Origin of the sequence: Janthinobacterium pasteuri, from assembly GCF_051380775.1 — a bacterium.
Taxonomy (GTDB): domain Bacteria; phylum Pseudomonadota; class Gammaproteobacteria; order Burkholderiales; family Burkholderiaceae_D; genus Janthinobacterium.
The window spans coordinates 1-55,905 of the sequence record NZ_JBNYXS010000028.1 but is presented as its reverse complement, the minus strand read 5'-3'; the positions used below and the strand labels follow the sequence as shown (position 1 = coordinate 55,905).

General features: G+C 62.1%; 54 protein-coding genes and 1 pseudogene (1 of these 55 only partly in view). 26 read left to right on the top strand and 29 right to left on the bottom strand.

Annotated features, from left to right (window positions below; translation table 11 throughout):
* From ACQ4WN_RS22675 to ACQ4WN_RS22660, 4 genes are all read right to left on the bottom strand, one after another.
* Positions 1-81 carry the 5' end (the start) of a hypothetical protein gene (locus tag ACQ4WN_RS22675; RefSeq protein ID WP_436553561.1) on the bottom strand. 450 nt of this gene lie to the left of the window's left edge, so the window shows 81 of its 531 coding nt (coding positions 1-81); its start codon is at positions 79-81; the stop codon falls past the left edge of the window.
* A gap of 100 nt (positions 82-181) precedes the next feature.
* Entirely contained in the window at positions 182-1,375 is a 1,194-nt protein-coding gene (locus tag ACQ4WN_RS22670) for an MFS transporter (RefSeq protein ID WP_436553560.1), read from the bottom strand.
* Positions 1,376-1,459: 84 nt separating this feature from the next.
* The gene (locus ACQ4WN_RS22665) at positions 1,460-2,383 is read right to left on the bottom strand and encodes a LysR substrate-binding domain-containing protein (protein ID WP_436553559.1); all 924 of its coding nucleotides are present in this window, start codon (positions 2,381-2,383) and stop codon (positions 1,460-1,462) included.
* A complete protein-coding gene (locus ACQ4WN_RS22660) occupies positions 2,380-3,144 on the bottom strand; it encodes an RNA methyltransferase (protein ID WP_436523528.1) in 765 nt (254 codons plus the stop codon). The genes ACQ4WN_RS22665 and ACQ4WN_RS22660 overlap by 4 nt, the downstream gene beginning before the upstream one ends.
* A gap of 195 nt (positions 3,145-3,339) precedes the next feature.
* Between ACQ4WN_RS22660 and ACQ4WN_RS22655 the strand changes: the two genes are divergently transcribed.
* A complete protein-coding gene (locus tag ACQ4WN_RS22655) occupies positions 3,340-4,122 on the top strand; it encodes an inositol monophosphatase family protein (protein ID WP_035826389.1) in 783 nt (260 codons plus the stop codon).
* A gap of 53 nt (positions 4,123-4,175) precedes the next feature.
* Here the strand turns inward: ACQ4WN_RS22655 and ACQ4WN_RS22650 are convergent, their stop codons facing one another.
* Genes ACQ4WN_RS22650 through ACQ4WN_RS22635 form a run of 4 tightly spaced genes read right to left on the bottom strand, consistent with a single transcriptional unit; the run spans position 4,176 to position 7,079 of the window.
* The gene (locus ACQ4WN_RS22650) at positions 4,176-4,334 is read right to left on the bottom strand and encodes a DUF1427 family protein (protein WP_436553558.1); all 159 of its coding nucleotides are present in this window, start codon (positions 4,332-4,334) and stop codon (positions 4,176-4,178) included.
* A complete protein-coding gene (locus ACQ4WN_RS22645) occupies positions 4,331-4,522 on the bottom strand; it encodes a DUF1427 family protein (protein WP_436553557.1) in 192 nt (63 codons plus the stop codon). Before ACQ4WN_RS22645 ends, ACQ4WN_RS22650 begins: the two co-directional genes overlap by 4 nt.
* Before the next feature lie 8 nt (positions 4,523-4,530).
* The gene (locus ACQ4WN_RS22640) at positions 4,531-6,381 is read right to left on the bottom strand and encodes an amidohydrolase (RefSeq protein ID WP_436553556.1); all 1,851 of its coding nucleotides are present in this window, start codon (positions 6,379-6,381) and stop codon (positions 4,531-4,533) included.
* Positions 6,382-6,425: 44 nt separating this feature from the next.
* Positions 6,426-7,079, bottom strand: coding sequence for a hydrolase (locus tag ACQ4WN_RS22635; RefSeq protein ID WP_436553555.1), 654 nt, complete (start codon positions 7,077-7,079; stop codon positions 6,426-6,428).
* 218 nt (positions 7,080-7,297) lie between these two features.
* Between ACQ4WN_RS22635 and ACQ4WN_RS22630 the strand changes: the two genes are divergently transcribed.
* Positions 7,298-7,552, top strand: coding sequence for a hypothetical protein (locus tag ACQ4WN_RS22630; RefSeq protein WP_436553554.1), 255 nt, complete (start codon positions 7,298-7,300; stop codon positions 7,550-7,552).
* 31 nt (positions 7,553-7,583) lie between these two features.
* Here ACQ4WN_RS22630 and ACQ4WN_RS22625 read toward each other — a convergent pair whose 3' ends face one another.
* The gene (locus ACQ4WN_RS22625; RefSeq protein WP_436553553.1) at positions 7,584-9,284 is read right to left on the bottom strand and encodes a methyl-accepting chemotaxis protein; all 1,701 of its coding nucleotides are present in this window, start codon (positions 9,282-9,284) and stop codon (positions 7,584-7,586) included.
* A gap of 290 nt (positions 9,285-9,574) precedes the next feature.
* Here ACQ4WN_RS22625 and ACQ4WN_RS22620 point away from each other — a divergent pair, with 290 nt between their 5' ends.
* The 6 genes from ACQ4WN_RS22620 to ACQ4WN_RS22595 all read left to right on the top strand — a co-directional run bounded on the left by ACQ4WN_RS22620 (position 9,575) and on the right by ACQ4WN_RS22595 (position 14,204).
* Positions 9,575-10,945 (top strand): DEAD/DEAH box helicase, encoded by a 1,371-nt coding sequence (locus ACQ4WN_RS22620; protein WP_131688001.1) that lies wholly within the window; start codon positions 9,575-9,577, stop codon positions 10,943-10,945.
* A 134-nt stretch (positions 10,946-11,079) separates the two neighbouring features.
* Positions 11,080-11,871, top strand: coding sequence for a 2-oxo-tetronate isomerase (otnI, locus tag ACQ4WN_RS22615; RefSeq protein WP_436553552.1), 792 nt, complete (start codon positions 11,080-11,082; stop codon positions 11,869-11,871).
* Positions 11,872-11,959: 88 nt separating this feature from the next.
* On the top strand, positions 11,960-12,766 hold the full coding sequence (locus ACQ4WN_RS22610; RefSeq protein ID WP_436553551.1) for a hypothetical protein: 807 nt from the start codon (positions 11,960-11,962) through the stop codon (positions 12,764-12,766).
* Entirely contained in the window at positions 12,751-13,224 is a 474-nt protein-coding gene (locus ACQ4WN_RS22605; RefSeq protein WP_436553550.1) for a hypothetical protein, read from the top strand. The genes ACQ4WN_RS22610 and ACQ4WN_RS22605 overlap by 16 nt, the downstream gene beginning before the upstream one ends.
* 78 nt (positions 13,225-13,302) lie before the next feature.
* Positions 13,303-13,722: a VOC family protein gene (locus ACQ4WN_RS22600; RefSeq protein WP_436553549.1), complete on the top strand. Its 420-nt coding sequence runs from the start codon at positions 13,303-13,305 to the stop codon at positions 13,720-13,722.
* Between the two features lie 110 nt (positions 13,723-13,832).
* A complete protein-coding gene (locus ACQ4WN_RS22595; protein WP_436553548.1) occupies positions 13,833-14,204 on the top strand; it encodes a TraR/DksA family transcriptional regulator in 372 nt (123 codons plus the stop codon).
* A gap of 191 nt (positions 14,205-14,395) precedes the next feature.
* On the opposite strand, the gene phbB is transcribed toward ACQ4WN_RS22595, so the two are convergent.
* On the bottom strand, positions 14,396-15,142 hold the full coding sequence (gene phbB, locus ACQ4WN_RS22590; protein WP_436553547.1) for an acetoacetyl-CoA reductase: 747 nt from the start codon (positions 15,140-15,142) through the stop codon (positions 14,396-14,398).
* Between the two features lie 168 nt (positions 15,143-15,310).
* Here phbB and ACQ4WN_RS22585 point away from each other — a divergent pair, with 168 nt between their 5' ends.
* Positions 15,311-16,177 (top strand): universal stress protein, encoded by an 867-nt coding sequence (locus ACQ4WN_RS22585; protein ID WP_436553546.1) that lies wholly within the window; start codon positions 15,311-15,313, stop codon positions 16,175-16,177.
* 21 nt (positions 16,178-16,198) lie between these two features.
* On the opposite strand, the gene ACQ4WN_RS22580 is transcribed toward ACQ4WN_RS22585, so the two are convergent.
* The 7 genes from ACQ4WN_RS22580 to ACQ4WN_RS22550 all read right to left on the bottom strand — a co-directional run bounded on the left by ACQ4WN_RS22580 (position 16,199) and on the right by ACQ4WN_RS22550 (position 22,624).
* The gene (locus ACQ4WN_RS22580) at positions 16,199-16,558 is read right to left on the bottom strand and encodes a hypothetical protein (RefSeq protein WP_436553545.1); all 360 of its coding nucleotides are present in this window, start codon (positions 16,556-16,558) and stop codon (positions 16,199-16,201) included.
* Between the two features lie 195 nt (positions 16,559-16,753).
* Positions 16,754-17,320, bottom strand: a complete 567-nt coding sequence (locus ACQ4WN_RS22575) for a hypothetical protein (protein WP_436553544.1) — start codon at positions 17,318-17,320, stop codon at positions 16,754-16,756.
* A 126-nt stretch (positions 17,321-17,446) separates the two neighbouring features.
* On the bottom strand, positions 17,447-18,190 hold the full coding sequence (locus ACQ4WN_RS22570) for an amino acid ABC transporter ATP-binding protein (RefSeq protein ID WP_436553543.1): 744 nt from the start codon (positions 18,188-18,190) through the stop codon (positions 17,447-17,449).
* Positions 18,187-18,879, bottom strand: coding sequence for an amino acid ABC transporter permease (locus ACQ4WN_RS22565; protein WP_436553542.1), 693 nt, complete (start codon positions 18,877-18,879; stop codon positions 18,187-18,189). The genes ACQ4WN_RS22570 and ACQ4WN_RS22565 overlap by 4 nt, the downstream gene beginning before the upstream one ends.
* Positions 18,879-19,556, bottom strand: coding sequence for an amino acid ABC transporter permease (locus ACQ4WN_RS22560; RefSeq protein WP_436553541.1), 678 nt, complete (start codon positions 19,554-19,556; stop codon positions 18,879-18,881). Before ACQ4WN_RS22560 ends, ACQ4WN_RS22565 begins: the two co-directional genes overlap by 1 nt.
* A gap of 20 nt (positions 19,557-19,576) precedes the next feature.
* On the bottom strand, positions 19,577-20,407 hold the full coding sequence (locus tag ACQ4WN_RS22555; protein WP_436553540.1) for a transporter substrate-binding domain-containing protein: 831 nt from the start codon (positions 20,405-20,407) through the stop codon (positions 19,577-19,579).
* A 96-nt stretch (positions 20,408-20,503) separates the two neighbouring features.
* The gene (locus tag ACQ4WN_RS22550) at positions 20,504-22,624 is read right to left on the bottom strand and encodes a serine hydrolase domain-containing protein (RefSeq protein WP_436553539.1); all 2,121 of its coding nucleotides are present in this window, start codon (positions 22,622-22,624) and stop codon (positions 20,504-20,506) included.
* A 154-nt stretch (positions 22,625-22,778) separates the two neighbouring features.
* On the opposite strand from ACQ4WN_RS22550, the gene ACQ4WN_RS22545 reads away from it, so the two are divergent.
* Together ACQ4WN_RS22545 and ACQ4WN_RS22540 are read left to right on the top strand one after the other, a co-directional pair.
* Positions 22,779-24,440, top strand: a complete 1,662-nt coding sequence (locus ACQ4WN_RS22545) for a histidine kinase (protein ID WP_436553538.1) — start codon at positions 22,779-22,781, stop codon at positions 24,438-24,440.
* Complete coding sequence (locus tag ACQ4WN_RS22540) at positions 24,437-25,126, top strand: LytR/AlgR family response regulator transcription factor (protein ID WP_436553537.1); 690 nt, start codon at positions 24,437-24,439, stop codon at positions 25,124-25,126. Before ACQ4WN_RS22545 ends, ACQ4WN_RS22540 begins: the two co-directional genes overlap by 4 nt.
* Positions 25,127-25,135: 9 nt before the next feature.
* Here the strand turns inward: ACQ4WN_RS22540 and ACQ4WN_RS22535 are convergent, their stop codons facing one another.
* On the bottom strand, positions 25,136-26,008 hold the full coding sequence (locus ACQ4WN_RS22535; RefSeq protein ID WP_436553536.1) for a M90 family metallopeptidase: 873 nt from the start codon (positions 26,006-26,008) through the stop codon (positions 25,136-25,138).
* Between the two features lie 274 nt (positions 26,009-26,282).
* Positions 26,283-26,783 (bottom strand): winged helix-turn-helix domain-containing protein, encoded by a 501-nt coding sequence (locus ACQ4WN_RS22530; RefSeq protein ID WP_010396453.1) that lies wholly within the window; start codon positions 26,781-26,783, stop codon positions 26,283-26,285.
* A gap of 478 nt (positions 26,784-27,261) precedes the next feature.
* On the opposite strand from ACQ4WN_RS22530, the gene ACQ4WN_RS22525 reads away from it, so the two are divergent.
* The 9 genes from ACQ4WN_RS22525 (at position 27,262) to ACQ4WN_RS22485 (ending at position 35,188) form a co-directional block, all read left to right on the top strand.
* Positions 27,262-27,498 carry a hypothetical protein gene (locus ACQ4WN_RS22525; RefSeq protein WP_436553535.1) on the top strand — a complete coding sequence of 79 codons (237 nt, stop codon included), beginning with the start codon at positions 27,262-27,264 and terminating at the stop codon, positions 27,496-27,498.
* 45 nt (positions 27,499-27,543) lie between these two features.
* Entirely contained in the window at positions 27,544-27,846 is a 303-nt protein-coding gene (locus tag ACQ4WN_RS22520) for a hypothetical protein (protein ID WP_436553534.1), read from the top strand.
* Positions 27,847-27,908: 62 nt separating this feature from the next.
* A complete protein-coding gene (locus ACQ4WN_RS22515; RefSeq protein WP_436553533.1) occupies positions 27,909-28,910 on the top strand; it encodes an ABC transporter substrate-binding protein in 1,002 nt (333 codons plus the stop codon).
* A 27-nt stretch (positions 28,911-28,937) separates the two neighbouring features.
* Complete coding sequence (locus tag ACQ4WN_RS22510) at positions 28,938-29,747, top strand: ABC transporter permease (RefSeq protein ID WP_436553532.1); 810 nt, start codon at positions 28,938-28,940, stop codon at positions 29,745-29,747.
* Positions 29,748-29,758: 11 nt separating this feature from the next.
* Positions 29,759-30,550, top strand: a complete 792-nt coding sequence (locus ACQ4WN_RS22505; protein ID WP_100876234.1) for an ABC transporter ATP-binding protein — start codon at positions 29,759-29,761, stop codon at positions 30,548-30,550.
* A 234-nt stretch (positions 30,551-30,784) separates the two neighbouring features.
* Positions 30,785-32,671, top strand: a complete 1,887-nt coding sequence (locus ACQ4WN_RS22500) for a sensor histidine kinase (RefSeq protein ID WP_436553531.1) — start codon at positions 30,785-30,787, stop codon at positions 32,669-32,671.
* On the top strand, positions 32,671-34,017 hold the full coding sequence (locus ACQ4WN_RS22495; RefSeq protein WP_070224931.1) for a sigma-54-dependent transcriptional regulator: 1,347 nt from the start codon (positions 32,671-32,673) through the stop codon (positions 34,015-34,017). The genes ACQ4WN_RS22500 and ACQ4WN_RS22495 overlap by 1 nt, the downstream gene beginning before the upstream one ends.
* Positions 34,018-34,122: 105 nt before the next feature.
* A complete protein-coding gene (locus tag ACQ4WN_RS22490) occupies positions 34,123-34,431 on the top strand; it encodes a hypothetical protein (RefSeq protein ID WP_436553530.1) in 309 nt (102 codons plus the stop codon).
* Between the two features lie 76 nt (positions 34,432-34,507).
* Complete coding sequence (locus tag ACQ4WN_RS22485; RefSeq protein WP_436553529.1) at positions 34,508-35,188, top strand: hypothetical protein; 681 nt, start codon at positions 34,508-34,510, stop codon at positions 35,186-35,188.
* A gap of 64 nt (positions 35,189-35,252) precedes the next feature.
* Here ACQ4WN_RS22485 and ACQ4WN_RS22480 read toward each other — a convergent pair whose 3' ends face one another.
* The 6 genes from ACQ4WN_RS22480 to ACQ4WN_RS22455 all read right to left on the bottom strand — a co-directional run bounded on the left by ACQ4WN_RS22480 (position 35,253) and on the right by ACQ4WN_RS22455 (position 48,218).
* Positions 35,253-37,352 carry a peptidase domain-containing ABC transporter gene (locus ACQ4WN_RS22480; RefSeq protein WP_436553528.1) on the bottom strand — a complete coding sequence of 700 codons (2,100 nt, stop codon included), beginning with the start codon at positions 37,350-37,352 and terminating at the stop codon, positions 35,253-35,255.
* 197 nt (positions 37,353-37,549) lie between these two features.
* On the bottom strand, positions 37,550-38,017 hold the full coding sequence (locus ACQ4WN_RS22475; protein WP_436553527.1) for a hypothetical protein: 468 nt from the start codon (positions 38,015-38,017) through the stop codon (positions 37,550-37,552).
* Between the two features lie 144 nt (positions 38,018-38,161).
* Complete coding sequence (locus tag ACQ4WN_RS22470; RefSeq protein WP_436553526.1) at positions 38,162-38,530, bottom strand: phospholipase A2; 369 nt, start codon at positions 38,528-38,530, stop codon at positions 38,162-38,164.
* 215 nt (positions 38,531-38,745) lie between these two features.
* Entirely contained in the window at positions 38,746-40,080 is a 1,335-nt protein-coding gene (locus ACQ4WN_RS22465) for an HlyD family secretion protein (RefSeq protein WP_436553525.1), read from the bottom strand.
* 270 nt (positions 40,081-40,350) lie between these two features.
* On the bottom strand, positions 40,351-42,435 hold the full coding sequence (gene pbpC, locus ACQ4WN_RS22460; protein WP_436553575.1) for a penicillin-binding protein 1C: 2,085 nt from the start codon (positions 42,433-42,435) through the stop codon (positions 40,351-40,353).
* Between the two features lie 17 nt (positions 42,436-42,452).
* Complete coding sequence (locus ACQ4WN_RS22455; protein ID WP_436553524.1) at positions 42,453-48,218, bottom strand: alpha-2-macroglobulin family protein; 5,766 nt, start codon at positions 48,216-48,218, stop codon at positions 42,453-42,455.
* 473 nt (positions 48,219-48,691) lie between these two features.
* Between ACQ4WN_RS22455 and ACQ4WN_RS22450 the strand changes: the two genes are divergently transcribed.
* Together ACQ4WN_RS22450 and ACQ4WN_RS22445 are read left to right on the top strand one after the other, a co-directional pair.
* A complete protein-coding gene (locus ACQ4WN_RS22450; RefSeq protein WP_436553523.1) occupies positions 48,692-49,717 on the top strand; it encodes an OmpA family protein in 1,026 nt (341 codons plus the stop codon).
* A gap of 70 nt (positions 49,718-49,787) precedes the next feature.
* Positions 49,788-50,735: a YihY/virulence factor BrkB family protein gene (locus ACQ4WN_RS22445; protein ID WP_436553522.1), complete on the top strand. Its 948-nt coding sequence runs from the start codon at positions 49,788-49,790 to the stop codon at positions 50,733-50,735.
* Positions 50,736-50,797: 62 nt separating this feature from the next.
* On the opposite strand, the gene ACQ4WN_RS22440 is transcribed toward ACQ4WN_RS22445, so the two are convergent.
* The 3 genes from ACQ4WN_RS22440 to ACQ4WN_RS22430 form a co-directional block, all read right to left on the bottom strand.
* A complete protein-coding gene (locus ACQ4WN_RS22440) occupies positions 50,798-51,994 on the bottom strand; it encodes an AI-2E family transporter (protein WP_436553521.1) in 1,197 nt (398 codons plus the stop codon).
* A gap of 72 nt (positions 51,995-52,066) precedes the next feature.
* Positions 52,067-52,378 (bottom strand): BON domain-containing protein, encoded by a 312-nt coding sequence (locus tag ACQ4WN_RS22435; protein WP_034786324.1) that lies wholly within the window; start codon positions 52,376-52,378, stop codon positions 52,067-52,069.
* A gap of 82 nt (positions 52,379-52,460) precedes the next feature.
* The gene (locus ACQ4WN_RS22430; RefSeq protein WP_436553520.1) at positions 52,461-53,015 is read right to left on the bottom strand and encodes a hypothetical protein; all 555 of its coding nucleotides are present in this window, start codon (positions 53,013-53,015) and stop codon (positions 52,461-52,463) included.
* Positions 53,016-53,281: 266 nt separating this feature from the next.
* Here ACQ4WN_RS22430 and ACQ4WN_RS22425 point away from each other — a divergent pair, with 266 nt between their 5' ends.
* The 3 genes from ACQ4WN_RS22425 to ACQ4WN_RS22415 all read left to right on the top strand — a co-directional run bounded on the left by ACQ4WN_RS22425 (position 53,282) and on the right by ACQ4WN_RS22415 (position 54,304).
* Positions 53,282-53,728: an outer membrane lipoprotein gene (locus ACQ4WN_RS22425; RefSeq protein WP_070278587.1), complete on the top strand. Its 447-nt coding sequence runs from the start codon at positions 53,282-53,284 to the stop codon at positions 53,726-53,728.
* A 67-nt stretch (positions 53,729-53,795) separates the two neighbouring features.
* Complete coding sequence (locus ACQ4WN_RS22420) at positions 53,796-53,948, top strand: DUF3309 family protein (RefSeq protein WP_010396415.1); 153 nt, start codon at positions 53,796-53,798, stop codon at positions 53,946-53,948.
* 44 nt (positions 53,949-53,992) lie between these two features.
* The gene (locus ACQ4WN_RS22415) at positions 53,993-54,304 is read left to right on the top strand and encodes a hypothetical protein (RefSeq protein WP_436553519.1); all 312 of its coding nucleotides are present in this window, start codon (positions 53,993-53,995) and stop codon (positions 54,302-54,304) included.
* 54 nt (positions 54,305-54,358) lie between these two features.
* Here the strand turns inward: ACQ4WN_RS22415 and ACQ4WN_RS22410 are convergent, their stop codons facing one another.
* Entirely contained in the window at positions 54,359-55,513 is a 1,155-nt protein-coding gene (locus tag ACQ4WN_RS22410) for a patatin-like phospholipase family protein (protein WP_436553574.1), read from the bottom strand.
* A 197-nt stretch (positions 55,514-55,710) separates the two neighbouring features.
* Between ACQ4WN_RS22410 and ACQ4WN_RS22405 the strand changes: the two are divergent.
* Positions 55,711-55,905: pseudogene (locus ACQ4WN_RS22405) on the top strand (IS1595 family transposase); the annotation flags it as partial.

Here is a 55,905-nt window from a genome sequence, read left to right as displayed (position 1 = left end):
GCGGTACGCGGCGCCGCCGGCGGCCAGCGCACAGGCGCCCAGCAAGCCCAGTTTCAGAAACGATCTGCGTCGCATCAGCATGTCTCCACCACCATGTCTCCCCTTGTTTTGTACGGCCTTTTACAGGCCAGTGTACGCCAAAGGCAGTGGCTGTCCGCACGCAAAACCTAGAGCGTCGCATCTACTTTTTCGACGCAAGCCATAACAGCAGCATGGCCAGCAGCGCCGCCAGCGCGCCGCCGATGGCGATACTGGGCAAGCCGATGGCGACGATCAGCACACCGCCCAGCGCACCGCCGGCGGCCGTCCCCGCATTGAAGGCGGCGATATTGAGCCCCGCCGCCACCGCGTCGCTGCCCGGGCAATGCTGCTGCGCCAGGCGTAGCAAACGCATGGTCGACAGGGTCACGAGGGCAAAGAACAGCAAGCCCAAAGTGCCGCACAGGGCCAGCATGGCCAGTGGCTGGGCGCGCAGCACATAAAACCCCAGGAGGTTGCACGCCAGCGCGGTCAAAGCCAGCATGGTGGATCTGAATGCGGAAGGACGATCCGCGCACCAGCCGCCCAGCAGGTTGCCGCCGATGGCGCACGCGCCAAAGCACAGCATGGCGGCGCCCAGCCAGCCCGCATCAAGCCCGCCCAGCTGCAGCAGGAAGGGCGAGATATACGTAAAAAAACTGAAAGTGGCCACGCTGACCAGCGCCGCCACGCCGGCCGCCAGCAGCAGGGGCGGCTGCACGATGGCGCGCAGGCTGGCCAGCGGCGATGCGGCAACCGCCTCCTGGCGCGCGGCAGGCATGGCGAAGCGCAAGCCTGCGCCGCCGCACAGGGCCAGCACGCCGATGGCGACGAATACCCAGCGCCATGACGAGACGGCGCCCATCCAGGTCCCCAGCGGCACGCCGCCGGCCAGCGCCAGGGTCAGGCCCAGCCAGACGATGGACAGCGCCCTGCCCGCGCGGGAAGGGTCAACCAGGCTGGTGGCCGCGTGCGAGGCCACCGCCATGAACACGCCATGCGCGAGGCCGACGGCAAAGCGCACGCCCAGCAGCGCGCCCAGTGCCGGCGCTTGCGCCATGGCCACGCTGCCCAGCGCCAGCACGGCCATCGTCGCCACAAGGACCTGGCGCGTAGGCCGGCGTGCCAGCATGGCCGTCAGCACAGGCGCGCCGATGGCCGCCCCCAGCGCATACGCGGCGATGGCGCCACCGGCGGCGGCCACGCTGGCCTGCAAGTCGCGCGCCATGGGGGACAACAGGCCGGCGGCGATGAATTCGGACAGGCCGAAGGCAAAGCTGCACAGGGAAAGCAGATAAATGGCTGGCGGCAGTGCGGTGGCGGCGCGGGCAGAAGCGGAGGAGGCAACAAGGGACATGACGGTTCCAGGACAGGCAAAAACGCCATGCTGGCCCCTGGGCCGTCATCTGTAAAATATCTTATTTATCTTGAAACGAGACGCTTAACGTCTCAATCTAACGTCACACTGAGTGGCAGACAATCGCAGCTGCGCCAGCAGCCGCTCGCGCACGGGAGAATGGCGCTGCGGGTCCCACGCCATGTACAGGTCGAGCTGGCGCAAGGCCTCGGGCGCACCACTTTGCAGCGGGAGCATGACGACACCGGCGGGCATGGACACGGCCAGACCGGCCGGCAGCAGGGCCACGCCGAAACCGGCCGCCACCAGGCCCAGCACCGTTTGCAATCGGCGCGCCTGCTGCACCACCTGCGGCACGAAGCCCGCGTGCAGGCACAGGCTGGCCAGCTGGTCATGAAAACCCTGGCCCAGCGCACGCGGCGAAGCGACGAAATCGTCGCTGGCCAGCGCCGCCAGGTCCACCTGCGCCTGTCCCGCACAGCGGTGGCCGGACGGCAGCGCCACCAGGATGTCTTCGCCCGACAGGCGCTCGAAGCGCAAGCCTGGCGTGCTGCGCCCCGGCGCGCGCAGCAGGGCGATATCCACCTCGCCCTGCTCCAGCCACTCGACCTGCTGCTGCGTCGACGCTTCGCGCAAGGTAAATTGCACGGCCGGCGAGGCGGCGCGGAAGGCGCGCAAGGCTTGCAAAACGTAGGCATACGGCGTGATGTGGATGAAACTGAGGCGCAAGTGCCCCTCGATGCCCTGCGCCACGCGGCGCGTGGCAGCCACGCCCTCTTCCAGGCTGGCCAGCACCTGGCGCGCCGTGGCGAGAAAAGTGCTCCCCGCCGGCGTCAGGCTGACCTTGCGGTTGCTGCGTTCGAATACGGGATAGCCGAGCGCCTCTTCCAGGCGCAGAATCGCCTGCGACAACGGCGGCTGCGCCATGTGCAGCCGTTCGGCCGCGCGCCGGAAATTGAGTTCTTCGGCGACGGCGATGAACTGGCGCAGCAGCCGGGTCTCGATCATGGGCCTTTTTTCGCCATCGCCAGGATATGGCGCGCGATGCCGCGCAGGATATTGACTTCTTCCGTCTCCAGTCCCGTGCGCGAAAACAGGCGCTTTAAGCGCGGCATGAGCTTTTTCGGATTGTCGGCATCGAGGAAATCGATGGCCACCAGCGCCTGCTGCAAGTGATCGTACATGCCGTCGACCTGCGCCAGGCTGGCCGCGTCGCCGTGGAAACCGACGGGACTGGCGAGCTGTCCATCGCCCAGGGCCGCCACGCGACATTCATAGGCGACGACCTGCGCCGCCTGCGACAGGTTCAGCGAGGAATACGCAGGATTGGCGGGAATATTGATCAGCACATTGCATTGCTCGACGATCTCGTTGGGCAAGCCGAAGCGCTCGTTGCCGAAGATGACGGCGGCGTGCAAGTCTTCGCTGGCGGCCAGCTGGCTGGCGATGGCGCGCGGGGCGGTGACGGGCGGCGAAAATTCGCGCAATCTGGCCGAGACGGCCGCCGCGTAATTGCAGCCTTCGAGCGCTTCGGCAATCGAGCCGACGATGCGCGCGCCGGACAAAATATCCTGCGCGCCACTGGCGAAGGCCACCGCTTCCGCATCCGTCAAGGCATCGGGAAAACGGGGATTGACCAGCACCAGATCGGAAAAACCCATCGTTTTCATGGCGCGCGCGACGCCGCCAATGTTGCCAGGACGACTAGTTTCGACAAGAATAAATCGCAGGCGTTTGAAAAGAGACGTGTTGATTTCGGGCAGATTCATTTAAAATAGCGCTATTGCGCGGTATCGATACAAGAAATTTCGGGAAACGGAGTCACAAAACGCTGACTCCAGGCCGGGATTTTAACCACTTCGGCACCGCTCCGCTCTTTAATTCATTCTTGCACTCTATCGTACCGGCGCCGAAAGGCGACGCTGGGCGGTCGCGTGCTTTTAACGGAAGCTCACATGCACCCAATGCTCAACACGGCGATCAAAGCCGCCCGCCGCGGCGCCGCCGTCATCAATCGCGCCTCTTTTGACCTCGACCGCGTCGTCGTCACGGAAAAACAACATAACGATTTCGTCACCGACGTCGACCAGGCGGCCGAACAAGCCATCATCGAGGTGCTGTCCAAAGCCTACCCGGACCACGCGTTCCTGGCTGAGGAATCGGGAGCTTCCGCCAACTCGCACGACGAGAATGAATATCAGTGGATCATCGACCCGATCGATGGCACCACCAACTTTATCCACGGCTTCCCGCAATACTGCATCTCGATCGCCCTCGCGCATCGCGGCGTCGTCACGCAAGCCGTCATCTACGATCCTGTACGCAACGACCTGTTCACGGCCACCAAGGGCGCCGGCGCCTACCTGAACGAAAAACGCATCCGCGTCACCAAGCTGGACCGCATCTCGAACGCCCTGCTGGGCACCGGCTATGTGGCCGGCAGCGCCCGCGCGCTGGACGAATACCTGAAGATGTACGCGATCATGGGTGAACGCAGCCAGGGCGTGCGCCGCGCCGGCTCGGCCGCGCTGGACCTGGCCTACGTCGCTTGCGGCCGCCTGGACGGCTTCTATGAAAAAGGCTTGAAGCCCTGGGATATCGCCGCCGGCGCCCTGATGATCACGGAATCGGGCGGCATCGTCGGTGAATTTTCCGGCGAATCGGACTACCTGTACAAGGGCGACGTCATCGCCGCCAGCCCGAAGATCTTTGGCCAGATGATCACCTTGCTGACGCCATTTGCTTGATGTAACACAAGCAGCTCCCACGAAAAAACCGGCCCTGGCCGGTTTTTTTGCATTCAGGGGCTGACATGCCCCGCCACGACAAAACCCAGGGTCATGGCCACCACCATCGCCGCACCGATCGGCGTGGGTGGCGTGGGCGACGGCAGGTCGAACCAGCGGCAGGCCACGCCCACCAGCACGCCAAGCACGGAGCCGGCCAGCATCACGTTCATGGCGCCTCCCGCTTCAATGCACAGCGCTGCAGGTACAGGTCCGTCAACCAGTAGCCGCAGCTGGTCAGGAACACCAGCAGCGCAGCGCTCAGCACGGGAGGCGCCGGCACGGGGATGTGCGCCAGCTGGCAGAAAAACCCCACGACAAAGGCCAGCAGCAGGCCCAGCATCACTTTCCGGTTGCGCATATCGCCTCCTAGAATGCGAAGCAGCTGCAGCCCAGCGTGCCCCAGAAACCGGAAAAGTCGGCAATCGGCACGGCCGACTTGCGCGCCCGGTCATGGGCATGCGCATGCACGCCGCAGGCGCCCGCGCACTGGTGCGGCAAGGCCGTTTGCGCCGGCCTGGCCACGGGCCGGTAGTGTCCCGGCACCGTGCGCACGGGCGACCATTCGGGCAGCACGGGAATTGGCGGCGGCGCCAGGGAGGAAAATGGCCCCTGGCCGTAGACAATCTTGCCGCCCACCATGGTCAGCACGGATTCGATGGACTTGATCGCCTCTTCCGGCACGGCGAAATAATCGGCCGACAGCACGGCAAGGTCGGCCAGCATGCCCTCGCGGATGCGCCCCTTCTTGCCTTGCTCGCTGGAAAACCAGGCGCTGCCCGCCGTCCACAGCTCCAGCGCCGTGTCGCGCGACAATCTGCCCGCCGCCTCCGTCAGGGCCAGGCCGCCCACGGTGCGTCCCGACACCAGCCAGTACAGCGCCGTCCATGGGTTGTAACTGGCGACCCGCGTGGCATCCGTGCCGCCGCCCACGGGCACGCCCGCATCCAGCATGCGCTGCACGGGCGGCGTGGCCTTCGCCGCTTCAGCACCGTAGCGCTCGACAAAGTACTCGCCCTGGAAAGCCATGCGGTGCTGGATGGCCAGGCCGCCGCCCAGCGCCCTGACCCTGTCGATATTGCGCGGACTGATGGTTTCCGCATGGTCGAACAGCCAGTGCAAGCCGCCGAACGGCGTGTCGCGGTTGACCTTTTCGAACACGTCGAGCATGCGGCTGATCGATTCGTCATAGGTGGCGTGCAGGCGGAAGGGCCAGCGCTGCTCGACCAGGTGGCGTACGACCTTTTCCAGCTCGTCTTCCATGCCGGCCGCCAGTTCCGGGCGCGGTTCGAGGAAATCCTCGAAATCGGCGGCGGAAAACACCAGCATCTCGCCGGCGCCGTTATGCCGGTAAAAGTCCGTGCCGTCGCCGGGCTTGATCATGCCGGTCCACTTCTGAAAATCCTGCAATTCTGCGCCCTTGTTCTGCGTGAACAGGTTGTAGGCGATGCGGATGGTCAGCTGCTCTTTTTGCGCCAGTTCGTCGACGACGGCGTAATCCTCGGGATAATTCTGGAAGCCGCCGCCCGCATCGATGGCGCTGGTGATGCCCAGGCGATTCAGTTCGCGCATGAACTGGCGCGTGGAGTTGACTTGCAGTTCCAGCGGCAGCTTCGGGCCTCTGGCCAGGGTCGCATATAAAATCATGGCGTTCGGGCGGGCGATCAGCAGGCCGGTGGGATTGCCGGCAGCGTCGCGCACGATTTCGCCGCCCGGCGGGTTCGGCGTGTTCTTGTCGTAGCCGACGGCGCGCAGGGCGGCGCGGTTCAACAGGGCGCGGTCATACAAATGCAGGATAAAGACGGGGGTATCGGGTGCGGCCGCGTTGATTTCATCGAGAGTGGGCATGCGCTTTTCCGCGAACTGGAATTGCGTCCAGCCGCCCACCACGCGCACCCATTGCGGATTCGGCGTGCGCAAGGCTTGCTCCTTGAGCATGCGCAAGGCGTCTGCCAGCGAGGGCACGCCTTCCCAGCGCAATTCCAGGTTGTAGTTCAAGCCGCCCCGTATCAGGTGCAGATGCGAGTCGTTCAGGCCGGGAATCACCGTGCGACCATTCAGGTCGATCAGCTGCGTGGCGGGGCCGCGATGACGCATCACGTCTTCAGCGTCGCCCACGGCGAGAAATTTGCCATCGGCGATGGCGACGGCGGACGCCAGCGGCTGCGTCCTGTCGACCGTATGGAAACGGCCATTGAGTAAGATCGTGCTTGCGTTCATGCAGGTTCTCCGGAATCAGGTGCTGGACGATAATCGATGAACAATCAATGGCCTTCGCCGGCGTTGAACATGGATTTGGCGTAGATCAAGCCCAGTCCATAGCCGCCGCCGTGCGCCACGGCCGTCGCCACCGTTGCATTGTAGGTCTCGCCGCGGGCCCAGTCGCGCTGCAGTTCCAGCAAGTATTGCACGGACGTCATCGGCTGCGCGCCCGCCTGCAGCATGCGCTGCATGGCCATCGCATGCGCTTCGTCGGACACGTCGCCACTGGCGTCGGCGATCACATACACCTCGAATCCCTGTTCCAGCGCCGACAGCGCGGGTCCCACGATGCAGACGGACGTCCACAGGCCCGCCAACACGATCTTGCCTTTGCCGTAGCCATTCACCTTGTCGGCGATACGCGCATCTTCCCAGGTGTTCATGGTGGTGCGGTCGATCGGCGTCTGTGCGGGGAAGACGGACTGGATTTCATCGAAGATGGGGCCGGAGAAGGACTTGGACGCCACCGTCGTCAGGATCGTCGGCACCTTGAATTCAAACGCCGCCTTGGCCACCAGCGCCGCGTTGTTGCGCAGCAGGGCCAGATCGATGGAGCGGGTGGCGAACGCCATCTGTGACTGGTGATCGATCATGATCAGGGTATGATCGTTCGGGGTCAGCAGTTTTTGTGCGGCTTGTGCGGTAGCGATAGGCATGATGTTTTTCCTTAGTGAAAATAATTGAATATTAAAACGGATGTCGTTCTACGGAGTTTTTGCTCCTGCCCTTGCGTCACGCTGTGTGTGCCGAGCCAGTGCTATGCAGTATGGACGAGATATTTTGAAAACAAAAACGGAAAGAATGCCAAGCTATATTCGAATTTTTCGATAATGAAAATGGCGCGCGTGCGCGCGCCACAACATCAGGAGAAAACATGGGATTTGAATTCAGAATCACGGCCAGCCTGACGCAGGAACAGCGCCTACACATTGCGCAGTTGCCAGAGTTGGCGGCGCCGGCGCCGCAGCCGCCCGGCAGCGCCATGCCCGACACCGAGGCCAGGCTGACGGACACCGGCCTGTATGTCTGCCAGCACCTGCGCCCGGACCCGTGGCACAGCTTGGCCGTCCTGCGCGCCTGGCTCGAGGCACAGGGCGTGCGCTACACCGTCGAGGAGGTCGACGACTAGGCCAGCAAGGCGCCGTCAGCGACAGCCCTGGCTAAAACTCTTCCCATTCATCATTTTTGGCGAGGCGCTGGCTGTCGCCCGCCTGTGCAGGGCGGGGCGCCATGGCGGGCGCGCGCGCGGGCAAGCGCGCAACGGGGCTCGCTTCCTTGCGGCGCGGTGCCGGCGGCGCGGCATCCACCTGCGCGATCCTGAACACGCTCACCGCGTCCGCCAGCCGGCCGGCCTGCTCCTGCATGGCTTCCGCCGCTGCGGCAGCCTCTTCCACCAGCGCAGCGTTTTGCTGGGTCACCTGGTCCATTTCGCTGATCGCCTGGTTGACTTGCTCGATGCCGGCCCGTTGCTCATCGCTGGCGGACGATATCTGCCCGACAATGCTGCTGACCTTGTGCACGCTATCGACGATCTGGCGCATGGTGTGGCCCGCCTCGTCGACCAGGCGCGCGCCACTCTCCACCTGGGCTACCGAATCATTGATCAAGCCCTTGATTTCCCTGGCGGCGCCGGCCGAGCGTTGCGCCAGGTTGCGCACCTCGGTGGCGACGACGGCAAAGCCGCGCCCCTGCTCGCCCGCCCGGGCCGCCTCCACGGCCGCGTTCAGGGCCAGGATATTCGTCTGGAAGGCGATGCCGTCGATCACGCCGATGATGTCGACGATCTTGCGCGACGATTCGTTGATCGACCCCATGGTGTCCACCACTTGCGCCACCACTGCGCCGCCTTTGCCGGCCACGGCAGAGGCCGACGCCGCCAGGCCGTTGGCCTCGCTGGCATTCTGCGCGTTCTGCTTTACCGTGCTGGTCAGTTCCTCCATGGACGAGGCCGTCTCTTCCAGCGAACTGGCCTGCTGTTCCGTGCGCGCCGACAGGTCGAGGTTGCCCGAGGCAATCTGGCGCGCGGCCGTGGCGATGGCCTGGGTGCCGCCGCGCACTTCGGTGACGATGCGCAGCAAGCTGGTCGTCATGTCTTTCAATGCCTGCATCAGCTCGCCCGTCTCATCCTTCGAGCGCACTTCCACCTGCACCGTCAAGTCGCCCTGCGCCACCTGCCTGGCCACGTCGATCGCCGAGCGCAACGGCGCGCTGATGTTACGCGCCAGCCACCAGGCGATCATGGCGGCCAGGATCAGCGCCACCGCGCCGCCACCCAGCAAGGTCCAATGCGTCTGCGCCTGCAAGGCCGCCGCAGCTTCCGAGCGCCGCGCCAGCAGCGCCGTTTCCGCCTGGCCGATCTCGCCCAGCAGTGCCCGCATGCCATCCATGCCCCGCTTGCCCCTGCCCTCCTTCACCAGTGCCAGCACGGGCTCGATGGCAGCCGTGCCCTGCGCCACTGCGCGCCGCATGGCGATCACGGGATCGAGCGCTCCGGCAAGCCAGGATTGCTTGGCAACATCGAGCTTCGCCAGGCGCTCCTGCTGGGCAGGGTTATCGCTGGTCATGTCGCGCGCCTTGGCCAGGTGCGTGCCAAACGCGGACTGCCCCGCCTTGTACGGCTCCAGCGACGCCTCCGCGCCCGTGATCACATAGCCGCGCTGGCCCGTTTCCATGTTGATCAGGCTTTCCAGGATCGCGCTGTTTTCAGCGAGGACCTGGTAAGTGTGGGTATTGATGGCATTGGCGTCAGCCAGGCGCGAGACATTCAGCGTGGCGACAGTGACCAGGGCGGCCAGCAGCAGGACGATGGTGCCGAAACCGCCATACAGGCGGGTGGCGATGCGAAGATCGGCGATACGCATGATATTCCTCCAGGAATGAACACCCCGGCGCCACGGTGAGTCCCGCGCATGGAGTGCTACAGGCGATAGTAGTGAATAACGACCATCAGGAGCGCGCCCTTGCCATGCATTTCCTTTACTTGCAGCATGGCGTACTTGAAACAAACTCAGCGCTTTTTTGCCATGCTGTTATACTTCGCGTGTGCGGCACATATGACCAGTCCCCTTGCCGCTGTCTTTCGACCCCTAATCTGATTGCCTGCGACTGGCGCCCCCCGATGGCGACAGGCCGATCTCACAATAAAGTTACCATGTCCTTTTCCTCCCTCGGATTGTCCGACGCTATCGTACGTGCCGTTACCGAACACGGCTACACCGTGCCGACCCCGATCCAGACGCAGGCGATTCCCGCCGTGCTGGCTGGCGGCGACTTGCTGGCCGGCGCACAAACCGGCACCGGCAAGACGGCCGGCTTCACCCTGCCCTTGCTGCACCGCCTGTCGACCGACGCAAATGGCGCGGCCATCACCAGCAACACGTCCACGCGCCCGATCCGCGCCCTGATCCTGGCACCGACGCGCGAACTCGCCGCGCAGGTCGAGGAAAGCGTGCGCACTTATGGCAAGTACACCAAGCTGAACTCGACCGTGATCTTCGGCGGCGTCGGCATCAACCCGCAAATCAAGCAGCTCAAACACGGCGTCGACGTGCTCGTCGCCACGCCGGGCCGCCTGCTGGACCACATGGGCCAGGGCACGGTTGACCTGTCGAAAGTGGAAATCCTGATCCTCGACGAAGCCGACCGCATGCTCGACATGGGCTTCATCCGCGACATCAAGAAAGTGCTGGCCGTGTTGCCGCCGAAACGCCAGAACCTGCTGTTCTCGGCCACGTTCTCGGAAGAGATCAAGGCCCTGGCCGACGGCTTGCTGAACAAGCCGGCCATGATCGAAGTGGCGCGCCGCAATTCGACCGTGGAAGTGATCAAGCAAAAAATCCATCCGGTCGACCGCGACAAGAAGCACCCGATGCTGTCCTATCTGATCAAGTCGAACAACTGGACGCAAGTGCTGGTGTTTACACGCACCAAGCACGGCGCCAATAAACTGGTCGAGCAACTGGGCGCGGACGGCATCGGCGCCCTGGCCATCCACGGCAACAAGAGCCAGTCGGCGCGCACGCGCGCACTGTCCGAGTTCAAGGATGGCACCCTGCAAGTGCTGGTCGCCACCGACATCGCCGCGCGCGGTATCGATATCGACCAGTTGCCGCACGTCGTCAACTACGACTTGCCGAACATCCCGGAAGACTATGTGCACCGTATCGGCCGCACGGGCCGTGCCGGCGCCAAGGGCGAAGCCGTATCGCTGGTCTGCGTGGATGAGCACGAAATGTTGAAAGACATCGAAAAGCTGATCAAGCAAACCCTGCCGCGCGAAGTCATCGAAGGCTTCGAGCCAGACCTTAACGCCCGCGCCCAGCCTGTGCAATTGCGCAGTGGCACCGGCGGCCACCGCAACAACAGCCGCGCGCCAGCTGGCGCCGTGGTGCGCGTGAAAACCGGCGGCAGCGGCGCCAAGCCACGCAGCGCCGGCCCGGCGGGCGGCGGTGGCGGTGGCAACCGCAGCGGCAATGCGCCGCGTTCGGCAGCCAACCACAGATCTGGTGGCCGCGGCCGCTAAGACGCGCGGGTAAGCGCGTATCGCAGCAATAAATAACCGTTCCAGGACTTGCTTCTGGAACGGTTTTTTTATGCACACCACCGATTGCCGATTTGGGCTAGGATAGCAGCCATCATCCCCACCTGCGTGCTGCCATGCCGAACTTCGCTGCCAACCTCAGCATGATGTTTACCGAACTGCCTTTCCTGGACCGCTTTGCCGCCGCCAGGGAGGCTGGCTTCGATGCCGTCGAATTCCTGTTTCCCTATGCCGTCGAGGCGCGCCAGATCGCCATGCGGCTGGAACGCCACCATTTGCAGCTGGCCGTGTTCAACTTCCCGCCCGGCGACTGGGAAAACGGCGAACGGGGCATCGCCTGCGATCCGCGCCGGAGCGAGGAATTCCACAGCACCGTGCAACTGGCGCTCGACTACGCGCTGGCGCTGGGCGCGAAACAGCTGCACTGCATGGCTGGCATCGTGCCGCCCGGCATGAGCCTGGAGCGGGCACGGCAAAGCCTGATCGGCAACCTGCAATATGCGGCCGACGCCTGCCTTCCGCATGGCATCAACGTGCTGATCGAGCCGATCAACCACTACGACATGCCCGCTTACTTTCTGAACCATAGCCAGCAGGCGGCCGACATCATTGCCGACTGTCAGCGCAGCAATATCTTCCTGCAGTACGACATTTATCACATGCAACGCATGGAGGGCGAACTGAGCAACACCATCCGCGCCCTGCTGCCCCTGATCCGCCACATCCAGATCGCCGACACGCCGGGCCGCCACGAACCGGGCACGGGCGAGATCAATTACCGCCATCTGTTCAAGTTGCTCGACGAGGTCGGCTACGCAGGCTGGGTCGGCTGCGAATACCGTCCCGCCAGCAACACCGTGGCCGGACTGGACTGGCGCGAACAATTGACTGACATCGCGGGCACCTGATCGCAGCGCGCTTGCGCCCGCACAAGGCGGGCGGCGCAGGCTGCCACCACAATACCTTTCCATACAGTATTTCCTGTCGAGAGGTGACGTGTCCGCCCTGCCCACCCGCCATCGCCGCGCCCTTTGCCTGCACCTCTGCCTGACTATGGTGCTGTGCGGCTGCGCCACCGCGCGCACCGAGCTGGCGCAAGTGCGCGCCCTGGCCGCCGGCACCGATGCCCTGAGTGCCTTCAACGAGCTGTCGCAGCGCCACGTGGACAGCTACCAGCGCGCCCGTCCCTTTCTGTCGCCAGCCGAAGACGCGCGCGAACGCCTGCTCGATGCGCAGCGCCACGCCGCGCAAGCCGATGTCGCGCGCCTGGCGCAGGCCGTGCGCCTGTACCTGCAGGCGCTGGGCCGGCTGGCACAAGCCGAGGCGTATGACGTGCAGCCCGAACTGGCCAGTGCCGGCGCTGCCATCCGCGCCTGGCCGGGCAGCGGCATCGACGACCGGCACGTCAGCGCCTACACCCTGTTACTGCAGCAACTCGCGCGCCTGGGCGGTGCGGCCAGCCAGCAGGGGCACCTGGCGCAGGTGCTGCACGACGGCGACGCGCCGCTGCAAACCCTGCTGGCCGCGCTGGACAGCTTGCTGGCACTGTACGACAAGAGCGGCGATAACGAGCGCGACATGGTGCTCGGCTTGCTCGACGTGGAAATCGCGTATGCCGACACGCCGCAGCAGCGCCTGCTGGTCGTACTGGCGAGAAACATGCAGCAAAGCAAAGCCGAGGAATATCGCCTGATTGGCCTGCGCCATACGCTGACGCGCCGGAAACTGGCGGCACTGGGGCGCGACCATGCCCACCTCGCTGCCACCCTCACCACCACGGAGGCACAATGGACGGATCGGTAGACAGGAGCAGCAGTAGCGAGCGCCGCGAAGCGGCTCTCAGCAGCGCCATGCGCGTCGAGCAACTGGCCGACAGCCTGTCGCAGGCGGCCGTCACCCTGCATGGCGCCGTCATGCGCGCCATCCGCAAGCGCGCCAGCCAGGGAGCAAACGGCATCAGCCACGGCCAGGCACAGGCCGTCTTCGCCCTGGAAGTGGCCTTGCGCCAGCAAGCCAATCAGTTGTATGCCGATGCCGCAGGTCACACGGTGGCCGGCCTGGAAACGGCGCAGCGCCAGCTCAGCGGCCTGCTCGACACAGTGCGCCTGCGCATCGCCCGTAACGACGACGTGCGGCACTGGATCAGCCTGGCGACGAGCTTGTTGCAGCTGGGCAGCGCCGTCCTGGCCGGCAATCCCGAGCGCATCCTCGGCACCCTGGGCAAGGTGCGTGAGCGGCTGCAAGAGACGGCGCCGGACTGATTGAAATTGGCCAGCGAGCACCTATACTGGGACGTCCCGCATGGCAATCGTGCCGGCGGGCGACCAGAGGGGGCCAATATGCGTATCGAACCGTATTTGCAATTCAATGGCAATTGCGCGCAAGCGATGGAATATTACCGCCAGCACCTGCATGGCACAGACCTGTGCCTGATGCCGTTTCGCGGCTCACCGGGCCAGGAGCAAGTCAAGGAAGACTGGTACGACAAGATCATGCACGGCTCCGTGCAACTGGGTCCCACCATGCTGATGGGCTCGGACGGCGGCTGCACCGAGGATGGCGCCAAGGGCATGAGTGGCTGCTCGGTCTGCCTAACCCTCGATACGCCGGAGCAAGCGGAACGGGCTTTCGACGTACTGGCGCGTGACGGCAACATCCAGATGCCGCTGACGGAAACGTTCTGGGCCAAGCGCTTCGGCATGCTGAAAGACCAGTTCGGCGTGGCCTGGATGGTCAACTGCCTGAAAGAACCAGCATAGAACGGCCCATGCCTGCCTGCGCCGTATCAAACGCAGCGCGGGCAGTCGCGCAAGCAGGGCGGCCAATCTTGGATTACCATAATGGAAGTAAGCTCTACCGGGTGACAACCATGAATGGATTGCCGCAAGACCAGTTGCAGCGCCTGCAGGGCACGCTGGAGCAACGCAAGCTGGCGTTGCTGGAACAGATCGAGAACGAAACGGCCGAAGCGGATGCGCGCGCCTCGCTGCTCAATGAAATCGAAGCCTCGCCGGCCGACAACGCCAGCGTGCACACCTTGAACGCCCTCGTCAGCGAAGCGGCCGAGCACAACCTGGCGCAGCTGGCCATCATCAGGCACGCGCTGGCCAAGTTTGCCGATGGCAGCTATGGCCTGTGCGACAACTGCGGCGAAGCCATCGGCCTGTCGCGCCTGAATGCGCGCCCCGAAGCGCGCCTGTGCATCGATTGCCAGACGCGGCTGGAAAAAAACCAGCGCTGACCTGGTGCTGCGGCAAGGCAAGGGGGCAAGGCATCGCTGCCCCGCTCCCCTGCTTTCCCTCCGCGCTGCCATGCGGCCTGTCGTCCTCCGCCAGCCTCTGTGTGCCGGTAGGATGGACGGGTCTCCTCTACTGCCATTGCCCTGCTGCAAGCTGCACGCTTGCTTGACTCAGCTTGCTTGACTCAGCATGCTTAACTCATGTGCTGCCCGCCATTGATGGCGATATTCGCGCCCGTGACGAACGCCGCCTCGTCGGACGCCAGGTAGGCCACCAGGGCAGCGACCTCGTCCGGTTCGCCCAGGCGGCCCAGGGGAATCTGCGGCAGTATCTTCGTTTCCAGGATATCGGCGGGCACGGCTGTCACCATCTGCGTGCGCAGGTAGCCGGGCGAGACCGTGTTGACAGTGATGCCGTGGCGCGCCACTTCCAGCGCCAGCGCCTTGCTGAAGCCATGCACGCCCGCCTTGGCGGCCGCATAGTTGCACTGGCCAAACGCGCCCTTCTGGCCATTCACGGACGAGATGTTGATGATGCGGCCCCAGCGGTTGGCCAGCATGGGTTCCAGCACCTGCTTGCTCATGTTGAACAGGCTGTCGAGATTGGTGCGCATGACCTCGGCCCAGTGCGGCAATTCCATCTTGCGCATGCTTTGGTCGCGCGTGATGCCGGCGTTGTTGACCAGCACGTCGATGCGGCCAAACTGCGCCAGCACGCGTGCCACGGCGTCGCTGCAGGCAGCAAAATCGCTCACGTCGATGGCCAGCGGATGAAAATAATACTGCTGCGCCTGCTGCTCGTCGAGCCAGCTTTCCACGCGCGCATTGCCCGGCGTGTGCGCCGCCACGACGGCAAAGCCCGCCGCATGCAGGCGCTGGCACAAGGCCGTGCCCAGACCACCCATGCCGCCCGTGACCAGCGCTACCTTTTGTTCCTTCATTGCTGTCTCTCCCCGCTTGTTATGGTTGTTCTGCGTGGCATCAAGTGTAGGAGCAGTGTTTATCGCCAGCTTTGCGCCAGATCAAGTGCTCAGCCTGATGCAGTCGTGCGCGGCCGACGCCCCGGTCTGTGCCAGAATGAGATTCACTCCACAGCGAGAGGCTACGCCATGACCTACAAAACCGTGCTGCTGCACATCGACGACAGCGCCGGGCGCGCCGCCCGCATCGAAGCGGCCGCCAGCATCGCCCAGGCTTGCGGCGGCCACCTGACGGGCGTGGCGCTGACGGGCGTGTCGCGCCTGCTGTACCAGAACCAGCCCGACCTCGATGCGGACCCTAACCTGAGTCTGCACCTCAATTTCCTGAGAGAACGGGCGACGCGCGCCCTCGACGGTTTCGAGGCGCGGGTGCGCGCGGCCGGCGTCGCCTCGTTCGAACAGCGCGTGCTCGACGACGAGGCGGCAGGCGGCATCAGCCTGTTGGCCCGCTATGCAGACCTGGTGGTGATCAGCCAATACAATGCCAAGGATAAATCGCCGTCCGTGATGCGCGACTTTCCCGCCTACGTGCTGCTGCATTCGGGCCGCCCCGTGTTGATCGTGCCGTATGCGCCACCGCTGCCCCTGCTGGCGCCGCCAGCGGCCGCGCGCAATGTGCTCATCTCGTGGAATGCCAGCAAGGAAGCGAGCCGCGCCGTGACCGCCGCCCTGCCCCTGCTGCAGCGCGCCGGCCAAGTCCACGTGGCCATCTTCGATGCCCAGGTGCATGCCGCCGAGCACGGAGAACAACCGGGCGCCGAACTGACGCACTACCTGGCGCGCCACGGTGTCGAAGCGCGGCTGCATTTGCTCGATGGCGGTGGCGTGCGGCGTGGCGATATTGGCGAAGCGCTGCTGTCGCAGGCGGCGGACCTGTCGGCCGATTTGCTGGTGATGGGAGCGTATGGACATTCGCGCCTGCGTGAAACCATCCTGGGCGGCGTCACGCGCACGATTTTGCAGAGCATGACGATTCCCGTGCTGATGGCGCACTAGAGCGTTGAAAAGATGGCAGGGCTAGGCGCCCTGCCAGGGCTGGCTGCGGATTTTCGCCACCTGGCGCTTCGCCAGCCATTGCCACAGTTGCAGCGCGTCGCCCTGCGGCAGGGCCGACATGCGGCGCGGACTGGCCAGGGCGATTTCACAATCGCGGTCCGACCATTCTTCGAAAGTGACTTCGCCTCCGCTAGCGACCTCGACCTGATACATCAATCCATCGTCGTAGCCAAAGCGCAACACGACGGCGGCCTGGCTGCCGTCCGGCGTGATGGCGCCGCCGCGGTAGACTTCGGCCAGCGCATCGGCCAGCTGTGCTGGCGAGGGCGCGCAGATGTCGCGCCCATCGGCCCGTGTCAGAATGAACCATGCCTGTGTCATGACGCGCCCTCCTATTCATACTCGTTAGCATGCGAGGCAAGTACTACAGGCAGTCACCTTGGTCCAGTTCACTTCGGGCGCACGGAAACTATCCCTGTCGGCATTGTTTACCAATAATTACGAATACTGACAGGTATCATACCTAAATTTCGTGCGGCGCGGCATTTATGCATCTTGCACGGCGGGTGTGCCGATTCACGCCACCAGCACGGGAATGCTGAGCGGATCGAAGTCGTGCCAGTCGCCATTGGCAATCGTGCCTTCCGCTTCCTCGATATGCTCGGCGCCCAGCCGGTGCAGTGCTTCAAGCGCCCGTTCGCGCTCGTCGAGGCCGCCCAGCGCCACCGCGATCAGCATGCCCGGATGCCTTGGCTGGCGGCGGTTTTCACCAGTCTTTTCGCCATGCTTCTCGGACTCGCCCGCCTCCTTCATTTTATTGAGACTGTAGAGCGAGCCCACGTGGGCGCCCACCAGCGCCCCCACCACCGGACCCAGCGGCCCTGTCGCCAAGGTGGCGGCGGCACCGATGCCGGCGCCCACGGCGGCCCCGACCGCCACGCCTTCCACCACGCCTTCCGGCGTCTCTTTGGCGCCAGGCGACATGTCGCGGTCGCCACCGAGCGCATGCAAATCATGCTGGCCCGGCTGGTTGACAAAGAAGGCGCTGATGCGGCTATCGGGAAAGCCCGCCTGATTCAGGGCGGCGCGCGCGGCGTCGATCTGCTCTTGCAACTGAAAATGACCTGCGATGATGCGTGACATGATACGGCCCTCCTGGTCGGCTGCGGGCGCACCGTGCGCCACCGTTCCAGCGTGCGCCTGAGCGCAGCGAAATACCGTACGCTTACGCACACAGCCGCTCACTCATGTGCCCACTCATGTGCCCACTCATGCGGATACGCCGAACGGACTGCGTATATCGGAGAGAAATTGCTGTGCGCGTGCATGTTGCGGCCGCGCAAAGAAATCTTCGGGCGTGGCCCGCTCCAGCACTTGCCCGTGATCCATGAACCAGACGCGGTCCGCCACATCGCGCGCGAAGCCCATTTCGTGCGTGACGCATACCATCGTCATACCGCCCTGCGCCAGGTCGCGCATCACTTGCAGCACCTCGCCCACCATTTCCGGGTCCAACGCGCTGGTCGGCTCATCAAATAGCATCAGCGGCGGCTGCATGGCCAGCGCACGGGCGATCGCCACGCGCTGCTGCTGCCCCCCCGACAAAGCCGCCGGCATGGCGCGCGCCTTGTGCGCCAGCCCCACTCGCTCCAGCAGGGCCAGCGCCCGCTCTTGCGCTTCGCGCCGGGTGAGGCCGCGCAAGCGCTGCGGCGCCAGCGCGCAATTGTCCAGCACGGATAAATGGGGAAACAGGTTGAATTGCTGGAACACAAAACCGATGTGCGAGCGGAAGGCATTCACGTCCAGCCCCGGCGCATGGATATCCTGGCCCGCCACCGTGATGCGGCCCGAAGCGATCGTCTCCAGGCGGTTGATGGTGCGGATCAGTGTCGACTTGCCGGAACCGGACGGGCCGCACACGACCAGCACTTCACCCTTGGCGACGTGTTCATTGATGCCGCTCAAGGCGTGATAGTCGCCATAGTATTTGTTGACGTTGTCAAAGGTAATCATGCTGCCGCTTTCAAGAGTCGCGCCTGGCGCCGCTCGAGCCAGAAGGCGGCGCGCGACAGGCTGAAACACAAAACAAAATACGTCATGCCCAGCAGGAAATACACTGGCACGGGCTTGGTCAACACCAGGCCGTTGACTTGCGAGGCGATGAACGACACTTCGGCCAGGCCGATGATATAGCCGAGCGAAGTTTCCTTGATGGTCGAGATAAACTGATTCACCAGCGAGGGCAGCATGTGGCGCAGCGCCTGCGGCAGCACCACTGAGCGCATGCTGTCCAGGTAATTCAAGCCCAGCGAACGGGCCGCTTCCACCTGTCCCCGGGGCACGGCTTGCACGCCGGCGCGCACGATCTCGGCCAGGTAAATGCCGTCGAAGATGACGAGGGCCGCCAGCATGGTGCCGAATTGCCCGCTTTCGTGGCCCGTGAAGCTGGGCAGGAAAAAATACGCCCAGAAGATGACCAGCAGCAAGGGGATGCCGCGCACCACGTGGATCAGCGCGGCGACGGGCCAGCGCAGCAGGCGCCAGGGACTGAGGCGCGCCAGCCCCAGCAGCAAGCCGAACGGCAGGCTGAGCACCAACGCCAGGCTCGCCAGCAGCACCGTCAGCGCCAGACCACCCAGCGGCCCCTCGGGATAGCGTCCCACGAGGAAATACAGCCAGTAATCGTGCAGCAGTTCCAGCATCAGGACACCTTCCTTTGCAGCAAGGCCGCCAGGCTGGCGATCAGCAGGGAGACGGCCAGGTAAGCCACGCTGGCGAAGGCGAACGCCTCGACGCTGCGGAACGAGGCCGCTTCCACGCGCTGTGTCTGGTACATCAGCTCGGCCACGCCGATGACGGTGGCGATGCTGGTGTTTTGCCACAGGTTCAGGGTTTGCGACAGCAACGGCGGCGCGGCCAGGCGCAGCGCCTGCGGCACGATGCACAGGCGCATGGTGGCGAGAAAGCTGAAACCCAGCGCCCGGCCCGCCTCGAATTGCTGGACAGGAATGGCGCGGATACCACTGCGGATGTCTTCCGCCATGTAGGCAGCCGTGTATAACGTCAGGGCAGTGACGGCGCTGGCCGCTTCGATATTGCCGGCATACAAGCGCTCCTTCCAGGTGTCGGGCATCAGTTCGGGCGCGCCGAAATACCAGAACAGGAAGTGGGCCAGCAAGGGCACGTTGCGGATCAGCTCGACGTACGCGGCCCCCAGGGCATTGAGCAGGCGCGACGGGGCGAGGCGCAGCATGGCCACGCCGCACGCCAGCGGCAAGGCCAGCAGCAAGGTGATACCCATCAGTTGCAAGGACAGCAGCAAGCCGGACAGCAACCAGTCGCGGTAGTCGCCGGCCAGCAAAAAGTTCAGATCAAACATGCGGAAGAGTCAGGCGAGGTTCAGGCGTCAATCTTGTCCGATTCGATCTTGAAATTGCGCTTCTGGAATTTCACATTGCTCGTCGGGCCATACCATTTGAAGAACAGTTTTTCCGCCTCGCCCGATTTTTCCAGTCCGCGCAGCACCTGGTCGACGGCCGTTTTCACGCCCGCCTCGCCCTTGCGGATGCCGAAGGCGAAGACTTCCTGGCTGATATTTTGCGGCAGCACAAGGTAATCCTGTTGCGCCGCGCCCAGCTTGGCGTAGTTGTTCAGCAGCGAGACTTCATCGTCGACATAGCCGACGCCCTTGCCTTGCTGCAAGCCCAGATAGGCCTGGCCCGCCGTCTCGAATGTCACCACGTCCACGCCGGGCACGGCCTTGCGGATATTCGGTTCCTGCGTACCGCCCTTGACGGTCAGCACTTTCTTGCCGGCCAGGCCAGCGACCGTCGTGATATTGCTGCTTTTCTTGACCAGCACGCGCTGGCCCGTATAAAACGTCGACAGCGAAAAATCGATCAACGCTTCGCGTTCCTTGTTGTGCGTCAGGGATGCCGTCAGTATATCGATGCGGCCTTGCTGCAATTCAGGAATGCGGGCAGCCACGGCCAGCTGCTTGATCACCGGTTTGACGCCGAGGCCCTGGGCGATGGCACGGCACAGGTCCACTTCATAGCCGACCAGCTGGCGCGACTTGGCGTCGATGAAACTGTTCGGCTCGTCCGTGCCCAGGGTGCCGCAGACCAGCTCGCCTTTCGCCTTGATGGCGGCCAGCTGGTCCGCTTGCGCCACCTGCGTGAAGGCGATGGAGGTGAAAAGAAGCGCGGCGAAGTGAAGACGGGTCTGCATGGGATTCCTTTGGTGGCGTAATGAATGCCGCCATTAGACCGCGGCGCCCTTATTTCCAAAAAGGAATCTTTTCACCCATGTTTATGCAGAATTCATCTAAGGCGCCAGCGCCTTCGTCTCGCCACCGAGGCGCTGGATCGCCGCCCTGGCCCCCACGGCACCCGGATAGCGGGGATCGAGCTGCAGTGCCTGCCGGTAGGCCTCGACGGCCTGCGGGCGCAAGCCTTGCTCTACATAAAACTCGGCCAGGCTGTCCTGGAGATTTGCTTCGCGCGGATGCAGGCTGACGGCCGCCTGCAACACGACCATGCCTTGCGCCACGGCGCCGCCGCCTTTCAACCGGTAGGCTTCCAGGTTCAGCGCCGCCGGGCTGGCTGCACCCAGCGGGTCGCGGGCCAGGGCCAGGCGCAGGGCGGCGAGCGCAGGTTCCGTCCTGCCGGCGCGCAGCAAGGTCAAGCCTTGCAGCGCATGCGCGCGATCGCTGAGCGGATACAGTTCTACGGCCAGGCGGCTGGCCGACAGCGCCGATTCCATCTCGCCGCGCGCGGCCGATGCCTGCGCCAGGTCTTGCAGCTCGGACACGAAATCGGGATAAGCGCGCTGGCCGCGGAAGGCCGTGCGCAGCTGGCTACCGAGTGCAGCAATAGACGCGTACGCGGAGGCGGGTGCAGGTGCGGCCGGCCAGGCGACGGCGGCCGTGCGGTCCCAGCTGGCCGCCAGGGCCACGATGGCTTGCTCGAAGGCGGGGTCGAAGCGGGGCAAGGTGCTGGCCGCTTTGCTTTGCGACAATAGGACATAGTCGCGCGCAAACGCCAGCGCTCCCCCGCGCGAGTAGGTGTCCAGGTCGATACCCGACTGGCGCAACGCCGCGGCCATGCTGGCGCCAGCCACCAGGAAGACGCGGCCGCCGGCGGGATGGCGGGCCGCTTCAATGAAGGCGCGCGCCGCCGTGGCGTCCGGCGCCAGCGCCTGGCGGTTGATTTGCGCAAATGCCTCGCGCGTGGTGGCGGCATCGGCATAAGGCTGGCGCGTGCGCTCGGCATGCGCCCTGCCCTCCTCGAACAGGCCTTGCGCCACCTGGTAAGCGCGCTGCGCGCCCGCATCGGCGATATACGTGTTCAGCTGCCACGGTTCGCCCGTGACCACCTCGAACAGACGCCGCACGAAGGCCTCGGGATTGACGCGCTCGAGATTGGCGGCGACGGCAATGGTGAGCTTGCGCGAGGGAAAGCTGTACAGATAGGTGACGGTTTCCGGCTGCTGGCCGCTGTGGGCCATGGCGTAGCGCCCGCCCGCGGGGAAGATTTCCCAGCCCATGCCATAGTTCGTCAAGCGGCCCGCGCGCGTGGCCATCGGCTGCACCATGGCGGCAACGCTGGCCGCCGACAGGATCTTGCCGTCATGGACACCCCTGCCGAACGCCAGCATGTCGGGCACGCTGCTGCGTGTGCCGCCGGCTGAAAAGCGGCTGCTGATATCGACGAATTCCGAGTTTTTCAAGGCCTGGCCGTCCAGCCGGTAGCCGCGCACGCGATGGGCAATCACGGCGTCCGGGTCATCCAGCACGGTGGCGTCCATGCCCAGCGGCCCCCAGACGTGGCGCCGCATGTAGCCGCCATAGCTTTCGCCCGAGGCGCCCTCGATGACGGCGCCCAGCAAGTTGTAGCCATAGCTGGTGTAGCGGAAGCGCGTGCCCGGTTCGGCGATCAGATCGAACTGCTCGAAGACGGCGATGGACTGGCGCGTATCCTTGCGCTCCTTGAAATGCTGTTCCACCTGGCTGTTGCGATAGGCATCGATGCCGCCCAGGTGGCCCAGCAACTGGCGCACCGTGATGGGAAACGCTTTGACGGGGAAATACGGCACATAGGTTTGCACGGGCGCATCCAGGTCGATCTTGCCCTGTTCGACCAGTTGCAAGACGGCCACCGCCGTCATGGGCTTGGTGACGGACGCCAGCCGGTAGCTGGACCGGGCCGTGGCCGGCACGCGGTTTTCCAGGTCGGCATAGCCATAGCCTTTTACCCATTCCACGTCGCCCTGGCTAAAACCGACGGTCACGCCCGGAATACGTTCCGCCCCCATGCGCTGGGCCACCCAGCCATCGAAGTCCGCCAGGCGCGCGGCCAGCGCGGAAGCGGGTTCGGAGGCGGCCTGCGCCACGCCGCACAACAGCGCCAGCGCGCCGGCGAAACCATAGTATTTGCTGCTTTGCATAATCAGTCATTCCCTGGTGAGGCCGCGTCCACCACGCGGCGCTGATGCATGGTAAGTGTTCTTTTACACACTTTTGGCGGGCGCTGCACGAAATGCACGTGGTCCGCATGAACGACACCAAAGAGCATGAAAATGTTGCAAAGGAGCAGCTACAATGCCCGCCATGCGCTCTTTCTTCCACTACCTGCTGCGGTACTGTTTCGCTTGCTGCCTGGCCTTGCCCACCTTCGCCTGCGCCATGCATCCGCTAGGGTTAGACGAAGGCTGGCGCACCTGCGGCAACCCACCATCTGCGCCAGCCGCCTCACTGCAGCAGTTGGTCCGGCCGGGCCAGCTGCTGTGTGTCGAGCGCGACGTCAGCCTGGCCGCCACGCCGTCGTCGACGCAACTGCTGGTGCTGTCCGCGCTGGCTTCCAGCGAGCTGTGGCTCGATGGCGTATTGATCGGCAGCAATGGCCAACCGGCCCGTCAGGCCAGCGGGGAACGTGCGGGTGACATCGATTTCGCCATCCACCTGACGCCACAGCAGCTGACCGCCGGCAAGCACCACCTGCGCCTGCTGTTATCGACGCAGCAGGTGCCGGACCGCCTGGCGTCGCCATTTTATGCGCTGTACCTGGTCGACCGGCAAGATTACCGCGCGGGGCTGGCCTGGTACCGGCTGCCGCCGCTGCTGCTGGCCGGGGCGCTGGGGGCCGTCGCCCTGCTCTTCCTGTCCTTGACGGTGCTGTACCAGCGGCAACGGCACTGGTCCATGTTTGCCGCGCTGTGCCTGGTGGCGGCGCTGCTGCTGGTGGTGGAAATCTGGCGCAGCTTGACCGGCTATGCCTATCCCTGGCACTTGCCGCGCCTGTATGCCGTCAGCGCCCTGACCTGGCTGTTTTCCGCCCTGCTGCCCCTGTATTTTTATACGGCCTGGCACCTGCCCCGCTGGCCGCTGGCGGCGGCAGTGCTGCTGGCATGCATCGCGCTGGCCGGCGCGCTGCCCGCGCATTTCGACACCCGCTGCTGGCTGATGTTTTTGGCGGGCCTGGCAGCGAGCCTGATGCTCAACTTGGGCGCCCTGTGGCGCCGCCTGCCGGGCAGCCGCGGCGGCACGCTGATTGCGCTCGCTTCGTGCGCCCTGTTCCTGCTGACGGGCAGCCAGTTTGCCGAAGGCGGCTTCGCCCTCGTCGTGTGCTTTTTGCTGCTGCCCCTGTGTGCGCAATTGCTGGCACAGCTATTGCACGAACGCAGCAAGGCGGCGCGTGCCCAGCAACTGGAAAACCAGCTCTTGCGCAAAAGCATGCAACCGCATTTCCTGATGAATTCCCTCAGCCTGATCAGCGAACTCAATGCGCAATCGCCGCAGGCGGCCGAAAACTTCATCGAGGCGCTGGGCGCCGAATTGCGCATGCTCAACGAGTTTGCGCAGCAACCCAGCATTGCCCTGACGCAGGAACTGGCCCTGTGCGAGAATTACCTGAGCATCATGGGCACGCGGCTGCAGCAGCCGTGCCGTTTGCAGCTCGATGGCGAGGCGGCAGGCATCACCGTGCCGCCCGCGCTGTTACTGACGGCGCTGGAAAATGCATTCAGCCACAACCGCTACCGCCAGGGCGCGGCCTTTATCCTGCGCATCGCACAACATGCGCAAACGCACGTGCTCACCCTGATTGTGCCGGAAGGCGTAGCGCGCCCGCATGCGGGTAGCGGCGTGGGCGAACAGTACATCCGCGCCAGCCTGCACGCCGTGTTTGGCGATCATGCCCGCTATGCCAGCGAACAACAGCCAGCAGGCTGGCGCCTCACCTTTACCTTGCCGGCGGCGCCATGAATGTGTTGATACTGGAAGATGAACCGCTGATCGCGCAAGGCCTGGAACGCGAGGTGCGCGCGCATTTCGGCGCGCGCCTCAGCCATGTCGTGCTGCATGACAATGTGGAACAGGCGCAAGCCGCCTTGCGGCAGCATGACTATGACTTGCTGCTGCTGGACTTGCACCTGCACGGCGCGGATGGCTACGACTTGCTGCGCCAGGCCGGCAGCGCCCCGTTCCAGACCATCATCGTCTCGGCCCACGCGGACCGCTCGATCACCGCCTTCGAGTTTGGCGTGCTCGACTTCGTCGCCAAACCCTTCAGCCGAGAACGCCTGCACAAGGCGCTGCAACGCTATACCGGGCGGCACACGCAAGCGGCCTCGCTGGCCATCAAGAAACGGGGGGCGCTGGAATGGATCGCCATGGCCGACATCGACCACGTGCAGGCCGATGGTCACTACAGCAATATCGTGCTGCGCAGCGGCGAACAGTGCTTTCACGACCTGGCTATCGACAAGCTCATGGCCCTGCTGCCACCCCACTTCCTGCGCGTGCACCGCTCCTACATCGTCAACAGCCTGGGCTTCAAGCGACTGCAGATCGCGGCGGGCGGCAAATACGCACTCGACACGCAAACCAGCACGGGCATACCCGTGTCGCGCAGCAGCTATCCCGCGCTGAAACAGCGGCTGCTGGGCTGAAGTCCCCGCTTACCAGTGCTGGGCAAAGTTGGGAAATGGCGAATCCATGTGTTCGGCTTCCACTGGCGGCGCCATCCAGTCGCGCGGATCGACCTTGTAGTACTGCAAAAACTGCGCATACAGTTCTTCGTGGTGCTCGGCCATCTGGTACGGCTTTTCAAAGAAAGTTTCCGTGGCCACGGCAAAGAATTCGGCGGGATTCGTGGCACCATAGTGGTCCATCACGCTTTGCTGCTGAAGCATGGCGTCGTGGCGCAGGTTGTCGAAGTCGCGCGACAGCACGGTGGCCCAGCTGCGGTAGCTGGACACGCTGGGCAGATACGGCGCGCCATTCGCCGCGCCAGATTCACTGTCGAGCTGGTGGGCAAATTCATGCAGCACCACGTTGTGGCCATCGGTCCAGTCAGCGGCGCCGCGCTGCACGTGATCCCAGGCCAGCACCACGCGGCCATCGCCCCAGGATTCGCCCAATAAACCATTCGCCGATGGCGTCACCACGCCGCCCGGCCCCACTTCATTGCGCGTGACGATGAATTCCGTGGGATACACGAGGATGGTGTCGAGTTCCGGATACACCTGGGTCTGGCGATTCAGCAGCAGCAAACAAGCCTGGCCAGCGATGGTGTAGCGCATTTCGTCCGTGATCTCCAGGCCGCCGCAACCGACGAATTTCTTCTGGTACAGGAATTGCACGACGAGATGGCGCAATTGATCCTGCAGCGGCGCCGGCATGCGCGCATACACGGGAATATTCGTTTCCAGCACGGCCAGGCATTCGGGCGGCAAGGGCTTGGCCAGGGCACGCTTCAAACGCCAGCGGGGAAACCACAGCGACAACACGATGGCGGCCGTGACGAAGGCGATCCACAGCAGCGGGTTCATGCGGCGGCCCGCTTCAGGACAGCGAGGGCAATAAGGCTAAGGGAGACGGCGTAGGCAGACAAGGACAAGCTCCTTCGAATGAACCCGCAGCGGGACGGGCGGGCACTCCAGCCCACATGGGGATGCTTGCAGTCTTTTCAATCAGAGCAGATCAAAGGGCCTGGTGCAACGCCAAAAGCCGGGGTTTAACCCGGCTTTCAACATGCTTTTGATAATTCAGACTACAAGCATCAGGCCCGCCAGCCGCCGCGCGGCCGCTCGGGCGCAATATTGTTTACTCTGCAGCCTTTTGCTGAGGCGCACCAAACAGGGCGGCAACCAGGGGATCGCGCGTCACGGGACCGCGGTTGACGCGGATGGCGTAATGCGTGTCATCGGCCAGGATGTGGAAGTGGCGGCCGCTGCCTGCCATGCTTTGCTCGCGCAGGCCGGGACGGTCCTTGCGCGGCGGCGCGCCTTCGCGTTTTGGCTGGACGATAGCGGCCAGGAAGGCGCGCACGCGCTCAGGGTCTGGCGTCAGCTGGTACACTGCCTTGCCCAGATAAGTTGCGGTACCTTCGATATAGCGGGCCAGTTCGATCACGCCCGCTTCGCGCAGGTCGCGGATGTATTTGCGGGCACCCGATGGCGAAAACTTGAGGAACCAGGCGATTTCATCGGCCAGCATCTCGTGCAGCGACAGTTCGCCGATCAGTTTTTGCATGTTTTCGATGCGGCGCAGGGTGGCCGACGTCGAACGCACGCGCTCGATCGGCGCCATGGAAATGGGATTCATGCGTTCCGGGGGGATGGGTGCTGCGCGTTCTACCATTTGCGAGCCTTTTTCGGGGCTACGAAGTTCCTGGTGCGCTGCCTTTAATTCGCTCTTCACGTGAGACTGAGTCATTGCATGCATTTGAATACTCCTTTTAAACGATTGCCGGTAGCCCGGATTGTTAAGTTCTTGGCAATTTTTATACCAGAACACCACGAATCCTGAGCGTCTGCACACAGAATGCCAGCCTGCTCCTCACTGGTCTGTGCGTTAACGAACATTAGAAGCAAGAAAGCGAAAAATATTGCCCTATTGAATTATTTCTCTCATGGCATCTAAGTGGCATCTAAAAAACGCTGTGCTCCCACTCTGCGCCCCCATTCATGGCGCAAAGTGAAATAGCGAACAGAAGCAGAAGCTCCATTGCAATAAATTCAAGCTTCGCGCGCGGCCCCCGCCGCCCGCATCGCGAACCTTCGACTCTTGCAAAGGAAACATCATGAAAATGCCAGCCCTGTTGGCCGCCGCCTTGCTCGTCACCCTGTCCGCCTGTAAGAAACCGGCAGAAGCACCGCTGCCCGAAATAGCGCCCAACCCCACGTCTGCGCCACAAGTGATGCCGGCCCCCGTCACGCCAGCCATGCCCGAAACAGGTGCTGGCAGCACGACGCCGCCTGCGCCGCTGACCGATCCCGCCACCGCGCCCGCCCTGCCGCCCGCCACGGCGCCGAAGTAAAGCCTACAGACGAGGCCGCCGGACGGCGATCAATCAGGCGCACTCGTGGCGCCATCCCTACTCCACGGGGGGGAGTTACGCGTTGCCAGCCTGTTTGCAACGCGTTTTTTTACGATTGGAGTCGGCCACGCCATGAAGGTTCCACGGCAGGCGCAGCACCGGCCAGCATGGAATTCACCCGCCGAAAATGCGGCAATTCGCACAGCATTTCCCCTCGCCGTGCGGAAAGACGGACTATCGATATTTCCCACTTTCAACAAAATCAAATTAAACCTTTATAAACAATCACTTGCAATAAACGCCAAAATGCGCTCCACTGGCACGGAAGATGCTTTTATATTTTCATAACCGCCACCAGAGCGGCAGCCTGACCCACTATATAAAACCATCTACTTTTTGGAGACAACAGCATGGCACGCACCTTCCGCATCCCGTCCTTCCTGAATACCAAAGCACTGGCCGTGGCCGTCGCACTGGCCGCGCAATTCCCGCTGGCCGTCCATGCGGCCGACCTCGTACGCCTGGGCAACCTGAAATTCGCCCATTACGGCGCCGTCGCCTACATGAAGGAAATCGCGCCTAAGTACGACCTGAAAATCGAAGAACGCATCTTCGCCAAGGGCCTCGACATCGTGCCGGCCATGATCGCCGGCGAAATCGACGTCTCCGCCAGCGCGCTGGAAGCGGCCATCACGGGCCGCGCCACGGGCTTGCCCGTGTACCTGGTGGGCGGTTTCGCCAAGGGCGGCGTGCAAATCGTCGGGCGTCCCGACCTGAACATCAAGGGCATTGCCGACCTGAAAGGCAAGAAAGTCGGCGTCACGCGCGGTGGCCCACAGGAAATCCTGCTGTTTGCCGAACTCACCAAGGCCAAGCTGACCTGGTCCGACAAGCCGGGCAAGGACGTACAGATCCTGTACATGGGCTACCCGGACCTGAACCAGGCTCTCTTGACCCGCGATATCGACGTCATGAGCCAGTCCGAGCCGTACTCGACCCAGGCGATCCACAAGAAATACGGCGCGGCCATCATCAAGCCGTATGACACGCCGCTGGGCGAGCCCGTGCGCGCGCTCGTGATGACGGAAAAAATGTACAAGGAAAAGCCGGCCGTGGCCCAGCGCTTCATGGATTGCTTCGTCGCCGCCACCCGCGCCTTCCTGGCCGACCCGAAACTGGCAGAAAAATACGTGCGCGAATCGATGTTCAAGAACCAGATCACGTCCGAGGATTACCGCGATGCCATCGACAACGCCATCTTCACGGAAGACATCACCCAGAGCCACGTACAGCTGACCACCGACTACATGGTGAAATTCGGCGTGGGCCGCATGGCCAAGGCGCCTGCCGCCCAGGATTGGGTCAAGCTGGACTTGCTGGAAAAAGCCAAGAAATCCTACGCACCACGCTAATCTGAAAGTATCACGATGAATATTCAAATGATGAAACGCTTCGCGCACGGTGCCATCGTGCCCGTGGTCGCGTTGCTGTTCTGGCAAGCATTGTCGACGTTTGGCTGGATCAACCCGCAAATCCTGCCCTCGCCCGTGGCCGTACTGGTGAAGTGGTATGAATACCTGATCCCCATGCAAGCGTACACGCCGGAAGCGGGCAACTACCTGGTGTGGATGTTCTCCGGCGAACTGCCGCACGACGCCTGGGCCAGCCTGTCGCGCGTGCTGGGCGGCTTTGCCATCGGCGCCGGCCTGGCCTTGCCACTGGGCTTGCTGATGGGTACCAACAAGACCATCTATAAACTGTTCGACCCGCTGGTGCAGGTGCTGCGCCCGATTCCACCGATCGCCTACATTCCGCTGGCGATTCTGTGGTTCGGCCTGGGCAACCCGCCCGCCTTCTTCCTGATCAGCATCGGTTCCTTCTTCCCCGTGCTGATGAATACCATCGCCGGCGTGCGCCAGGTCGACGGCATTTATATTCGCGCCGCACGCAACCTGGGCGCCAGCCAGATGACGATGTTCCGCCGCGTCATCCTGCCAGCGGCCACGCCGTATATTTTGGCCGGCGCGCGCATCGGCATGGGCACGGCCTTTATCGTCGTGATCGTGGCGGAAATGATCGCCGTCAACAGCGGCCTCGGTTTCCGCATCCTGGAAGCGCGCGAGTATTTCTGGTCTGACAAAATTATCGCCGGCATGTTTACCATCGGCCTGTTCGGTCTGGCCATCGATATGGCCATGAATGCCCTGAATAATCATTTGCTGCAGTGGCACCGCGGCCTGGAACACTGAGAGGAACGGCCATGACCACGATCAATATCAATGCAGTCAATAAGATCTTCACTACGGGCGGCGCCGACGTCATCGCCCTGAAGGATATCAACCTGGAAATCGCCAGCGGCGAGTTCATCTGCCTGCTGGGGCCGTCCGGCTGCGGCAAGTCGACCCTCTTGAACGCCATCGCCGGCTTTTCGCAGCCGACCTCGGGCCAGATCCTGGCCGGCGGCAAGCTGATCACCGAGCCCGGTCCCGACCGCGGCATGGTGTTCCAGGAATACGCGCTGTTCCCATGGATGACTATTGAGAGCAATATCGCCTTCGGCCTGGAAATCGCCGGCAAGACGCCGGCCGAAATCCGCGAACGGGTCGACATGCTGCTGAGCATGCTGGGCTTGACGGAATTCCGTGCCCGCTACCCGAAAGACTTGTCCGGCGGCATGCGCCAGCGCGTGGCCATTGCCCGCGTGCTGGCCCTCGATTCGCCCATCATGCTGATGGATGAACCGTTCGGCGCGCTGGACGCCTTGACGCGGCGTAACTTGCAAGATGAATTGCTGAAAATCTGGAAAGTCTTCGGCACCACCATCGTCTTCGTCACGCACTCGATCGAGGAATCGATCTACCTGGCCGACCGCACCATCGTCATGACCTACCGTCCCGGCACCATCAAGCGCGACGTGGCGATCGACCTGCCCCGCCCGCGCGACCCGAGCGACCCGGAGTTCAACCGCCTCAAGCGCATGCTGGGCGAGATGGTGATGGAAGAGCAGCAACGTCATCACAATGCGGAGACGATGGCGAGCACCGCTGATTAGTGGTGTCTGACCAAACCTACTGCGCGTCGGTATAGGCGGCCTGCGATGCTCACCGTATTAGAGTACGGTTCCGCTTCTCGGCCACCTCTTCCTTCCGCTCGCTACGGTTTTGTCAGACACTGCAAATTTGCATGTCATTCGTAAATCAGGATTCACCCGTTCGGGTGAATCCCGCCGTACACTACCATTCATACTTTGCGGCGCACGCAAGATCAACCCGACACACGGAGCACCATGGCATTCGGCAAATGGCCCCTGAGACCCGCGCTCGCCCCCCTGCTGGCCGCGGGTTCACTGGTCATGCTGACATGGGCGTCGTATGCCTGGGTCAAGCAGCGCCAGCTCGATGAATTGCACCGCACGCTCGACTCGCGCGCGGAATTGTATGCCGCGTCCATCGGCGGCGCCCTCAACAAGTACGAATTCCTGCCCCTGGCCGTGGCCCAGAGCGATGCCGTGGCGCAACTGCTGGAGCAGCCCAGCGCCGACAAAGTCACGCAGATCAACGCCTACCTGGTCGACATGAACCGCCGCGCGGGCGCCTTTGCCGTCTACGTGCTCGACGACAAGGGCACGACCCTGGCGTCGAGCAACTGGCAAGACCGCAGTTCCTACGTGGGCGTCAACTATGGTTTCCGGCCCTACTTCAAGGATGCGTTCGCGGGCGGCATCGGCCGCTTCTACGGCATCGGTTTCTCCACCTTTGAGGCTGGCTATTTCATTTCCCAACCCGTGCAGCGCAACGGGCGCATCATCGGCATCGTCGCCGCCAAGGTCAACCTGGACTGGATCGAGCAATCGTGGCGCACACCGGGCGCGGGCGAACAGATCTGGGTCAAGGATGCGAATGGCGTGATCATCCTGGCCACCACGCAAGCCTTCAAGTTCAAGACCCTGGCGCCGCTGTCGCCGGCCGCCAAGAACGATATCAGCGAACAACGGCAGTTCCTGCAGGAAAACCTGCCCATCCTGCCACACCGGCTGCGGCGCCAGTTCGCCGATGGCGCCAGCGTCATGACCCTGGAGCGCCAGCAGTCGGGCGACACGCCGGCCTTGTCCGGCAGCGCTGACTACCTGGCCGTGAACCGCTCGCTGGGTCCGCTGCAATGGCAAATCACCGTGCTGGCCGAACTCGACCAGGTCGACGAGGCGGCGCGCAACGCAGCCATCGCCGCCGCGCTGGGCTGGGCCTTGCTGCTGCTGGGGCTGATGTATGCGCGCCAGCGCCGGCGCCGCATTGCCGACAAGCTCAATGCGCAACAGACCTTGGCGCGCGCCTATGAACAGCTGGAAATCAAGGTCGAGCAGCGCACGGCCGATCTGGTGCATGCGAATAGCCGCCTGCAGGCGGAAGTGGCCGAACGCGAGCGGGCCGAACAGACCCTGCGCTATGCCCAGGCGGAACTGGTGCAAAGCGGCAAGCTGGCGGCCATCGGCCAAATGGCGGCCGGCGTCACGCACGAGCTGAACCAGCCGCTGGCCGCCCTGCAAACCTTTTCCGACAATGCCAAAGTCTTTTTGGCACGCGGTCGCATCGACGATGCGCTGGATAATCTGTCCACCATTTCCGACCTCGTCAAGCGCCTCGGCTATGTCACATCGCAACTGAAGGGCTTTGCGCGGCGCAGCGACGATGCGCGAAAACCCGTCAGCGTACGCCAGGCGTTTGCGCAAACCATGCTGCAAATCCGCACGCGCAAGCATTCGCAACGCCTGACCCTGCATGAAAGCTGGCTTGAAGACGACCTCATCGTGCTGTGCAACGCCATCGGCCTGGAGCAGGTGTTTACCAACCTGATCACCAACGCCATGGATGCCGTGCCGGAAAGCGAGCCCGTGCAGATCTGGTTCCAGGTGCGCCGCGAAGGCGACCTCGCCGTGCTGCATATCACCGATAATGGCCCCGGCATCCCGCTGGCCTCGCTCGACAAGATCTTCGACCCTTTTTATACCACCAAGGAACACGGGCTGGGCTTGGGATTGTCGATCAGTGCAGGCATACTGCGCGCGGCCGGCAGCGCACTGGCCGTGCGCAACCGCAGCGCGCAGGAAGGGGGCGGCGCGCAATTTACCATCACCCTCTGCTGCGCCCCGGGGGAGAGAGACGAAGGAAACATCTGATGCACGAGAATAATTTTGAAGGCATGCAAGTGCTGCTGGTGGAAGACGATGCCGTCGTGCGCAAGGGCGCCCGGCAATCGCTGGAACTGGCAGGGCTGCAAGTGACGGCCGTCGCCACGGCCGAGGAAGCGCTGCCCTACCTGGTGCCCGAATTTGCGGGCATTCTATTGAGCGATATCAAGCTGCCCGGCATGGATGGCTTGAAACTGCTCGATATCGCCGTGGCGCAGGATGCCAGCCTGCCCGTCATCCTCGTCACGGGCCATGGCGACGTGTCGATGGCCGTGGGTGCCATGCGCCGTGGCGCCTACGACTTCATCGAAAAACCGTTTTCCGCCGACCTGCTGGTGGAAGTGTGCCGCCGTGCGCTCGACAAGCGCCATCTGGTGCTGGAAAACATGAACTTGCGCCGCCAGCTCGAGCAGCGGGTCGGCATCGAGGCGCGCATCGTGGGCCGCAGCGCGGCCATGGCCAAGGTGCGCCAGCTGGTGCTGAACCTGGCGCCGAAGTCGGCCGACATCATCATCCTGGGCGAAACGGGCACGGGCAAGGAACTGATCGCCCGCTGCCTGCACGACTTCAGCGAGCGGCGCGACCACCCTTTCGTGGCGATCAACTGCGGCGCGCTGCCCGAATCGATTTTTGAATCGGAATTGTTTGGCCACGAGGAAGGGGCATTTACGGGCGCGCAGCGCCAGCGCATCGGCAAGATCGAATACGCGAACGGCGGCACCCTGTTCCTGGACGAAATCGAAAGCATGCCGCTGGCCCTGCAAGTCAAGCTGCTGCGCGTGCTGCAGGAACGGCAAGTCGAGCGCCTCGGGTCGAATAAATTGATTTCCGTCAATTTCCGCGTGATTGCCGCCGCCAAGGAAGACTTGAATGTGCTGGCGGAACAGGGCAAGTTCCGCCCCGACCTGTATTACCGCCTGAACGTGGCCAGCCTGACCTTGCCGGCGCTGCGCAACCGGCGCGAGGATATCCCCCTGCTGTTCGAGTTTTTCGTGTTGCAGGCGGCGCTGCGCTATGGCCAGCCGGCCGCCCTCGTCAGCGGCGAGCTGATCGCATCCCTGATGGCGCAGCGCTGGGCCGGCAATGTGCGCGAGCTGCACAATGTGGCCGACCGCTTCGTGCTGGGCTTGCTCGACGACACCTTGAGCCCGGCCGGCTGCCGCGAAGCCTCGCTGGCCGAGCAAGTCGACACCTTCGAGATTTCCATCATCGAAGAAGCCTTGCGCCGCCACAATGGAAACGTCATCGATGCAGCTGCTGCCTTGAATATCCCGAAGAAAACCCTGTACGACAAGCTCAAGCGATTTGATATCTCGACGGAGCAATTCCGATAATCAGTAGCAAGTAGCCGACACAACCATGGGGCGGCGTCCTACCCGTGCCGGCGGACTCCTGTGTGACAATGCCAGCTCACATCAACACTTGCACAGGACACTGCCATGAAAACCGCCGCTCTCTTGCTGGCCGCCACCCTGATGACCGTCGGCGGCGCCTGGGTACAAGCCCAGTCGACAACGAATCTGAACCAGACGGGCAACCACACCAACAATCCGAATGATCCGGGCCAGAAATCGGACCAGTCCGACAAGCTCGACAACAAAGGCAAGCTGGTGCACGACGCCAAGCCAGCCAAAGCGCGCACCGACAAGCGCACGCGGCGTAACAAGCCCACAGCCACGCCGGACACCCCGGCAGCCAGCGCAGCGGCCACATCGCCACCAGCGACACCGGTAGCACCGGCCCGCTAAGTCCCACTTCCAGCGCTGCGCCACGTTGCTTCCAGGCACGCTATCATCGCGCCTTTACAAGATAGCCAGGAAAACAATGAAAGCAGCATGGCAAACGATGGTAGCGGCAGGCGTACTGGCCGCAGCGAGTGTACAGGCGGCGCCCACGGTGGGCGAGTGCATGGAACTGACGACGGGCATCAAGTTCAGCAAGAATAATGGCGACGCGCAAGTCAACGTCGAGGAAACCTTCGAGGGCAAGAAGCTCAAGGGCACGCAGCTGATCCTCGACGGCGGCGTCCTGCTGGCCACGTCCTACCAGGACATCCGCGACGGCCAGGTATTCCTGACTGGCATGGTGCACTACAACGAAGACGGCAGCGTGCGCAGCAAGAACGTGTACACGCCGCAGTCGGCTATTCCCGCCAACATGCGCCCCGGCCAGGAAGTGCGCGTGCAATTCACGGACACGCAAACGAGCACCCACTACCCGCTGGCGGGCCTGTCCGACAAAATCACCACCTCCACGCGCACGGATAAACGCGATTTCTCCATCACCTTCCTGGGCTGGGAACGCCTGGAGCTGGGCGGGCGCCGCTTCCCCGACGCCTGCAAGTTCGAACTGCGTGACGTCGGTGGCAAAAGCAAAGGCAAAAGCGGCGAATACGTGTGGTACGCGCAAGGCTACGGCGTGATCATGACGGACAAGCTGGACAAGGATGGCGATGTGCAGCCGGCGTATCGCATTGCGCTGACGAAGATCATCAGCGCGCCTTGACGATATCTGGGGAAGCCAGTCCACCGCTCCCCCGCCTGCTGCCCGGCAGCCCCTTCCGTCATGATCATGCGGCGGCCTGAGGCTGTGCTGGACGCAACTCCACGACCTTGCCTGCCTGCAATCCAACGACGCGTTCGGCAGCGTCGATAGTTTCACGGCGGTGCGCCACCATGATGCGCGTGAGCCTCAGCTGGCTCAGTACCTGGTTGACCTTGCGTTCATTATTCATGTCCAGATGGCTGGTTGCCTCGTCAAGCGCCAAGATGCGCGGCTGCTTATACAGGGCCCTGGCCAGCAATATGCGCTGTTTCTGCCCGCCAGACAGGCTGCTTCCCATGTCTCCGACCAGGGTCTGATAACCCATCGGCATCTGCGCAATTTCATCATGGACTGCCGCCTGTCTTGCGCAGCGCTCCACGACGTCGCGTTCGGCGCGGGCATCAAAGAACGCGATATTGTCTTGTAGCGATCCGGCCAGTAACACATCGTCCTGCATCACCGTGCCCACTAGTTGACGGTATGCACGCAGCCCGATCTGTGTAATGGGAACATTGTCGATCAAGACTTCCCCCTCGCTGGGTGCCAACAAGCCGAGAATAATCTTGCATAAGGTCGTCTTGCCGCTGCCACTGGGACCGACCAGGGCCAGGCTCTGGCCGGCGGGGATATGCAAATCGATGCCATTGAGTATCCAGGGCTCGCCTTCCGCATAGCGAAAGCGGATATTCTTCAGGGTCAGGCTGCAATCAAAACGATGCAAATCCGTTTCCTGCTCATGCAGCGCTTCGACTGGTTCAAGCACAATGTCGGCCAAACGCTCGGCATGCAAACTCAGCATCTTCAAGTTGACCAGCAAGTCGACCAGACTGAACAGCCGGGAGGAAAAGGTTCCCGCGTAGCTGGAAAACGCCATCAGCATACCTATCGTCAGCGCATTTTTCATGACCAGTTCGGCCCCGACATAGAACAAGGCCAGCCCCTGCACGCTGAAGATGGTGGTGCTGCTTATCTTGAACAGAATACTCAGTTTCTGCGTCTTGACGTCACGATTGATCACATCCTGCTTCAAGTTTTGCCAGCGTACACGCCGCTCCGCTTCCTGCCCGAATAGTTTCAACGGCATGATGGCACGAATGGTTTCCAGGAAGTGACTGCTTTCTTTTGCCGACAAGATCAAGCGTTCCTGGGATGCCTCGCGCAACGGCTGATAAAAGGCCCAACGCAGCAACGCATATAGCAGGACGGCAGCCAACACCAGGAACGATAACTTGGGGCTGTACATGAACATCATGCCCAAGGCCAGCATGGCCATCAACCCATCTAGCGCACTTTCAACAAACAGGCTGGTCAGTGTCCCCTGTATTGAGGCGATACTACCAAAGCGCGAAACGACGTCGCCCAGATGCCGCTTCTCGAAGAAGGACAACGGCAGGCGTGTCAGATGGGCAAAGATACGTACCGACCATTGCAGCCCTATATCCATGCTCCAGCGCATCAAGAACCAGCTACGCGCCAGGCCGATCGCCGTCTGCGTCACAATCAACAACGCAAAACCACACACCAGCACCTTCAGCAAGTCCTGATCTCCGCTGACGATCACTTCGTCAATGACGAACTGGTTGAACAAAGGGGAAGCAATCGCAAAGACTTCCAAGGCAAGCGCAAGCGCCAGTATCTGTACCAGCGCACGGCGCAGTCCCAGCACATGACCGGTCAGGTCGCGTATGGCCACTTTGCGGCGTTCATCGGCCACGACAAAATCCGCGTTCGGCGCAAGCTCCATGGCCACCCCCGTGAAGTGCTTCGAGACGACGCCCAGCGGTAAACGGGTTTCGCCGATGGCAGGATCGAGTAGCGTCACCATGGTCACGCCGCGCCACGTCTTGCTGACTTTTTTCAGGACAACGAAGTGATTGAGGTTCCAATGCAAAATACAGGGCATTTGCAGCTTCGACAACTCATCGAGTTCGAGACGTAGCGGACGCGCCGCCAACTGCATCGATGCGGCATGACGCATGAGCTGCTCCAGCGTGACCCCTTTCAGGCTGATGGGAAAGCGGCGGCGCAATTCGGCCAGGTCGGTATGACGACCATAATGGCTGGCGACCATGGCAAGGCATGCCAGACCACATTCGCTGGACTCCGTTTGTAAGACAGTTTGCATAAATTGGATAATGAGGAACAGGGCTTGCCGTATACAAGCCCGAAAAAAGACGCGTGGCGCCTGGCCACGTCGATAAGCAGCCTTCCTCGCAAACCAGTGTAGCGAATGGGATGAAAAATACGCTGCCTGGCGCCACGATTAATGAATCAGCCTGGCGATGCCGGCAAAGATGGCCCTATGCTGGCGAACATTCATTGCTAGAGATCATGACGATCAAACAACCATACACCATCCCTCTTCACAAATACAAAAGTATCGCGATGAACGCCGGTGTCAGGCGGCATGCCGCGAAAATCCACGGTCAAGAAAATAGTTTGGGGATCGTGCACCACCCAATTCCACATTTTTTTCGATATATAATAATTTAGGTTATCTATTTTCGGAGGAAATCGCATATGCTTGATCCCGTTACTGGTAGCAAGCGCGAAAAATGATGACGGGGTTGCTCGAACCTGGCTATAAACCTGGAAAAAGTCCATCACTGCGTTAATAGCCTCTTTCACCACAGCCAAATCTTCGGCAGTCTTAATCGCAGAAAGATCCACCCTGTTCTTTATCTTCCGATTAGGTGGCTCTTTCATAAATCTAAAATCCAATGGCCTGACATTGACTGTATTTTCTGCGGCACCTACTATTTTCTCGGCAGCATGCCCTGGCAACATCATTATCCAAAACCCCAAAAAAAGAAAAATACAGTAAAATTTCCGCAAATGACCCCCGCAATACTATATCTACAATTTATTTTTCAGCATGAAGAAAAAGGACCGATATTTTCCGCGCGCCCTCTTCCCCCATGCCACCAACACTAATTACATTTCATCATTAATTATTTCAGAAAGATATTTAGAACCGGTGATGCCGCCATTCGATCCGCCACTCGATCCACCATTACCCTCGTAAAAGGCACCACCAAAAAGGGATACGCCGGCACCATAAATTTCCGCCATAACATTGCAACCAAACGAATCGTTATAATTTGTGGCGCAAATATTGTGCATATCCGCCTTGAACATGGCGTCAGCGTCTACACGGCTTACCAGGGAACCAGCGGAATAGTTATCATCGTGCCGATCACAGGCGCTCCGGAAATCATAGCCAAACGGTGCGTCCGGCACCAAGGTGCAGCCGTCGCCGCCGCCCGCTACCACAGCCAATTCTTTTAGTACAATCATGCGCATTTTTGTTATCCTATTTCAAGGTTGAGTTGACCATCCGGAAAGATGGTTTGATACCGCCGGTCAGCGTGCTGTCACACGCTGACCGGCTCTTAGCAAAAGCAGAGCGGATGGGACTATGTCCCGTTCGTTCTGCTCCCTACTAACACTTGCTATCGCGCCAATGCGCGACAGCCGAGATGATTAAAACAACATTGGTGACGCCCCATGACGGCGGCCTAACTCGTCATGGCCAGCAATGGTTCCGCAATCCATTCCCAGATTTTTCGCCTGTCCTGTATTACGTCAGCTTCCAGCGTCATTCCTGGCTTGAGTGCCTGCACTTTCCCATAAGCGTCTATCGTCTGGCGCTCGAGCTTGACCTTGATGCGATATAACGCTTCATTGCCATTAAATCCAGCAATGTTTTGCTGGGCATTGGAGAGGATGGTGCTGGCAATATTCTGTGGCAATTCGGTAGGCGCAAACGGCGTCTTGCTCACATCAGTCACGATGCCGCGCTGCAATCCAAACTTTTGATAGGGATAGGCTTGATAGCGAATCTGCACAAGCTGTCCAATCGCCACGAACCCTGCGGTACGGCTCGGCGCATACAGGTGCACTTCCAGGACGGGGCCCTGCTGCTGCAAGCTAGGTCCGGAGGCAAGCGATGTTGCTTGTGGAATCAAGGTTGCCAGCGCCTGGCCGGCATTGACAGCCTGGCCCGGTTGATAGGTGATGGTCGTAATGGTACCTGGCTGCGGCGCAGTGATCAGACTCGCCTTGCGGTTGCTGTTCTCCGCAACCTCTTGCTTTAATACGGCCTGCGCCCTTTGCAGTTGAGCAAGATCGGTGGACAAGGTATTCGACAAGGCCGCCAGCTCAGCCTCGAGGTTGAGGCGGTTTGCCTGCAACTGGAGACGGGTTCTGGTCAGGCCGGAGACGCGCACACCCAGATCAATGAGATCTTCCTGCTTTTGCTGGGTTTGTGCTGGAGAAACGTAGCCATTTGCCTGCAAGGTTTCGTATTTTTTTAAACTTTCTTGCGACAAACTATAACGCCGCTTTGCCAGATCGATTTCCTGTGCTAGCTGCACCATCTCTGTTTCCTGATTTTTCAAGCGTACAACAATTTCCGCTTTTTTATCATCATGCTGTGCAATACGCACGCGTTGTTCAGAATCAAGGCTTTGCCGCCTGCTGGCCAATTGTTGAGCGATTAATACCGTCAACTCACCATTGCTACTTTGACGCTCCGTCGATAATTCGAACAATGTCTGGCCAGCGGATACTCGTTCTCCTTCACGCACCAGGCTTCGAATTAAAATACCTTCATTGGGTGCATGAATTCCAAGACTTCCCGTATCCGGAACCAATATCCCAGCCGTACGTGCTTTTTTTGTCACGCTCCCCGTCACAACAAAAATAATCAATGCACTTGCAATCATGATCGAAAAAGTTGCAATTAACCAGTTGGATAAAGGCTGCGCCAATCGAATGGCGCCCAACCATTGTTGATTTGACGAGGCAACAACTTCCGACCGAAATAAGGGAGATTCGACTTCATTATTCATCGACATAGGAATGCGGAAAATCTAGCGGTCTTGGACCAGAAGACAGTGAGAATATACTTTCCCAATGGAAATGTAAATATTTTTTGCTAACTTTTCTTGGAAGCCGTTCACCTACGTATTTTTCCGATATTTCCACTTTGACATTCCACATACTTTCCCAACAAAGACAGCATCCATGACAGGCGCTGCACCACACTTTTCTGACCAATGCATCAACGGGCATGATTCAAACAGCAGGACAGGTGAATGACAGCGGCAATGCCGTCAGAATTAATCCCGCTGCGCCTGCGCACTCCCCCGCACCTGGAACGCCACCCTTGCCACCGTCTTGCCGGCATCATCGACGAGGGCCAGCGCGTGCTTGCCCGGCACGGGGCGCCAGCTGATGCTGTCAAGCGCCGCGCCCATGTCCTTGCCGTCGAGTACCCAGCGCAAAGCGTGGCTGCCTTGCGCCTGAAAGAATACGCGCTGCAGGGCGGGCGGGATGTCGGGGTCGATGGCAAGGATGCTGTCCTCGGCTGGATACACGATGGCAGCTGGCTTCACGGTGTCGCCCAGCACGGCGATGACGGGGCTTTCCGTACCAGCGATAAACCATTCGCGGCGCGGCGCTTCCAGCGCGGGCTGGTACGCAACCATCTGCTGCAACACGCCGGGCGGCGCTTTCGGTGCATGGCTGGGGACGTTCTTGTGCAGGTAATCCATCACGTCGCGCCACACGGGCGCGGCGCCCGTCACGCCCGACACGTCCCACATGGGCTTGCCGTCGAAGTTACCCACCCACACGCCCACCGTGTAGCGTTCCGAGTAGCCCATGCACCAGTTGTCGCGCATGTCCTTGCTCGTGCCCGTCTTGACGGCGCTCCAGAAATTCGTTCCCAGCTCGTTGCGCAAGCCGAAGGTCATGCTGCGCGCGGCGCGGTCGGCCAGGATATCGCCGACGATGAAGGCGGCGCCCGGCTCCATCACGCGGCGCCTATCCTTGCCAGCCAGCCCCGGCTGCAGGCTGGCAGTGCTGTACAGCCCGCCATTCGCCAGCGCGCGGTAGGCATTGGCCAGTTCCAGCAGGGTTACTTCCGACGAGCCCAGCGCCAGCGAGGGGCCGTAGTATTCGGCCGGTTCCGTCAGGCTGGACAGGCCCACTTCCTTCAGGCGATTGTAGAAGCCGTCCTGGCCCGTCAGCAGCACCGTGCGCACGGCGGGAATGTTGAGGGAACTGGCCAGGCTGGTGCGGGCGCTGACGTAACCCTTGAAATTGCGGTCGTAGTTTTGCGGCGCATACATGCCCGACGCCGTGGCGACATCCAGCGGCGAATCGTCCATGACGGAGGCGGCCGTCATCAAACGGCGTTCGATGGCCAGTTCATATAAAAATGGTTTCAGGGTGGAACCGGCCTGGCGCAGGGCCGCCACGCCATCGACATGGCTGCCGCCCGCATTGCCGACATAGGCAAGGATTTCTCCGCTACGGTTGTCGAGCACGATGATGGCGCCATCGTTGACATTGCGCTCGCGCAAGGATGCCAGTTGCTGACGCAGATTTTCCTGCGCGAAGCGCTGCAAGGGGCCGTCGAGGGTACTGGCGACTTGCGCGCCCGGCTGTTTCAGCAGTTGCTGCGCCACTTGCGGCGCGGGCGCCAGCTGCGCGACCAGCGCATTGCGCTGCAAGGCCGTCTGCACGCGCTGGCCGATCAGCTGGCAACTGCTGTCCATGCGCCATTCCTTCGCCAGCGCGCAGGCACGGCGCGTGACAGTGGCCGGCGGCGCGTTCGGCGAGCGCACCAGGCTGGCCAGGATGATGGCATCCGTCTGGTTCAGGCCGGACGGCGCCTTGCCGAACAGGCTGTACGAGGCGGACGCGATGCCCTGCAGCTCGCCGCGAAACGAGACGAGATTCAGGTAAGCTTCGAAAATCTGCGCCTTGCTCCAGCTGTCTTCGATGGCCTGGGCGGCACGCATCTGGTCCCATTTCTGGCGCAGGCTGCGTCCGCCCGCTTGAGCCTGCAAGTCCGCGTCGAGCTGGCCCGCCAGCTGCATGGTGATGGTCGAGGCGCCCCGGGGCTTTTTTGAAAACAGATTGTCCCAGGCGGCCGTGGCCAGCGCGGACACATCCACGCCGCCATGGCGCATGAAGCGCTGGTCTTCCGCCAGCAGCACGGCCTGCTGCACGGCGGGAGAAATATCGGCCAGCGGCACCCATGGCAAGCGCCGCACTTTCATATCCAAGCGCAAGGATTGCAGAGGCGCGCCGCTGCGGTCCAGCAGCTGCGCTTCCGAGCTGCGGTAGGCGGCTTGCACCTGGGCCGGCGTCAGCACCGCTTGCGCGAATACCGGGCCAGCCAGCACGCAACCCATGACAAATATCAACTTCTTCACTGCCCCACCTTCACATTCGCGTTCGGCGACTCGCCAAACATTTCGGGCGAATACATGGCTTCGATGCGCGTGGCGGGCAGGCTGAAGTCACCCGCGTTGTTCAGGCGCACCGTGTATTCCACGCTCCAGTTACCCTTCGGCACAAACGCGTAATAGGCGCGGAAAGCATCAAACGCCCGCTCCTCGAAGGTAGGCCAGACCCAGCCCGTGGATTTTTCGCCGGCCGTCATCAACTGCGAATCCCGGCCCAGGCCATTGCCCAGCACCGTGGCACTCGCGGGAATCGGGTCGTCGACCACCACCCAGCTCATGTCCGCCTGCGCCGACAAGTCCAGTCGCACGCGGTAGACATCGCCGCGTGACCATTGGCCTGTCGTCTTCTGTTCCACTGGGGTAATGGTTTTCTTGATCGTGTAACCGCTCGACACGGGCGCCTTGAGCGGGATGGCCGCCAGGCTTTGCACGGTGGCCCAAGGCTTGCCCGAACCGCTGTGCGCCAGGCCCAGGGTGTCCGTGCCCTTCGGCCACGCCTGCAGCACGGGACCGACTTTCGCCGCGCCATTCCACACGAGCGCTTGCGTATCGCCGCCCAGCTTCACGGCGCTGGCCCCCGTCACGGGCGTGGACTCGAACTTGGCCGAGAATTTGGCGATGGCCAGGGTACCCCAGGCGTTGGCCACCGTGGTATCCCAGCGGCCCTTTTTCTGGCGGCCCATGCTGCCGCGCACCAGGCGGCCGATATCGTCCTTCCACGCCGGGTCGTCCATCACGGCCAGCAGCAATCGGTTGGCGTTGACGTCGCCGGAGACCATCAGCCACCACCAGTTATCCTTGCGCTCGGTGGAAAAGCCCATGGTCGTGCCCTGGAAGTTCAGACGGCTGCGCAAAATCTGCTGCGCCTCGGCCAGCAGCGCATCGCGGCGCGCCAGGCTCGGTGTGCGTTGCAGCAACAAGCTCCAGTCGATGACGGCGGAAGTGGGCCACAGGTTCGGGCTGATGCTGATGCTCTCCAGGGCATCGGGTGGCACTTTGTTGGAACGCGACAGCGCTTCCAGCGCGGCCAGCTTGCGCACGGCCAGGTCGGTCGTGGCCAGCGCGGAGCGGCGCACGATGCGACCCTGCACGAAGGCCGTCAAGGCTTCTTCCATGCGGTTCTTCGTCTGCTCGGGAATCGCATAGCCCGCTTCCCTGCTTGCCGACAGCACATACGCCGTCAGGCTGTCGCTGCCCTGCTCCATGATGGGGAAATATTTCAGCATGCCATCGCTGTCCAGGTAGGCGGGCAAGCTGCCGGCCAGCTTGTTCCACGCGTCCTGGTCTTGCAGGGCGATGGCTTTCGACGTGTTCTGCTCGAAGCAGGTGTAGGGGTAGGCAGCCATGTACTCGCGCACGCCGGGCAGCTCGCCGCCCAGCTTGGCGACAAAGCTGGTCTGGATGCCGCCCCGGCCCGGCAAGGCGCCGGCCGGCATTTGCACGGACATATTCACCGGCTTCTCTACCTGCAGCAAGGTAGCCTGGTAGGTGCGCACGGGCGTGGCCTGGCCCACTTTTTGCGTGATTTTGAGTTTATCGGAGGTGTTGCCAAGCCCGCTGCCCGCTTTCGCGCTGATCTCCCACACGACAGTTTGCGCGCCCAGCGGCACCTGGTAATCCCAGCCCACTTCGCGCGCTTCGCCCGCCGCCAGGGTCAAGCTCTGGCGCGGCAGCGCCTTGCCAGCCGCAGTGGCGTTGAGGTCCACGCTCAGGGGCGCAGCCGAGGTGTTGCGCACGGTGAATCCTGCGCGCAACTGGTCGCCTTCGCGCACGAGGGTCGGCAAGCCCGACATCAGGATCAGGTCTTGCGAGCTGCGGATATCCGTGCTGCCCGTGCCGAACAGTTCCTTGCCCGCGCTGGCGATGGCGACGATGCGGAACGCCGTCAGCGAGTCGTTGAGTGGCACTTGCACCGTAGCTTCACCCTTGGCATCGAGCTTGACGGTGCCCTTCCAGAACAGCAGGGTGTCGAACAGTTCGCGGCTGGCGCCCTTGCCGCCGCCACCGCCTGCCGGAAACGCCTTGCGGCCGAAGTGACGCTTGCCGATCACCTGCATCTGCGCCGTCGCCGTTTCCACCTGCAGGCTGCGCTGCGCCATCATGGTATCTAACAGCTTCCAGCTATCGTTGGGCATCAGTTCCAACAGCCCCGTGTCGACGGCCGCCAGCGCCACTTCCGCGCCGGCCGGCAAGGCTTTACCGTCGGCGCGGCGCACGCGCACGGATACGTCAGCCTTGTCGCGCGTTTTATACACTTCCTTGTCTGACACGACCATGACGTTCAGCTCATGCGCCTGCCACCCCACGTTCAGGGGCGCGATGCCCATCTTGTAAGCTGGCTTGCCCAGGTCGACCGAGGCCGTCGGCTGCACGCCATCCACCCTGCCCCGCACGACAAACACGGAGACATACACATTTGGCGCGTAGTTCGGTTTGACCGGGATATTCACCACCGGTTCCCGGCCATTGAGCTGGCGCACATAGGTGTCGAGGATGCCTTCGCGCTCGACCGTGATCAGCGCTGTGCCCGAACGGAACGGCATGCGCACTTGCAAGCTCGCTTCCTGGCCCGGTTCATAGCGTTTCTTTTCAGGCAAGACGTCGATGCGGTCATTGTCGCTGGCGTTGAACCACCAGTCGCCGCTGCCGGCCACCCAGGTTTCGCGATTGGCGACTGCCGCGTTGCCGGACGCATCCTGCGTGCGGGCGCGCAGAATCAGATTGCCGCTGGCCGGGGCCTTCACGTCGCAGACCAGCAAGCCCTTGTTGTCCGTCTTGCCAGTGCAGGCGGAACCCAGCTTGACGATTTCGCTGCTGTTTTCATACGCATAGAAGCCACCGATCAGGCGGCGACGGTGCGCATAACTGTTGCGCTGGAAGAAGTCGACAGCCACGGCCGCATTTGCCACGGGCTTGCCATTGGTGCCCAGCACGGCGACCGTGAACTTGAAGGCATCCTTGCTCAAGGCCCAGGCGTCGGGCTTGATACCGATCACAACATTCGATGGCCACAGCGGCACGCGCGTGGCCACGGAAGCTGTCTCGCCATTCGCATCCTGGAAAGCCATTTCCGCCACCAGGTCGCGCGGCGCGGACAGCTGCGGCAGCTGGTCGATGACGATGCGCGCGCCACCCGCCTTATCCAGGGTCAAGCTTTGCGTGCGCGCGGCCGTGGCACCGGGGCCGGCACGCCCGCCATTGCCTTCATCCTGCCATTCGCCCTCATCGTCGTCATAGCCCGTGCCCTGTTTCACCAGGCCTTCCTTCACGTCGCCATTGCTGAAGCTGACATCGGGATAATCGGGAAAAGTCACGCTCTTGTCCTGCAGCACCGTGCGCAGCTTGACGGGCGCATTCGTGGCGGCGCCGCCCGCCAGATACGTGATTTGCGCATCCAGGGCCAGCTGTTTCACCTGCACGGCGGGCGCTTTCGGACCCTGCAGCACGGCTTTCATGGTAGGCACGCGGAACGCTTCCACGCGGAAATTGCCGGACGGGCGGCCCGCCATCGTCACGCTGTACTCGCCCTGCTTGGCGTCGGCGGGAATGAGCCAGTCGCTTTCCGCCGTACCGCTGGCAGACCAGCGCAGCGGCAGCTGGTAGTTCTGGTCGCTGCCCTGGTGCGTGATGACGACGGAGGTGGCGCTGCCGGGGCCGTTGTTCTTGTCGACCAGGCTCATGCCCTCTGCCGTGTGCTTGCGGATGAAATGCTTCATGTGCACGGTTTCGCCGGCGCGCAGCAAGGTGCGGTCAAATACCGTGGCCAGCAAGGTGTTGTCGGCGCGCGTGTCGTCCGTGGGCAGGTTGAAACGCCAGGCTTCGATGCCGCCCACCCAGTCCGACAGGGTGAACGTCATGTCGCCGCCGCTGCGCGCACTAATATAGTAACGGCCATTGTTCTTGCAGCTGGAATTGGCCAGCTCGCCGGGGATGTGCGCCACCCCGTCCGCACCCGTGGCACCTTGCCACAGCAGCTTGCCGGCGCAGTCGCGCACGGCCACTTGCGCTTTCGCAACAGGCGCGCCCTTGTCCAGCGACGTTACCCACACGAGCGACGATTGCGCGCCGTGCTTGAAGTGGGCCGCCAGGTTGGTCACCAGCGCGGCCGTGCGGATGTAGGCCGTGGTGGGTTTGCCCAGCAGCACTTTACCGAGGATGGGGCTGGCCAGCTCGACCACGTAAAAACCCGGTTTCTGCAGCGGGATGCCGATCACTTCAAAGGTTTTCTTGCCATCGGGGCGCGGCAGGCTGATGGGGCGCGCGTCGGCGGCACCGGCCAGCACGGATTTGCTCATATTGCCCGCATATTGGGCGTAAGGCTGCCAGTATTCGCCCCCGTCGCCATTGCCAGCCAGGCGCTGCATCCACTCGATGATGAACTTATCGTCATTGTCGGACACGCGCAAGGTGGCACCCGTGGCGGCAGCCGATGGCGTTGTCACTTCCTTGCCCGACAGTACAGGCTCGATATTGCGCACGGTGACGGGCAGCAAGCCGTCGCCCTTGGCTTCGATGATGCCGAACGGGGCCGGGAACTTCAGCAGCGGCGGCTGTTCGCCCGTGCGCACCGTCATGGGGAAGCGCGCGCGGTTGAGCAAGGCACGGCCAGCGTCGTCCGTCAGTTTCGGCGGCAGACTCAGCACAAAACTGGCTTGCACGGGGAAAGGACCGTTAAAGGTCACGTACTGCACGAATTCCGCTTTTTCTTCTTCTTTCGAGATCGTCGGCGCATACGTCTTGCCGCCCCCTGTCAGGGTCATGGCGCGCACCAGCGACGCTTTCACGGGCGCGGAAAACTGCAAGCGCATGGGCAGGAAGGGGATGCACTGTTCCTTCGGATTGCTGCGTTCGCAGCTGAACTTGGCCGTGAAATCAGGACGCGTCCTGAACTGCAGGGTTTGCGCCTTGTCCGTGGCGATGCCGCTGGCGCTGGCGATGCCCTCGCCCCACACCAGGGAGACCTTGGCGTTGGCGGGGAAGCTGCGCTTGCATTGCAGCACGGTGACGGGCAACGGCGGCGCGCCCTTGCTGGCGACGGGCATGCCCACTTTCCACAGCGTGCCCCGCTTCTTGAAGTACACGGTCAGGTAACGGTCGAGAAAGCTCTTGCGCAGGGTCAATACCTGCTCCAGTTCCTTGCCCACAAGCCGGCGCACGGGAATCTTTTCATTGATGCCATCGGCGCGGCAATACGCATGCTCGGCCACGCTGGCCTCGTTCGGCACGGCGTCCAGGCCCAGCACGAAGATCTGGTTTTCATCGATATACGGCTGGCCGTCATAGGGTACGGCCTCGACGATGGCCGGGCCGCCCGTGGAAAAGCGGTAAGACGTCGTCCCCTGCAAGGGTTTGCCCGCCAGGTCATTCAGCCCCGCTTTCAAGGTAAAGCTGCACGCCACGCCGGCGGGCAAGTCGCGCTCAAAATCATAGTTCCAGTTGCGCTCGTCGGCCCAGCGCCCGGCGCCCGCCACGACGGCAGGCTCGGCCTTGCCGCAATCGACGGCGAACGGCGCGGGCAAACCCATGTCGCCGAACGGCACCATCGGCGTGGCGAACTGGGCCCGCACCTGGCGCACGGCCTTGACCGTGCCGCTCGGTGAAAACAGGGAGACGCCGCTATCGGCCCAGACCGGCGTAGCCATGCCCGGCGACAGCAGCAGGCACAGCAGACCCAGCGGGCCCACTTTGCCAGCAAGCGGGGAAGAAAAAATACGGGACAGGTCAGGCACGGGTAACTCCTCAATGAAAAGTGGCGGAGCTGGCTGCGGCGCGCAAAAGTTGCCCGGCGGAATCCCAGCAAAGCAACAAAACGCGGCAGGAATACAACATCAATGTAATATTAGTTATCAAGCTCATCATTGTTGCTAATATACAGTGGCATGCTGGTAAGAAGTCGTACGATTGCCTCTTGCCGCGGCGCCAGGAAGTGGCCGTGCTGGTAAAAATTGCACTTAGTAAATTAGTTTTTTTCAACACTAAAGTCTTTGTCGTGAATCTGCAACACCATTGAGTTACAACAATGCTTTGTGCGCTAACGCACCGACCTCGCGAACCTGGAATCGTATTCTCTAGTCCAACAGCAGTGCATTTATCGCAAGACGGGCGCACCTGGAATTGTTGTCTATCTCATGCAATAGCACGTGTAGCAAGATGTCGCTTTGATGCTGTAGAGAAAATCTCTTATCAACGTTGGGAGTTACTTGTGAATAATCTAAAAAAAATCGCCGTTGCCGCCGCAGTCCTGTGCTCCGCCCTCGGCGCACAGGCCCAGGAAATCAATCCCTCCTGGTATATTCAACCTAGCATCAACGCACTCAAGCCAGATTCCGACTTTTCCGCGGATAAAACCGGCTATGGCGCAGGTTTGCGTTTCGGTAAGCCTGTTTCCCAGGACTGGGATATCCAGCTGGGCACCACGTACGCCCGCTCCAAGGACGGCGGTCAGCGCTACCAGCAAAATACGCTGGGCGTAGACGGCCTGTACATGTTCTCGCGTAAAGCCTTCCGCCCCTTCCTGCTGGTCGGTGCCGGCATGCAGCGCGACAAGGACACCAGCTTCGCCTTCGGTGAACGCAGCAAGAGCTCGCCTTACGCCAGCGTGGGTCTGGGCTTCCAGTCCACGATCAACGATCAATTGTCGTTCCAGGCTGACGTGCGCAATGTGCACGGCTTCCTGCGCGGCAATACCTTCGATCCGAGCAGCAAGGCAAACAACTACTACGTCACCGTGGGCCTGAACTTCGCGTTCGATAAACCGCCTGCACCGCCACCACCACCGCCACCGCCGCCAGTGCGTGAAGAAGTCGTCGTGGTCGTGCCACCACCGCCACCACCACCGCCGCCACGCTTTGAAAAAGTGACGATGGCGGCAACGGAACTGTTCGCGTTCGACAGCGCCAAGCTGGGTCCGACACAGACCAAGCTCGACGAGATCGCCCGCGTACTGACCGCTGCACCGGACGTCAACAACGTCGTCATCAGTGGTTATGCCGACCGCATCGGTTCGCCCAAGTACAACTTGAAACTGTCGCAGCAGCGCGCTGATGCAGTCAAGGAATACCTGGTCGCCCATGGTGTCGCCGCCAACCGCCTGACGGCCGAAGGCAAGGGCTCCACCAATCCTGTCGTCACCTGCGATAACAAGAAACGTGCCGACCTGATCAAGTGCCTGGAACCAAACCGCCGCGTTGAAGTGGAACAGATCACTATCGAACGCCGCGTGCAGTAAGCTGAACAGTGGTACGCCACTTGTGAATAGAAAAAGGGGCTCGCGCCCCTTTTTTGCATTGAAAGCCATCATGAATTTTTCTACCCGTTATCCCAGACTGGCCGGCCTGGCGCCGTTCAGCCAGCAGATGCGCAAGGTCATTGTCTGCTCCGTCACCGAATGGCTGGAACACCGCGCCTCGAGCAAGGGCGCCGCCCTCGCCTACTACACCCTGTTTTCCATCGCCCCCATCCTCGTGCTGGTGATCGCCATCGCCGGCTTTTTCTATGGCCCGGCCGCCGCGCGCGGCGAGCTGATGGGACAATTGCAGGGATTGCTGGGCACGCAAGGTGCCGAAGCCATCCAGCTGGTGCTGGCCGGCGCAAAGAACCATGAGCAGGGCCGCATCGCCACCCTCATCGCCAGCGCCCTGCTGCTGTTCGGCGCCACCAGTGTGTTTGCCGAACTGAAAGCCAGTCTCGATGAAATCTGGCAAGTGCCAGCCCTGAAGGAAGCGGGCGTCTGGGACATGCTGCGCACGCGCCTGCTGTCTTTTGGCCTGGTGCTGGTGCTGGCGTTCCTGCTGATGGTGTCACTGGTGGTCAATGCAGCCATGGCCATTCTCGCCAACTTCTGGGAAGGCGTGTGGAAAGACACGGCCGTGCTGTTTACCATTTTGTCGAACCTGATCGGCTTTGCCGTCATCGCCAGCCTTTTCGCCGTCATCTATAAAATGCTGCCGCGCGTGCGCCTGTCCTGGCGCGACGTGCTGATCGGTGCCGTGGGCACGGCCTTCATGTTTTCCTTGGGCAAATATGCGATTGGCGTATATATCGGCAATAGCGGCGTGGCCAGCAGCTATGGCGCGGCCGGATCCTTGGTAGCCCTGCTGCTGTGGGTGTATTACTCGGCACAAATTTTCTTCCTGGGCGCCGAATTCACGCGCCAGTTCGCCCTGCAACTGGGCAGCATGAAGGACATGCCGAAGACGGAAGACGGCGATGTGCAAGTCAAGATATTGAAACGCCACCAGTCGTAAATCAGCATTCCAGATGCAACAACGGCGCCCGCGGGCGCCGTTGGCTTTGGCGCTGAGGCAAGCTATTCGCCCAGCAGCTCGGCCACCACTTCCATGCCCTGCACGCGCTCGGCCACCACCTTCACGATGACGATGATGGGCACGCCCAGCAGCAAGCCCCAGACGCCCCACAGCCAGCCCCAGAACAACAGGCTGATGAAGACGGCCGTGGGATTCATGCGGGCGATGCGCCCCGTCATCCAGGTGGTGACAAAGGTGCCGACGAGGGTGGCGATGGCCATCGAGGTGCCCGTCACCAGCAAGACCATTTCCAGCGATTCGAACTGCAAAAAAGCCACCAGCCCCGTGGCGATGGTGATGAGCAAGGGGCCGAAATACGGCATGATGTGCAGCAAGCCGGCCACGATGGCCCAGGCGCCCGCATTTTCCAGGCCAATCACGCGCAGGGCGATCCACATCAGGACGGCCAGCAAACCATTCGTGACGAGCAGCATGAACATATAGTTCTGGATCGAGGTATTGATATCCTCCAGGATGTGCACGGTGACCTTCTTGCGGCTCAGCGACGGTCCTGTCAGCTTGACGAGCTTGCGCTTGAAGGTGTCACCCGACAGCAGCAGAAAAAACACGAGGAAGATGACCATGGTGGCCTGGCTGAGGAAACCCACCAGGCCCAGCGAACCGGCCCAGACCCAGTCCATGATCTTGAAGTTGGGCGACTCGGCGGCGGCGGCACGGCGGTTGTTGCGGCGCGCTTCGGCGCCGGCGGCCACTTGCTCGATTTCATTGGCCACGGCCTGCATTTTCTGGAAGGTGCTGTTCTTGCCGCCCGTATTGGCCGCAATCAGCCGCGACAGCTTGTGCGTGGCGGCCGGCAACTCTTCAACGATGGATTCAAATTCACCCTGCACGCGCTCGACCACGACGAGGGAGCCGAACAGGATCAGGGCCGTGACAGCCGTGGCGGCGATGGCGCGCGGCAGGCGCAGCTTTTCCAGCCAGGCGACGACGGGATTGAGGGTGTAGGCAATAAAAATGCCGAAGATGACGGGAATGAGGAATTTCTGCGCCCATTGCAGCGCGTAGATGAAGCTGACAGTAGCGATGATGCCCAGGGCCAGGCCGCGCGCATTGACATGCAGCGGCAGGCGCAAGGATGCGTCCGGGTGCTCCACAGGCGCGCCGGGCGGTGGCCCGGCAGGCTCGATGGAGGCAGCCGCCACCGGCTCGGGCGGGGTATCTGTAGGATGGATATGCATGCGATTCCCGCGACGGTCGGTGGAAGGCCACAGCGCCAGCCATCGGGCCGGGCGCTGTGGCAGGTCATGCCATTACTTGACGCGGATGTCGTTTTTCACCGACTTCACGCCTTTGACGCCACGGGTAATTTCGCCCGCTTTGGCGGCGTCAGCTGGCTGGGCCACGAAGCCGCTCAGCTGAACCACGCCCTTGAAGGTTTCAACGTTGATTTCCGTCGATTTCAGGGTAGGCTCGTTGAAGATGCTGGCTTTGACTTTGGTGGTGATGGCCGCGTCATCGATGTACTCGCCCGTACCTTCTTTGGTTGGGGTCGAAGCGCAACCTGCAACGGCGAACAGCGAAGCGACGAAAAGGCCAGTAGCGATAGATTTAGTGAATTTCATGGTTTTTTCCTTAGGAGTGGTCAATCAATGTGCTCACAATGAGCTTCTTATACCAGTGTGGTGACTGCGCGCCGGAGGGAGCTCAGTAGCCAAACTGGGTTTTTGCAGCCTTGATACAGTCATCCTTGGCTGCGCCGGCTAATGCATCGCATTTTTCTGTCGCGACCTTGTACTCGGCTTTTCTTTTTGCTTCACGCGCATCGCTGCGCGCTTCGATGACTTTCTTGTCTGCCTTGGCGTCGGCCAGGGCCGCCACCTTGGTGGACTTGGCCAGCTTGACGCAGACATCCTTGTCGTTGCCCGTCAGCGCATTGCAGCGGGCCAGGTCAACGTCGTAGTTGGCATCGGCAATCTTGATACGCGCCTTGGTGTAGGCACGCAGGGTATTCGTGTATTGCGCCTGAGCAACTGCTTCATCGTAGGTGCGCACGGCCTTTGCTTCGGCGATGCAGACATCCTTCGGGTTGCCCGTGATTTTTTCGCATTCTGCATGCGCCAGCTTGTAATTCAGGCCAGCCTGATCGTTGGCCGCCTTGTAGGCTGCTTTCGCTTCCGGCGTGGCGGCCACTGCCTGGCCGCCCCAGGCGGCGCACGCCAGGCTGACGACGATGGCGGTGAAGAGCTTATTTTTGTTCATGCATTTCTCCCTGGTGGTGACAAGCATGTCTGCTTGGCATGACTACCGTTTTACGTGGATCGTCGCCGCTCTTCTGTACGCTGGCGTACACAAGTAATTTATTTTAAAACTTGGAGGCAGACTGGGATAAATAACAACGTTTTAGTGCAAGCGCACGGGCAAAAAATATCATTTAGACACAAAATAAGTGCGTGCGGCAGCGTACAGACCGGGGACAGGGGCATGACTAAGATGGCACTACACCCTCACCTCGTCAGGAGAATAAAATGAAAACCAATGCCACCTTGGCTGCACTGATGCTCGCCGCCACCGCCGTACTGAGCGGTTGCGCCACCGGCCCTTCCCAGTCACAACAATATTACCCTGCCAACCAGCCTGAGTCCGCCATGTACGGCACCGTCGACTCCATCCAGATCGTGCAGGGTGGTGGCCAAACCAGCGGTGCAGGCGCCGTGGTCGGCGGCATCGCAGGCGCCCTGCTGGGCAATACCATCGGCTCGGGCGGCGGGCGCACGGCCGCCACCGTGGCCGGCGCCGTCGCCGGCGGCGTGGTCGGCAACCAGGTGGAGGGCCGCAGGCAGCAAGCGCAGGCCTACCAGATCAGCGTGCGTCTCGACAACGGCGAATACCGCACCGTGGTGCAGGACAACGCGAATGACTTGCGCCCAGGAAACCGCGTGCGCGTCGTTGACGGCCGCGTCTACCGTTATTAATTTTCGGCGGACTTTGCCAGCAGGCATCCGCCATCCCGCATACGTCGTACCATAACAAGGAGTTGCCATGGGCACCATCATTCTGATCATCTTGATTCTGGCCCTGGTGGGCGTCCTGCCTACCTGGCCGCATAGCCGCAACTGGGGTTACGGCCCCAGTGGCATCGCCGGCCTGGTCGTCGTGATACTGATCCTGCTATTACTGACAGGCAGGTTGTAAAAAAAGGCGCTGCGGCGCCTTTTTTATTTCAAGGAGGAAATATCATGACACACCGACTCACTTCCCCGTTGCTGGCCTTCGTGCTGGCATGCAGCCTGGCACCATTCAGCCAGGCACAAACCGCTGGCCCGCAAGCGGGCGATCCGGCCCGCTGGTACCAGGAAGACAGCACGGCGCAAGCCCAAATGCGCACCTTGCGCAAGGAAATCGCCGCCGCCCTGGCCGAGGCCAAAAAAGCCTGCCGTTTGGAACCATCCGCCACGCGGGCCACTTGCCTGAAAGATGCGCAAGACACTTACCGGCAAGACATGGCGAACGCGGAAAAACTGCGCGTAGCGGCGCATTCACAGCCGTAAACCGTTCTCTGCAACGCCTGACAAAACCGTAGCAGCCGGTTTTGTCAGGCGTCACTACGCAGCATCGCGTTCGTATGGGGGCAGTTCGTGCACCACCAGCGGCGTGTCTTCCGTGACGAAGGCCAGCCAGCCGGCCGCCTTGATTGCGCGCAAGGCGTCCTGGTAGCCCTGCTCCCAGCGCCACTCGATGGAGCCCCTGGAGAAATTGATATCCTTGGCCGCCATGTGCCAGTCGCGCCCCGCATACGGCAAACGCACGATGTGCATGGTGCTGTCACAGCCCAGCGCTACCAGTTCTTCCGTCTGCTGCCGGTTGTGTGCGTCGTCGGGCAGCTTGGCGTAGAGTTCGCGCAATGTGTGCTGCAAGGTATGCGTATTGACGTAATCTTCGATATGCCGCTTCGAGCGCGACGCGAAGGTGACGTCCTTTTGACGCGTCTGCACTTCATCGAGAGTGGTCGGCTCCGGGCCTTCCGAGCTCCACAGGTCGACCATGAACACCAGCGTGTCGACGTGGGGCGTGTCGTCGAGCACGGTTTCCAGCGGCGTATTCGAATACAGGCCACCATCCCAGTACAGGTCGCCATCGACGCGCACGCCCGCAAAACCGGGCGGCAAGGCGCCGCTGGCGCGGATATGGTCTGCCGTCAGCGGCTGCTGCTGGCTGTCGAAACTGGTGAGGCTGCCGCATTTGACGCGCAGGGCGTTGACCGTCAGGCGCATGCCGCCGGGCTGGTTCAGGTAATCGAAATCGACCAGTTCATCGAGGGTGCTGGCCAGTTCGCTCGTGTCGTAATAGCTGGCGTCTTCCGGCTTGACGGCAATTCCGGCCGGGAACAGGCTGAACGAACGCGGCTTGAAGAAGCCGGGCACGCCGCGCAGCACCGTATCGAGCGTGGCCAGCCAGATGTTCGAGCGGCGCTGCTGGTCCGAAACGAGGTTCATGTCGATGCTGTCGCGGTGCGCCACGCGCTGCCAGAACTGTTTTAGCCGCACCAGCCTGTCCTCGTGCTTGTTGCCCGCCAAAATGGCCGCATTGATGGCGCCGATCGAGGTGCCCACCACCCAGTCGGGCGCCAGGCCATGTTCGTGCAAGGCGTGATAGACGCCGGCCTGATAGGCGCCCAGCGCGCCGCCGCCTTGCAGCACCAGCACGATGCGCAGGCGCGAGGGATTTAACTGATTAATCGGTGTCTTCGAATGCGTCATCAAGATGGCCCCTCTGTTCGCCGCGCGGGTGCGGCGTGAATCATTGTAAGGGATTGTGCCCGCGCTTGCGCCGGCACGTGCCGGACGCAGGGTACGGGCAAAAAAAAAGGCTCTGTCCCCGATAAGTAGGGGAATTGCGAGAATTTTCCTGGGGCCCTGCTGTCTGACGGTACATAGCAGACAAAAGGGAGTCTTCCATGCAGCCAGCCCAGTGGCAAACCTTCATCGCCCAGTTCACCGCACTGAGCCAGCGTCAACGCCTGGCGAGCATCGCTCTGCTGCGCGGGGCAGCGCCGCAGGACGCCGCCGTGGCACTCGTCGAAAGCGTGGCCCGGCAGCGCTTGCACTGTCCTGCCTGCAACAGCAGCCATGCTCACCGGCATGGCCACGCG

Coding starts and splice junctions, on each gene's coding strand:
- ACQ4WN_RS22670 (WP_436553560.1), bottom strand. CDS start 1,375: ATGTCCCTTGTTGCCTCCTCCGCTTCTGCCCGCGCCGCCACCGCACTG.
- ACQ4WN_RS22665 (WP_436553559.1), bottom strand. CDS start 2,383: ATGATCGAGACCCGGCTGCTGCGCCAGTTCATCGCCGTCGCCGAAGAA.
- ACQ4WN_RS22660 (WP_436523528.1), bottom strand. CDS start 3,144: ATGAATCTGCCCGAAATCAACACGTCTCTTTTCAAACGCCTGCGATTT.
- ACQ4WN_RS22655 (WP_035826389.1), top strand. CDS start 3,340: ATGCTCAACACGGCGATCAAAGCCGCCCGCCGCGGCGCCGCCGTCATC.
- ACQ4WN_RS22650 (WP_436553558.1), bottom strand. CDS start 4,334: ATGAACGTGATGCTGGCCGGCTCCGTGCTTGGCGTGCTGGTGGGCGTG.
- ACQ4WN_RS22645 (WP_436553557.1), bottom strand. CDS start 4,522: ATGCGCAACCGGAAAGTGATGCTGGGCCTGCTGCTGGCCTTTGTCGTG.
- ACQ4WN_RS22640 (WP_436553556.1), bottom strand. CDS start 6,381: ATGAACGCAAGCACGATCTTACTCAATGGCCGTTTCCATACGGTCGAC.
- ACQ4WN_RS22635 (WP_436553555.1), bottom strand. CDS start 7,079: ATGCCTATCGCTACCGCACAAGCCGCACAAAAACTGCTGACCCCGAAC.
- ACQ4WN_RS22630 (WP_436553554.1), top strand. CDS start 7,298: ATGGGATTTGAATTCAGAATCACGGCCAGCCTGACGCAGGAACAGCGC.
- ACQ4WN_RS22625 (WP_436553553.1), bottom strand. CDS start 9,284: ATGCGTATCGCCGATCTTCGCATCGCCACCCGCCTGTATGGCGGTTTC.
- ACQ4WN_RS22620 (WP_131688001.1), top strand. CDS start 9,575: ATGTCCTTTTCCTCCCTCGGATTGTCCGACGCTATCGTACGTGCCGTT.
- otnI (WP_436553552.1), top strand. CDS start 11,080: ATGCCGAACTTCGCTGCCAACCTCAGCATGATGTTTACCGAACTGCCT.
- ACQ4WN_RS22605 (WP_436553550.1), top strand. CDS start 12,751: ATGGACGGATCGGTAGACAGGAGCAGCAGTAGCGAGCGCCGCGAAGCG.
- ACQ4WN_RS22600 (WP_436553549.1), top strand. CDS start 13,303: ATGCGTATCGAACCGTATTTGCAATTCAATGGCAATTGCGCGCAAGCG.
- ACQ4WN_RS22595 (WP_436553548.1), top strand. CDS start 13,833: ATGAATGGATTGCCGCAAGACCAGTTGCAGCGCCTGCAGGGCACGCTG.
- phbB (WP_436553547.1), bottom strand. CDS start 15,142: ATGAAGGAACAAAAGGTAGCGCTGGTCACGGGCGGCATGGGTGGTCTG.
- ACQ4WN_RS22585 (WP_436553546.1), top strand. CDS start 15,311: ATGACCTACAAAACCGTGCTGCTGCACATCGACGACAGCGCCGGGCGC.
- ACQ4WN_RS22580 (WP_436553545.1), bottom strand. CDS start 16,558: ATGACACAGGCATGGTTCATTCTGACACGGGCCGATGGGCGCGACATC.
- ACQ4WN_RS22575 (WP_436553544.1), bottom strand. CDS start 17,320: ATGTCACGCATCATCGCAGGTCATTTTCAGTTGCAAGAGCAGATCGAC.
- ACQ4WN_RS22570 (WP_436553543.1), bottom strand. CDS start 18,190: ATGATTACCTTTGACAACGTCAACAAATACTATGGCGACTATCACGCC.
- ACQ4WN_RS22565 (WP_436553542.1), bottom strand. CDS start 18,879: ATGCTGGAACTGCTGCACGATTACTGGCTGTATTTCCTCGTGGGACGC.
- ACQ4WN_RS22560 (WP_436553541.1), bottom strand. CDS start 19,556: ATGTTTGATCTGAACTTTTTGCTGGCCGGCGACTACCGCGACTGGTTG.
- ACQ4WN_RS22555 (WP_436553540.1), bottom strand. CDS start 20,407: ATGCAGACCCGTCTTCACTTCGCCGCGCTTCTTTTCACCTCCATCGCC.
- ACQ4WN_RS22550 (WP_436553539.1), bottom strand. CDS start 22,624: ATGCAAAGCAGCAAATACTATGGTTTCGCCGGCGCGCTGGCGCTGTTG.
- ACQ4WN_RS22545 (WP_436553538.1), top strand. CDS start 22,779: ATGCCCGCCATGCGCTCTTTCTTCCACTACCTGCTGCGGTACTGTTTC.
- ACQ4WN_RS22540 (WP_436553537.1), top strand. CDS start 24,437: ATGAATGTGTTGATACTGGAAGATGAACCGCTGATCGCGCAAGGCCTG.
- ACQ4WN_RS22535 (WP_436553536.1), bottom strand. CDS start 26,008: ATGAACCCGCTGCTGTGGATCGCCTTCGTCACGGCCGCCATCGTGTTG.
- ACQ4WN_RS22530 (WP_010396453.1), bottom strand. CDS start 26,783: ATGAATCCCATTTCCATGGCGCCGATCGAGCGCGTGCGTTCGACGTCG.
- ACQ4WN_RS22525 (WP_436553535.1), top strand. CDS start 27,262: ATGAAAATGCCAGCCCTGTTGGCCGCCGCCTTGCTCGTCACCCTGTCC.
- ACQ4WN_RS22515 (WP_436553533.1), top strand. CDS start 27,909: ATGGCACGCACCTTCCGCATCCCGTCCTTCCTGAATACCAAAGCACTG.
- ACQ4WN_RS22510 (WP_436553532.1), top strand. CDS start 28,938: ATGATGAAACGCTTCGCGCACGGTGCCATCGTGCCCGTGGTCGCGTTG.
- ACQ4WN_RS22505 (WP_100876234.1), top strand. CDS start 29,759: ATGACCACGATCAATATCAATGCAGTCAATAAGATCTTCACTACGGGC.
- ACQ4WN_RS22500 (WP_436553531.1), top strand. CDS start 30,785: ATGGCATTCGGCAAATGGCCCCTGAGACCCGCGCTCGCCCCCCTGCTG.
- ACQ4WN_RS22495 (WP_070224931.1), top strand. CDS start 32,671: ATGCACGAGAATAATTTTGAAGGCATGCAAGTGCTGCTGGTGGAAGAC.
- ACQ4WN_RS22490 (WP_436553530.1), top strand. CDS start 34,123: ATGAAAACCGCCGCTCTCTTGCTGGCCGCCACCCTGATGACCGTCGGC.
- ACQ4WN_RS22485 (WP_436553529.1), top strand. CDS start 34,508: ATGAAAGCAGCATGGCAAACGATGGTAGCGGCAGGCGTACTGGCCGCA.
- ACQ4WN_RS22480 (WP_436553528.1), bottom strand. CDS start 37,352: ATGCAAACTGTCTTACAAACGGAGTCCAGCGAATGTGGTCTGGCATGC.
- ACQ4WN_RS22475 (WP_436553527.1), bottom strand. CDS start 38,017: ATGATGTTGCCAGGGCATGCTGCCGAGAAAATAGTAGGTGCCGCAGAA.
- ACQ4WN_RS22470 (WP_436553526.1), bottom strand. CDS start 38,530: ATGCGCATGATTGTACTAAAAGAATTGGCTGTGGTAGCGGGCGGCGGC.
- ACQ4WN_RS22465 (WP_436553525.1), bottom strand. CDS start 40,080: ATGAATAATGAAGTCGAATCTCCCTTATTTCGGTCGGAAGTTGTTGCC.
- pbpC (WP_436553575.1), bottom strand. CDS start 42,435: ATGGGTTGCGTGCTGGCTGGCCCGGTATTCGCGCAAGCGGTGCTGACG.
- ACQ4WN_RS22445 (WP_436553522.1), top strand. CDS start 49,788: ATGAATTTTTCTACCCGTTATCCCAGACTGGCCGGCCTGGCGCCGTTC.
- ACQ4WN_RS22440 (WP_436553521.1), bottom strand. CDS start 51,994: ATGCATATCCATCCTACAGATACCCCGCCCGAGCCGGTGGCGGCTGCC.
- ACQ4WN_RS22435 (WP_034786324.1), bottom strand. CDS start 52,378: ATGAAATTCACTAAATCTATCGCTACTGGCCTTTTCGTCGCTTCGCTG.
- ACQ4WN_RS22430 (WP_436553520.1), bottom strand. CDS start 53,015: ATGAACAAAAATAAGCTCTTCACCGCCATCGTCGTCAGCCTGGCGTGC.
- ACQ4WN_RS22425 (WP_070278587.1), top strand. CDS start 53,282: ATGAAAACCAATGCCACCTTGGCTGCACTGATGCTCGCCGCCACCGCC.
- ACQ4WN_RS22420 (WP_010396415.1), top strand. CDS start 53,796: ATGGGCACCATCATTCTGATCATCTTGATTCTGGCCCTGGTGGGCGTC.
- ACQ4WN_RS22415 (WP_436553519.1), top strand. CDS start 53,993: ATGACACACCGACTCACTTCCCCGTTGCTGGCCTTCGTGCTGGCATGC.
- ACQ4WN_RS22410 (WP_436553574.1), bottom strand. CDS start 55,513: ATGACGCATTCGAAGACACCGATTAATCAGTTAAATCCCTCGCGCCTG.